The sequence below is a fragment of the Curvibacter sp. GW821-FHT01G03 genome (assembly GCF_059422285.1).
The window spans coordinates 56029-113370 of sequence record NZ_JBWKWP010000015.1 but is presented as its reverse complement, the minus strand read 5'-3'; the positions used below and the strand labels follow the sequence as shown (position 1 = coordinate 113370).

Annotated in this window: 52 protein-coding genes (2 of these 52 cut by a window edge); 38 read left to right on the top strand and 14 right to left on the bottom strand. The window is 63.5% G+C overall.

The features are described 5' to 3' along the window. The 30 genes from AC07VS_RS21155 to AC07VS_RS21010 all read left to right on the top strand — a co-directional run. On the top strand, positions 1-568 hold the end of the coding sequence (locus AC07VS_RS21155) for a M24 family metallopeptidase (RefSeq protein WP_494751886.1). It extends 575 nt beyond the left edge of the window; only the last 568 of its 1143 coding nucleotides appear in the window; the start codon falls outside the window, past its left edge; its stop codon occupies positions 566-568. 151 nt (positions 569-719) lie between these two features. Beyond that, a complete protein-coding gene (locus AC07VS_RS21150; protein WP_494751885.1) occupies positions 720-1739 on the top strand; it encodes a Bug family tripartite tricarboxylate transporter substrate binding protein in 1020 nt (339 codons plus the stop codon). Between the two features lie 226 nt (positions 1740-1965). Next, positions 1966-2337, top strand: a complete 372-nt coding sequence (locus AC07VS_RS21145) for a (2Fe-2S)-binding protein (RefSeq protein WP_494751925.1) — start codon at positions 1966-1968, stop codon at positions 2335-2337. Beyond that, positions 2327-3742, top strand: a complete 1416-nt coding sequence (locus tag AC07VS_RS21140; protein ID WP_494751884.1) for an FAD/NAD(P)-dependent oxidoreductase — start codon at positions 2327-2329, stop codon at positions 3740-3742. Before AC07VS_RS21145 ends, AC07VS_RS21140 begins: the two co-directional genes overlap by 11 nt. Continuing rightward, positions 3732-4874: an NAD(P)/FAD-dependent oxidoreductase gene (locus AC07VS_RS21135; protein WP_494751883.1), complete on the top strand. Its 1143-nt coding sequence runs from the start codon at positions 3732-3734 to the stop codon at positions 4872-4874. The genes AC07VS_RS21140 and AC07VS_RS21135 overlap by 11 nt, the downstream gene beginning before the upstream one ends. Before the next feature lie 57 nt (positions 4875-4931). Beyond that, positions 4932-5336, top strand: coding sequence for a RidA family protein (locus tag AC07VS_RS21130; protein WP_494751882.1), 405 nt, complete (start codon positions 4932-4934; stop codon positions 5334-5336). Between the two features lie 134 nt (positions 5337-5470). Then, positions 5471-6457 carry a glutaminase gene (locus AC07VS_RS21125; protein WP_494751881.1) on the top strand — a complete coding sequence of 329 codons (987 nt, stop codon included), beginning with the start codon at positions 5471-5473 and terminating at the stop codon, positions 6455-6457. An 82-nt stretch (positions 6458-6539) separates the two neighbouring features. Then, entirely contained in the window at positions 6540-7706 is a 1167-nt protein-coding gene (locus tag AC07VS_RS21120) for an ABC transporter substrate-binding protein (protein ID WP_494751880.1), read from the top strand. A 256-nt stretch (positions 7707-7962) separates the two neighbouring features. Continuing rightward, positions 7963-8850 carry a LysR family transcriptional regulator gene (locus tag AC07VS_RS21115; protein WP_494751879.1) on the top strand — a complete coding sequence of 296 codons (888 nt, stop codon included), beginning with the start codon at positions 7963-7965 and terminating at the stop codon, positions 8848-8850. A 285-nt stretch (positions 8851-9135) separates the two neighbouring features. Further along, a complete protein-coding gene (locus AC07VS_RS21110) occupies positions 9136-11169 on the top strand; it encodes a conjugal transfer protein TraG (protein ID WP_494751878.1) in 2034 nt (677 codons plus the stop codon). After that, positions 11166-11672: a CopG family transcriptional regulator gene (locus AC07VS_RS21105; protein ID WP_494751877.1), complete on the top strand. Its 507-nt coding sequence runs from the start codon at positions 11166-11168 to the stop codon at positions 11670-11672. Before AC07VS_RS21110 ends, AC07VS_RS21105 begins: the two co-directional genes overlap by 4 nt. Then, a complete protein-coding gene (gene trbB / locus AC07VS_RS21100; RefSeq protein ID WP_494751876.1) occupies positions 11669-12706 on the top strand; it encodes a P-type conjugative transfer ATPase TrbB in 1038 nt (345 codons plus the stop codon). The genes AC07VS_RS21105 and trbB overlap by 4 nt, the downstream gene beginning before the upstream one ends. Further along, positions 12703-13062, top strand: a complete 360-nt coding sequence (locus tag AC07VS_RS21095; protein WP_494751875.1) for a TrbC/VirB2 family type IV secretion system protein — start codon at positions 12703-12705, stop codon at positions 13060-13062. Before trbB ends, AC07VS_RS21095 begins: the two co-directional genes overlap by 4 nt. Beyond that, the gene (locus tag AC07VS_RS21090; protein ID WP_494751874.1) at positions 13059-13337 is read left to right on the top strand and encodes a VirB3 family type IV secretion system protein; all 279 of its coding nucleotides are present in this window, start codon (positions 13059-13061) and stop codon (positions 13335-13337) included. The genes AC07VS_RS21095 and AC07VS_RS21090 overlap by 4 nt, the downstream gene beginning before the upstream one ends. Positions 13338-13359: 22 nt before the next feature. Continuing rightward, on the top strand, positions 13360-15795 hold the full coding sequence (trbE, locus tag AC07VS_RS21085; RefSeq protein ID WP_494751873.1) for a conjugal transfer protein TrbE: 2436 nt from the start codon (positions 13360-13362) through the stop codon (positions 15793-15795). Between the two features lie 24 nt (positions 15796-15819). After that, positions 15820-16551 (top strand): P-type conjugative transfer protein TrbJ, encoded by a 732-nt coding sequence (gene trbJ / locus AC07VS_RS21080; RefSeq protein WP_494751924.1) that lies wholly within the window; start codon positions 15820-15822, stop codon positions 16549-16551. A gap of 10 nt (positions 16552-16561) precedes the next feature. After that, complete coding sequence (locus AC07VS_RS21075) at positions 16562-16852, top strand: EexN family lipoprotein (protein ID WP_494751872.1); 291 nt, start codon at positions 16562-16564, stop codon at positions 16850-16852. A gap of 5 nt (positions 16853-16857) precedes the next feature. Beyond that, positions 16858-18231, top strand: coding sequence for a P-type conjugative transfer protein TrbL (trbL, locus tag AC07VS_RS21070; RefSeq protein ID WP_494751871.1), 1374 nt, complete (start codon positions 16858-16860; stop codon positions 18229-18231). Between the two features lie 11 nt (positions 18232-18242). Next, complete coding sequence (trbF, locus tag AC07VS_RS21065; RefSeq protein ID WP_494751870.1) at positions 18243-18950, top strand: conjugal transfer protein TrbF; 708 nt, start codon at positions 18243-18245, stop codon at positions 18948-18950. After that, entirely contained in the window at positions 18947-19957 is a 1011-nt protein-coding gene (gene trbG, locus AC07VS_RS21060; RefSeq protein ID WP_494751869.1) for a P-type conjugative transfer protein TrbG, read from the top strand. Before trbF ends, trbG begins: the two co-directional genes overlap by 4 nt. Position 19958: 1 nt before the next feature. Continuing rightward, the gene (locus tag AC07VS_RS21055; RefSeq protein ID WP_494751868.1) at positions 19959-21221 is read left to right on the top strand and encodes a TraB/TrbI/VirB10 family type IV secretion system protein; all 1263 of its coding nucleotides are present in this window, start codon (positions 19959-19961) and stop codon (positions 21219-21221) included. Then, positions 21218-21454, top strand: coding sequence for a DUF2274 domain-containing protein (locus AC07VS_RS21050; protein WP_494751867.1), 237 nt, complete (start codon positions 21218-21220; stop codon positions 21452-21454). Before AC07VS_RS21055 ends, AC07VS_RS21050 begins: the two co-directional genes overlap by 4 nt. Positions 21455-21484: 30 nt before the next feature. After that, the gene (locus AC07VS_RS21045) at positions 21485-22096 is read left to right on the top strand and encodes a hypothetical protein (RefSeq protein ID WP_494751866.1); all 612 of its coding nucleotides are present in this window, start codon (positions 21485-21487) and stop codon (positions 22094-22096) included. Further along, the gene (locus AC07VS_RS21040; RefSeq protein ID WP_494751865.1) at positions 22089-23033 is read left to right on the top strand and encodes a nucleotidyl transferase AbiEii/AbiGii toxin family protein; all 945 of its coding nucleotides are present in this window, start codon (positions 22089-22091) and stop codon (positions 23031-23033) included. Before AC07VS_RS21045 ends, AC07VS_RS21040 begins: the two co-directional genes overlap by 8 nt. 108 nt (positions 23034-23141) lie before the next feature. Next, positions 23142-24005, top strand: a complete 864-nt coding sequence (locus AC07VS_RS21035) for a DUF5131 family protein (protein ID WP_494751864.1) — start codon at positions 23142-23144, stop codon at positions 24003-24005. A gap of 36 nt (positions 24006-24041) precedes the next feature. Then, on the top strand, positions 24042-25325 hold the full coding sequence (locus AC07VS_RS21030; RefSeq protein ID WP_494751923.1) for a three-Cys-motif partner protein TcmP: 1284 nt from the start codon (positions 24042-24044) through the stop codon (positions 25323-25325). Beyond that, positions 25322-26167, top strand: a complete 846-nt coding sequence (locus tag AC07VS_RS21025; RefSeq protein WP_494751863.1) for a three-Cys-motif partner protein TcmP — start codon at positions 25322-25324, stop codon at positions 26165-26167. The genes AC07VS_RS21030 and AC07VS_RS21025 overlap by 4 nt, the downstream gene beginning before the upstream one ends. Positions 26168-26218: 51 nt before the next feature. Beyond that, complete coding sequence (locus AC07VS_RS21020) at positions 26219-31102, top strand: AAA domain-containing protein (protein WP_494751862.1); 4884 nt, start codon at positions 26219-26221, stop codon at positions 31100-31102. After that, complete coding sequence (locus AC07VS_RS21015) at positions 31099-32670, top strand: hypothetical protein (RefSeq protein ID WP_494751861.1); 1572 nt, start codon at positions 31099-31101, stop codon at positions 32668-32670. The genes AC07VS_RS21020 and AC07VS_RS21015 overlap by 4 nt, the downstream gene beginning before the upstream one ends. A 20-nt stretch (positions 32671-32690) precedes the next feature. Continuing rightward, positions 32691-32834 carry a hypothetical protein gene (locus AC07VS_RS21010; protein ID WP_494751860.1) on the top strand — a complete coding sequence of 48 codons (144 nt, stop codon included), beginning with the start codon at positions 32691-32693 and terminating at the stop codon, positions 32832-32834. A gap of 251 nt (positions 32835-33085) precedes the next feature. Here the strand turns inward: AC07VS_RS21010 and AC07VS_RS21005 are convergent, their stop codons facing one another. The 5 genes from AC07VS_RS21005 to AC07VS_RS20985 are packed head-to-tail and all read right to left on the bottom strand — an operon-like array spanning position 33086 to position 37444. Then, on the bottom strand, positions 33086-34528 hold the full coding sequence (locus AC07VS_RS21005; RefSeq protein ID WP_494751859.1) for an SMODS domain-containing nucleotidyltransferase: 1443 nt from the start codon (positions 34526-34528) through the stop codon (positions 33086-33088). 14 nt (positions 34529-34542) lie between these two features. Then, positions 34543-35451, bottom strand: coding sequence for an S-4TM family putative pore-forming effector (locus AC07VS_RS21000; protein ID WP_494751858.1), 909 nt, complete (start codon positions 35449-35451; stop codon positions 34543-34545). Positions 35452-35508: 57 nt separating this feature from the next. Then, positions 35509-35916, bottom strand: a complete 408-nt coding sequence (locus tag AC07VS_RS20995; RefSeq protein WP_494751857.1) for a type II CBASS E2 protein — start codon at positions 35914-35916, stop codon at positions 35509-35511. 47 nt (positions 35917-35963) lie between these two features. After that, the gene (locus tag AC07VS_RS20990) at positions 35964-37223 is read right to left on the bottom strand and encodes a nucleotidyltransferase domain-containing protein (protein WP_494751856.1); all 1260 of its coding nucleotides are present in this window, start codon (positions 37221-37223) and stop codon (positions 35964-35966) included. Between the two features lie 56 nt (positions 37224-37279). Continuing rightward, on the bottom strand, positions 37280-37444 hold the full coding sequence (locus AC07VS_RS20985) for a hypothetical protein (RefSeq protein ID WP_494751855.1): 165 nt from the start codon (positions 37442-37444) through the stop codon (positions 37280-37282). 174 nt (positions 37445-37618) lie between these two features. Here AC07VS_RS20985 and AC07VS_RS20980 point away from each other — a divergent pair, with 174 nt between their 5' ends. Both AC07VS_RS20980 and AC07VS_RS20975 read left to right on the top strand, forming a co-directional pair. Continuing rightward, positions 37619-37945, top strand: a complete 327-nt coding sequence (locus AC07VS_RS20980; RefSeq protein ID WP_494751854.1) for a helix-turn-helix domain-containing protein — start codon at positions 37619-37621, stop codon at positions 37943-37945. Continuing rightward, the gene (locus AC07VS_RS20975) at positions 37942-38808 is read left to right on the top strand and encodes an ImmA/IrrE family metallo-endopeptidase (RefSeq protein ID WP_494751853.1); all 867 of its coding nucleotides are present in this window, start codon (positions 37942-37944) and stop codon (positions 38806-38808) included. The genes AC07VS_RS20980 and AC07VS_RS20975 overlap by 4 nt, the downstream gene beginning before the upstream one ends. Positions 38809-38826: 18 nt before the next feature. On the opposite strand, the gene AC07VS_RS20970 is transcribed toward AC07VS_RS20975, so the two are convergent. Both AC07VS_RS20970 and AC07VS_RS20965 read right to left on the bottom strand, forming a co-directional pair. Further along, on the bottom strand, positions 38827-39384 hold the full coding sequence (locus tag AC07VS_RS20970) for a hypothetical protein (protein ID WP_494751852.1): 558 nt from the start codon (positions 39382-39384) through the stop codon (positions 38827-38829). 2 nt (positions 39385-39386) lie between these two features. Continuing rightward, positions 39387-39968, bottom strand: coding sequence for a ComF family protein (locus tag AC07VS_RS20965; RefSeq protein ID WP_494751851.1), 582 nt, complete (start codon positions 39966-39968; stop codon positions 39387-39389). Between the two features lie 897 nt (positions 39969-40865). On the opposite strand from AC07VS_RS20965, the gene AC07VS_RS20960 reads away from it, so the two are divergent. After that, positions 40866-45716, top strand: coding sequence for a PAS domain S-box protein (locus AC07VS_RS20960; protein WP_494751850.1), 4851 nt, complete (start codon positions 40866-40868; stop codon positions 45714-45716). Positions 45717-45752: 36 nt separating this feature from the next. After that, complete coding sequence (locus tag AC07VS_RS20955; RefSeq protein ID WP_492348064.1) at positions 45753-46877, top strand: response regulator; 1125 nt, start codon at positions 45753-45755, stop codon at positions 46875-46877. Positions 46878-46953: 76 nt separating this feature from the next. Here AC07VS_RS20955 and AC07VS_RS20950 read toward each other — a convergent pair whose 3' ends face one another. Beyond that, positions 46954-47898, bottom strand: a complete 945-nt coding sequence (locus tag AC07VS_RS20950) for an inositol monophosphatase family protein (RefSeq protein ID WP_492348065.1) — start codon at positions 47896-47898, stop codon at positions 46954-46956. A gap of 169 nt (positions 47899-48067) precedes the next feature. Here AC07VS_RS20950 and AC07VS_RS20945 point away from each other — a divergent pair, with 169 nt between their 5' ends. Next, on the top strand, positions 48068-48796 hold the full coding sequence (locus AC07VS_RS20945; protein ID WP_494751849.1) for an RNA methyltransferase: 729 nt from the start codon (positions 48068-48070) through the stop codon (positions 48794-48796). Between the two features lie 32 nt (positions 48797-48828). Next, entirely contained in the window at positions 48829-49602 is a 774-nt protein-coding gene (cysE, locus tag AC07VS_RS20940; protein WP_492348067.1) for a serine O-acetyltransferase, read from the top strand. A 70-nt stretch (positions 49603-49672) separates the two neighbouring features. Here cysE and mog read toward each other — a convergent pair whose 3' ends face one another. Then, positions 49673-50308: a molybdopterin adenylyltransferase gene (gene mog, locus AC07VS_RS20935; RefSeq protein ID WP_494751848.1), complete on the bottom strand. Its 636-nt coding sequence runs from the start codon at positions 50306-50308 to the stop codon at positions 49673-49675. Then, entirely contained in the window at positions 50292-50954 is a 663-nt protein-coding gene (gene yjgA, locus AC07VS_RS20930; RefSeq protein ID WP_492348069.1) for a ribosome biogenesis factor YjgA, read from the bottom strand. Before yjgA ends, mog begins: the two co-directional genes overlap by 17 nt. Positions 50955-51016: 62 nt before the next feature. Between yjgA and pmbA the strand changes: the two genes are divergently transcribed. Next, positions 51017-52396 carry a metalloprotease PmbA gene (pmbA, locus tag AC07VS_RS20925; protein ID WP_494658209.1) on the top strand — a complete coding sequence of 460 codons (1380 nt, stop codon included), beginning with the start codon at positions 51017-51019 and terminating at the stop codon, positions 52394-52396. A gap of 78 nt (positions 52397-52474) precedes the next feature. Here the strand turns inward: pmbA and AC07VS_RS20920 are convergent, their stop codons facing one another. The 4 genes from AC07VS_RS20920 to AC07VS_RS20905 form a co-directional block, all read right to left on the bottom strand. Beyond that, a complete protein-coding gene (locus AC07VS_RS20920) occupies positions 52475-54400 on the bottom strand; it encodes a DUF6600 domain-containing protein (protein ID WP_494751847.1) in 1926 nt (641 codons plus the stop codon). Between the two features lie 153 nt (positions 54401-54553). Then, the gene (locus tag AC07VS_RS20915; RefSeq protein WP_492348072.1) at positions 54554-55000 is read right to left on the bottom strand and encodes a GatB/YqeY domain-containing protein; all 447 of its coding nucleotides are present in this window, start codon (positions 54998-55000) and stop codon (positions 54554-54556) included. A gap of 102 nt (positions 55001-55102) precedes the next feature. Then, complete coding sequence (rpsU, locus tag AC07VS_RS20910; RefSeq protein ID WP_007833691.1) at positions 55103-55315, bottom strand: 30S ribosomal protein S21; 213 nt, start codon at positions 55313-55315, stop codon at positions 55103-55105. A 167-nt stretch (positions 55316-55482) separates the two neighbouring features. After that, complete coding sequence (locus tag AC07VS_RS20905; RefSeq protein WP_492348073.1) at positions 55483-56712, bottom strand: BaiN/RdsA family NAD(P)/FAD-dependent oxidoreductase; 1230 nt, start codon at positions 56710-56712, stop codon at positions 55483-55485. Positions 56713-56863: 151 nt separating this feature from the next. On the opposite strand from AC07VS_RS20905, the gene AC07VS_RS20900 reads away from it, so the two are divergent. Then, positions 56864-57342 carry the 5' portion of a hypothetical protein gene (locus tag AC07VS_RS20900; protein ID WP_494751846.1) on the top strand. 91 nt of this gene lie beyond the right edge of the window, so 479 of the gene's 570 nt are visible here — the first part of the coding sequence; its start codon is at positions 56864-56866; its stop codon lies beyond the right edge, outside the window.

Below are 57342 nucleotides of genomic sequence, written 5' to 3'. Positions count from 1 at the left end.
AGGATATTCCGCTGCTCTCGCAGCCGGTGCCGACAACAACGCGCCGCGCATTGTGTTGCTTGGCATGGGGTCGGCGACCCAGCACCTTCATTGCAATGTCGGCGACCGACGGCTTGAGCTCGGGCAGGCTGTCCATATCGAACTGCTCCCTCAGTCAAACGGCTACTCCTCGCGTCTGATGCGGCCCGCAGTGCTAGGTGAGGCGCCTGCCGAACTGCTGTCTAGCGTTGAGCAACTGGTGAAGATCCAAGATCGTCAGTTCGCGGCCATCCGCCCCGGCGTACCAGCGAAAGTGATCGATCAAATCGGGCGCGAGGGTCTCGCCTCAGCCGGTCTCCGCGCCACTTTTCCTCACAGTACTGGGTATGGGATCGGGATTGTCACGGGACCAAAAACAGCGGACTTCGCGCACTTGTTCACGCCCGGAGGCGAGTGGGAGCTCCAGCAGGGCATGGTGTTCCACATGTATCTCTCGGCGGCAGGGCTTCAAATCAGTGAAACGATTTGCGTAACCGACAACGGTGTCGAGGTATTGACTCAAATGCCGCGGCACCTGCAGATGCGATAGACCGGAAGGGTGCGCAATGATGCCGTGAGCAGAGACTTGCATTCCTTCAGCGGTAGACATATTCAATTTCGATTGCCCCCAGGGGGAGGGCGGTCGCTAACCGAGTTTCCTTCCCCAGCTTCTTTAACCCTTACCTTAAGGAAAAATTGAAATGCCAGACGCCCTCCGTTTCAAACGCGCCCTTCGCAAGAATACCAATCATCTTTGGCCGCTCCGGGCGGCTCTTCTTGCACTTGGAGCGGCCCTGTTCTCTGGGGTGAGCCATGCAGAGGATGCTTATCCGAACAAGGTCGTGCGACTGGTCGTTCCTTTTGCGGCAGGTGGTGCGACGGATATGCTCGGCCGCGTTGTGGCGGAACGCCTAGGCGCTGTGTGGAAGCAAAGTGTGATCGTCGAGAATCGTGGCGGCGCGAGCGGGACCGTTGGAGCTGATAGCGTTGCGAAGTCGAAGAACGACGGCTATACGATTCTCCTGGGAACGTCATCAACTCACGCAGTCGCCCCGACGCTGAGACCCTCCCTTCCCTACAACGCAGAGCGTGACTTCGCGCCCATTACGTTGGTGGCAACCACCCCGTTTGTACTCGCTGTGCATCCGAGCATTCCGTCCAAATCGTTGGCCGAATTTGTCTCATTCGTCAAAGGCAATCCCGGCCAGATTCCGTACGACGGTACGCCTGGCACTGCGCCACACATGGCCATGGAGTTGCTGAGCGCGCGCGCCGGAATCAAGTTGCTACCGATCGGCTACAGAGGCAGTTCGCCGGCACTGATGGATCTGGCGGCTGGGCAGTTGCACGCGGCATTCAGCGACGTGCCGCCATCCCTTCCCTTCATTCGCGATGGGAAGTTGCGTGCCTTGGCCGTAACCAGTCCCAAGCGTCTTGCGCTCCTTCCTGAGGTCCCCACAGTCGCTGAACAAGGGTATCCAGGCTATGACGGAGACGCATGGCTCGGGCTGTTTGCGCCGGCCGGAACCTCGCCAGAAATTGTCCGCAAGATTGCGGCCGACCTCCAGACAGCTTTGAGCGATCCGAGCGCCAAAAAGAAACTTGAGGAAGCGGGCTTCACGTTGATACCGGGCACCCCGAGCGATTTTGCTGCTCGGATCAAGAGCGATATTCCGAAGTGGCGCAAGGTAATCACTGACGCTGGCATCAAGATCGAGTAGGCCCGCGTAAGTCTTCTCCGGACGGGTGTGTACAGAGCAATGTACCAAGCCGGAGCGTTGACTCTGAATGGCACAAGATTGCGTCGGAATCTGCGCACACCTGGGCCAATTAGATGAAGCCGAAAAGGAGAGTGGCTGATGCCACTCTATGACTACAGCGCTGCTGCATAAGTTGCGACCAGCCGTTCCCCAGGGTCACTGGCTCCTTGACCGTATTTCTATTGCTATGTCCGCTGAACCATTATTCCAGCCGTTCGCTGGTGTCGAGAGTCTTGTAGAAGTGACGTTCAATCATAAACCTCTGCAAGTGCCCACCGCGTCCAGTGTCGCTGCTGCTCTGCTCGCGGCAGGCGTCCGGCGATTCCGCAAATCACCAGTGTCTGGAGAGGGCCGGGCGCCGTACTGCATGATGGGCGTTTGCTTCGAATGCCTGCTCGAAATCGACGGCGTCCCCAACCGCCAAGGTTGCTTGGTGCCGCTGCGCGCCGGTATGGATATCCGCACGCAAGATAGCCTGCCGGACTTCCTCGATTCCTCTGACGACCAAGACTTGGCACTTGCCCAAGCCACTGCCGGGGGAGCTCACCATGGCAGCTGAAGCTTCGCCTCAGATAGCGTCTCTTCAGCAGGTCGATACTGTTGACATCGCCATCGTTGGAGCCGGCCCTGCTGGTATGGCTGCAGCCGTGACCGCGCGCCGGCACGGCGCCAGCGTTGCGCTGCTTGATGAACAGCTCGCCGCAGGCGGGCAGATCTACCGGGGGGTTACCGCTGCGCCGCCCGAACGCATCCATGTACTCGGTCCAGATTACGCGGTCGGAGCGGAACTGGCCCGGGAATTCGTGGCGAGCGGGGCGCACCATATCACTGGCGCAGCTGTTTGGCAGGTTACGCCACAGCACCAAGTGCACTACTTGCAGCACGGCGCTATGCGCAGTGTTCAGGCGCAGCGGGTGCTGCTGTGTACTGGGGCGATGGAGCGGCCCTTCCCCATTCCCGGTTGGACACTGCCCGGGGTGATGACGGCGGGAGCGGCGCAAATTCTGCTCAAGGGCTCCGGCATGACGCCTCGATCGCCTGTGGTGCTGGCAGGGTGCGGTCCGCTGCTGTACCTGCTGGGTTGGCAGTATGTTCAGGCCGGTGTACCGATTGCCGCTATCGTCGATACCACCAGTGGAACAGATTATCGCCGCGCACTGCGGCATGTCGGCGGCGCCTTGGCAGGTTGGCGATACCTAAAGAAGGGTTTGACACTCATGGCCACCCTTCGGCGCGCCGGTGTGCCGTTCTACGGCGGCGCGACTGACTTGCATGTTATCGGCGAACGCGAAGCACAAGGTATTGGGTTCATCAGCCGCGGTACGCCGCACGAAGTGCGCAGTCCGGTCGTGTTGTTGCATCAGGGCGTGGTTCCAAATACCCAGTTCACTTGGTCGCTCCGCGCTGGGCATATTTGGGACGATGCCCAGTTGTGCTGGGTGCCCGTGACGAACGCGTGGGGTGAACTAGACGTGCCTGGCATCTTCGTGGCTGGCGATGGACGTGGAATCGGTGGAGCACAGGTCGCTGCATTGCAGGGAAAGCTGGCCAGCTTGGCCGCGACAGCGCAAGTTCGACAGCTTGATGACCTCGTTCGGGACGATCTGGCAGAGCCGCTGCGCGCTGAGATGCGCCAGCATCTGTTCATCCGGTCCTTTCTCGACGCCTTGTATCGCCCCAAACAAGCCAACCGCATTCCTGCAGACGGCACGATCGTTTGCCGGTGCGAAGAGGTCACGGCGGGTGACCTGCGCGGCTTCGTCCGCATGGGCTGTGCTGGTCCTAATCAGGCCAAGAGCTTCGGCCGCTGCGGCATGGGGCCGTGCCAAGGCCGCCAGTGTGGTCTGACAGTGACGGAGGTAATTGCACATGCACGAGGCGTGTTGCCGGCCGAGGTAGGCTACTTCCGTATTCGACCACCGATCAAGCCGATCACGTTAGGGGAGTTGGCCCATGAAGCCTGATGCCAGACTGCCTCGTGGCAGCGATGTCATTGTGATAGGGGGAGGCTTCCACGGAACGTCCAGTGCCTACCATCTGGCAAGCCGCGGCGCCAAGGTTACGTTGCTCGAAGCAGAGTATTGCGCGCGCCACGCATCGGGTGTAAACGCTGGAGGCGTGCGCACCTTGGGGCGCCATCATGCTGAGGTTCCGCTGGCGCGTGCGTCCCTGGACCTTTGGCATCGCCTGCCCGAGCTGATCGGCGAGGACGGATCATTTGTGGCAAGTGGCCAGCTCCAAGTGGCCGAGTCGCCTCAGGAACTCGACAAGCTGCGAGGGCGTGTCGCAACTTTGAACGCGCTGGGCTATACGCATGAAGTCATAGTCGATGCTCAGCAAATCCGCGAAATTGCGCCGAGGCTAGCACGTCATGTTGTCGGTGGCATCTGGGTCAAAGATGACGGCCACGCAGTGCCGTTTCGTGCCGTCATGGCATTTCGTCGTGCCGCACAGCGGCTTGGAGCACAGTTTCATGAAGGCACACCTGCGCAAACAATCGAGCGGGTCGGCGATCAATGGCGCGTCACCACGCCGTACGGTGCATTCACCGCTCCATGGCTGGTAAATGCGGCAGGGGCTTGGGCTGGTGAGTTTGCTGCGCAGGTGGGAGATTCGGTGCCCATTCAGCCGGGGGGACTCATGCTGATGATCACTCAGCGTGTTCCGCACTTCATCGGGCCGGTTCTCGGCGCGGCAGGACGGCCGCTGTCTTTCAAGCAGTTCGCCAATGGGACGGTACTCATTGGCGGCGGCCTCCGTTGTGGGGCCGACATGGTGCAGCGTCACGGTGATGTTGACTTTTTCCGGCTCCCATCCAGTGCGAAGACGGTAACCGACCTGTTTCCCCACCTCGCAGGCATCAATGTCGTGCGTGCCTGGGCCGGAGTGGAAGCGTTCATGCCAGATGAAATCCCCGTCATTGGAATGAGTACACGTGCGCCACAGCTAATTCACATCTTTGGTTTCTCAGCTCATGGCTTTGAGCTCGGCCCCATTGGTGGAAAGATCGTGGCTGAGTTGGTGCTTGAGGGACAGTCATCATTGCCGATTGCTCCGTTCGCCGTGGATAGGTTCGCATCAGTCAATGCGCATTGACGGTACTCCTGTACTCCATCCACACCCTATGCAGTCTCCGAATTTCTCCGTATCGCCGTGACCTATCAACATATCTCATCCCCGCCTGTTGCAGGCGCTCTCAATGATGTCGAGCGCATCCATACGAACGCACGAATGAGCAAGATCGTCCGGTATTCGGGACTGATCTATTTATGCGGACAGACCGCAAGTGGCAGCCCCAACGAAAGCGCTGGAATCAAAGTTCAGGTGAAGGAGGCTTTATCGCGGGTCGATGCACTCCTGGCCGATGCAGGTAGCAACCGAGCTCGAATCCTCGCAGCCACCCTTTACCTGCGCAACATCAATGACTTCGCTGCGATGAATGAGGTTTGGGAGGACTGGATCCCGCTTGGTGCGGCGCCGGCAAGAACGACCGTGGAGGCCCGGCTTGCTTCAGAGAATCTCCTATTCGAGGTGACGGTGACTGCCGCGCTGCGTTGATCCGAAGATTCCGTCTATGTGAGTAGCAACGGATTTCAAGGAATGAAAAAAGGAGTTTATGCAGCCCTTTCACTTCGAAATCTCCGTCATTTCAACGGCCTGGAATAAGACGCCAAAGGCAAGTCGTCAACGACATGAAAAACAAGGATGCGCAAGCACTTCTCACGCACATAGCCGTAGTGGTGAAACCGCTGTTGCCGCAGGGTGTGTTACCGAAATACATTCCGCAGCTGACACGCGTCAATCAGATGCAGTTTGGCATGGCGTTCATCACGCTGGATGGCCAGGAGGCTTTTGTCGGCGGCGCTGATGTATCGTTCTCGATTCAAAGCATCTCCAAGCTCTTCGCTTTGAAGCTTGCGTTGGAGCGTGTAGGCGATGAGGTCTGGAGCCGAGTTGGGAGGGAGCCATCGGGGAGGCCGTTCAATGAGCTTGTGCAGGTTGATCACGAGGCCGGCGCAACGCGAAACCCATTTGTGAACGCGGGGGCGCTTGTTGTCACTGACATACTTTGCTCCCGATTTGCGCAACCTGAACTTGCATTGCTTCAAAACTTGCGATTGGGCGCGGGCGACGAACAAATCGATATTGATCAAGGCGTTATGCGATCGGAGCGGGAAAGCTGTCACCGCAATGCAGCTATAGCCCATCTTCTCAAGAGTTACGGATCCATCCGAAACTCTGTTGATGCAGTGCTGGACACGTATTGCCGACAATGCGCACTCGCTATGACTGCGCGTCAGATCGCGCGATGCGCATTGCCACTCGCAGCGGACAATGGGTTTTCGATCGCTGACACACGTGATTCTCTGAAAACCTCCCAGCGGCACAGCGTAGTTGCCCTAATGCTCACGTGCGGAACATACGATGCCGCAGGTGACTTCGCCGCTCGAGTCGGATTGCCGATGAAGAGTGGAGTGGGAGGAGGGATCGTCGCGGTCATTCCGGGAGTTGGGAGCCTATGCGCATGGTCACCAGGGCTGGATGAATCCGGAAACAGCATCGCGGCTGCACGTGCAATCGAGATCTTTGCGAGTCATACCGGACTATCACTTCTTGGAGCGCGTGAGCGGGTGCGCTTAAACACTGACGTTTGCAAGAGCCAATCGGGCGTTCTGTGACGTTAGGGGCGATTTAAGAATGGGATCGCCCTGTCAGGAAAATTGAAAGTCGATAAGAAGCTATCGTCCAAAAGGTAACCACATGAAATTGATCATTCCGACTCTGCTCGCAGTCGGTGTCAGGTCCGTGAAACGAGCGGTGCGAAGCACGATTGTCACGGCCACAGTTCTCGGGGCTGGCTACTTACAGGCATCTGAGGTGGTGGTCGGGCAGGTCGCGCCATTGTCCGGGATGGAGGCCAGTCAAGGCCGCGCGTACTCGACCGGCATGCAGTTGCTCTTCGATTCAGTGAACAAGGCTGGCGGCGTCAATGGTCACTTATTCAAGCTTGTGCGCCGGGACGACGGCGGACGTCCGGCAGACACGGTGAGTGCCACCAAGCAGATACTGGCCGAGCACAAGCCGTTGATTCTGGCTGGCTACTTCGGTGGACGCAATGTTGGTGAGTTGGTCGGCTCCGGCATTCTCGAACGGGAGCGAATCGCACTGATCGGCTACCGCGTCGCAGAGATCCGGCCGGAAACTCCATGGCTCTACAACACCCGTGCCGGCCTTAGTGACGAGGTGAATAAGATGATCGAGCACTTGGCCATCATTGGAATCACCCGGCTCGGCCTCTTCTACGAGGATGGGCAAAGCGCCCAAGCACTGATAGACGCCACCGACGATGCTGCGAAGCGTGCGCGCATCGCCGTTGTCTCACGCGCTAGCTACCCGGCGGGAACGGCGAGCGTGGCAACTTCGGTGGGAGCATTTCTGAAATCGGCACCGCAGGCGATCATCCTAGTCTCATCCGGCGCCGCAGCTGCGACATTCATTGAGCAATACCGAGAGGCTGGCGGTGCGGCGCAATTGTTGGCGCATTCAGGTGCCGACATCGAGCAACTGTCCAAGCGATTGGCCGAAGAGCAGACGCAGGGAGTGGCCATCGCTCAAGTCACACCGAATCCGTACAAGGTGTCCAGTCTGCTGACGAAGGAGTTCACCGATCTTGTTGCGAAGTCGAGAAACCTAGAGGTGCCAGTGAGCTACGCCATGATCGAAGGCTATATCACGGCCAAGGTCATCGTGGAAGCTGTGCGCCGCCAAGGCTCACGACCGTCACGCGAGACCATACCGATGTCCATTGAGTCGATCAGCAAATTGGATCTAGCGGGGTACGCGCTGGACTTCCGGCGTGGCCAGCGCACCGGTTCGAAGCTCGTGGAGCTTTCGATTGTCACCAGGGTGGGGAAGATACTCCAGTAGGCCGCCTCTCGTTGATAGGTGTTGATATGGTCAAGGATGCCGTTCTGTTGAAAGCGAGGCGATGCTCGTGGCCGAGAAGTTCTTGCGCCGCGTCAAGTACGACACAGGTCATGGGCATCTCGGCTGGACGGTTTCTGCGACTACTGCAAAAAGGCGTGAGCGTGCTGGTGAACACCGAACTCGGTGGAACGGTCAGAGCCGGCCGGCCAGTCAACGGACGACGCAGTGACGTCAACTGTCCGATAGCGAGGCACAGGTGATTGAGCTGCGGCACCTGCGCTACTTCATCGCTGTAGCCGAGGACCTGAGCTTCCGGCGCGCCGCCGAGCGCATCCACATTGATCAAAGCCCGCTGTCGCGCGCTATCCGGGATCTTGAGGAGGAACTGGGCGTCCCGTTGTTCGTCCGCCTACCGCGCAGTCTCAAGGTCACACCGGCTGGAATGAAGCTGCTGAAGGAATGTCGCAAGCTCCTGGTCCGGCTGGAGCGGGTCAAGCGAACGGTGCGCCACACCCATGCCTTGTACCAAGCGCCGCTGAGCATTGGCGTCGCCGATGGCATCGCGCAGCCCAGATTGTCCGAATGCCTCAACCGCTGGCGTCTAGTTGCGCCCGAGGTGCCTCTTGAGATTTCGGAAATGCGTGCACGCGAACTGGCGGACGCGCTCAGGAGCGAGGAAATTGATGCGGGTTTCTCCTTCGGCGTACCGGATTACGAAGCCATCGCACAGACACCTGCGTGGCGCCATCACGTCGTGGCGCTGTTGCCCCGCGGCCATGAGCTTGCAGCGCAAGCTGCGATTCCTCTATCAGAGCTGCTTGCGTTTCCACTACTGTCCTGCAACGAGGAGCGTCTGCCCGGTCTCTTTGTGCAGATGCGAACGATCGTGCGCAAGTACACCGAACAGGCCACGCTCACGGGTGCTGCCAGCACTCTGTCGGGCTATGTGACCCGTGTCGCGGCTGGTGCCGGCGTGGGTCTGACCGATGCTGGGCATACATGGGCGCTGCAGCGCGACGACGTTCTCGCCGTGCCGCTGGCAGAGGAAGAACACATCACCACTTTTGTGCTGCACAAGCACCAGCGCTTCGGCGTAGCCGAACCGCTGCAACGGTTCCTAACCCACGTCCGCACTTTGTCATGAAAGTTACCGACTGGGGCGATATCGCGCCGTTCATCGCCGATTCGGTCTTGGACGCGGGACCTCGATCGATGGATGCTCCTAGCCAGAAATGCTGGGTCATTTGCGTCTCCAGCATCTTGGAATCCAGCCAGCCCACTGCACTTTCTAGCGACATGCTCGCCAGCCTTCGCTGAGCTACGCCCGCGCGGGTGTACTGCACGGCACATTGATTCCAGACTCGTGCCATGCGCGCCATAAGGGCGCACATGCGCATGGCGCGATGGAGCGTCAAAGGGAGCATGGCACATGGCAGTTCGAACCGGAGTTGGCGAAGGCGGGACGTCGAACGTCCAGACGGGCATTCTGTTTGGTCAGATTGCTGCCGTCCTGAGCGTGGCTTTCGTGGGCGTATGGGGCGCCACGCAGTGGACCGCGCACGCACTCGGCTATCAGCCACGGCTGGGCCCTGCGTGGGTGGACATGGCGGGGCTTCCGGTCTATGAGCCCTGGAAGCTGTTCGAGTGGTGGTACTGGTATGACGCCTACGCCCCGGATGTCTTCCTGCGGGGCGGCGCTCTTGCCGCAGCCAGCGGCCTGCTCGCCACCGGCGTGGCCATTGCCATGGCGGTGTGGCGCTCCCGGCTGGCGCGGCGCGTGACCACGTATGGCTCCGCGCGTTGGGCAGAGGGTGATGAGATCCGCAAGGCCGGTTTGACCGGACCGGCCGGTGTCTTCCTTGGCCGCAAGGACGATAACTACCTGCGGCATGCCGGTCCCGAGCACGTAATGGCATTCGCGCCAACGCGCTCGGGCAAGGGGGTGGGCCTGGTGGTTCCTACGCTGTTGTCCTGGCCCGGCTCGGCCGTGATCCACGACATCAAGGGTGAGAACTGGATGCTCACGGCCGGCTGGCGCGTGCGCTTCTCGCACTGCCTGCTGTTCAACCCCACCGATGCGAAGTCGGCCGCATACAACCCGCTACTTGAAGTGCGTAAAGGCATGCACGAAGTGCGCGATGTGCAGAACATCGCCGATATCCTGGTGGACCCCGAAGGCGCGCTGGAGCGGCGCAATCACTGGGAGAAGACCAGCCACGCGCTGCTGGTCGGTGCCATCCTGCATGTGCTCTATGCCGGCGAGGACAAGACTCTGCGCGGCGTCGCCAACTTTCTGTCCGATCCGGCGTGCCCCTTCGAGGTGACGCTGCACCGCATGATGACCACGCGGCATCTTGGTGGAGAGGTCCACCCGGTGGTGGCTTCAGCCGCACGCGAAGTGCTCAACAAGAGCGACAACGAGCGCTCGGGCGTGCTGTCCACCGCCATGAGCTTCCTCGGCCTGTATCGCGATCCCACGGTGGCCGAAGTCACCTCACATTGCGACTGGCGCATCGCCGATCTGATTTCGGCCAAGCATCCCGTATCGCTGTACCTGGTGGTGCCACCCTCGGACATCAGCCGCACCAAGCCGCTGATCCGCCTGATCCTCAACCAGATCGGCCGGCGTCTCACGGAGTCGCTGGACGGTTCCGACGGTATTGCTCGCAAGCACAAGTTGCTGCTGATGCTCGACGAGTTTCCCGCTCTTGGGCGCTTGGACTTCTTCGAATCGGCGCTGGCGTTCATGGCGGGCTACGGCCTGCGTGCCTTCCTGATCGCTCAGTCGCTCAACCAGATCGACAAGGCCTACGGCCAGAACCATTCGATTCTGGACAACTGCCACGTGCGCATTGCGTTCGCCACGAACGATGAGCGAACCGCCAAGCGCATTTCCGACGCGCTGGGCATGGCCACAGAGCTGCGCGCGCAGCGCAACTACGCGGGCCACCGGCTCGCGCCGTGGCTCGGGCACCTGATGGTCTCGCGCCAGGAGACGGCACGGCCGCTGCTGACGCCGGGCGAGGTCATGCAACTGCCACCCGACGATGCCGTGGTGATGGTGTCGGGCCATGCGCCGATCCGCGCGCGCAAGATCCGCTATTACCTTGACCGCAACTTCACGGTGCGCGTGAAGCCAGCGCCATTGCTCACCGTGGCTGGCCACTACGCCGACGCCCCGGCGCCGCGCGCCGACGACTGGAGCGGCCTGGCGCCGCTGGCGGCGCCCATCCTCGGCATGGCCCTTGCCGGCCAGGCCGGCTCCGTCGATGACGGCGGCCGCCAGCAGCAGCCTGAGCTTGGTGAGGTTACCTATTCGCCGCAGGCCGAGCCCGCCGCCGACGATCTCGGCTTGCTCGATGACGACGACTCGCCGCTTCCGATGCCGACGCAACTCGACCCGCGCCTGCAGCGCGCTGCGCGGCTGGCCGCGCTCGACCCTGACGACGGGATTGCCCTATGAGCCGCGCTCGCCTGAACATCTTCCTCGAACGCGACCACGCGCGTCGGCTCGACGAGCTGGCAGCGATGAAGGGTCTGTCCAAATCCTCGATCATCGCCGCCGCGCTGTCCTCGTTCCTCTCGCCCGACAGTGGTGATCAGCGGGAGGCCGCCATCGCCAAGCGGCTGGACCGCCTCTCGCGCCAGGTCGACAAGCTCGAACGCGATCAGAACATCCTGATCGAGACGGTGGCGCTGTACGTGCGCTACTTCCTTACCGTCAGCACGCCGGTTCCCGAGGCACATCAGGAGGCGGCGCGCGCCCAAGGCCGCGCCCGCTTCGAGCAGTTCATCGAACAGCTCGGCCGCCATCTGCTGCGCGGGCGCAGTCTGGTCAAGGATGTGTACGAGGAGATCCAGCCCGAGGACAGCCAATTCTTCGGATTGGGTGATCCCGTGGGGAACACCACTGGAGACGATCGGCCGGCGACCCCGGCCGGTAGCAAATCGGAAGTGGCTTCATGACCGGAGCGCCGCGCGAGCCGAACAAACCCGTCGCGCCGGCATCACTGGCGCTGGACCGTCGCATCCGCATGCTGCGCACGGCGATGGGGCCAGAAATCACGCAGGCGCTGGCCGACCCCGATGTGGTCGAAGTGCTGCTCAACCCGGACGGTTCGCTGTGGCTGGACCGTCTGAGCACCGGCCGTGCGCCGATGGGCGTTACCCTTTCGCCCGCCGATGGGGAGCGCATCATCCGCCTGATTGCGGCACACGTGCGCGCCGAGGTTCATGCGGACAAGCCGCTCCTGACTGCCGAGCTGCCCGAGACCGGCGAGCGCTTCGAGGGTGCGCTTCCGCCGGTCACACCAGGCCCTGTCTTCGCGCTGCGCAAGCGCGCCGTCGCGCTGATCCGCCTGGAAGACTACGTGGCCGACGGCATCCTCACCGCCGACCAGGCCTCATTCCTGCGTCTTGCCGTACGCGACCGCCAGAACATCCTGATCGCTGGTGGTGCCAGCACGGGCAAGACCACTCTCGCCAATGCCCTGCTTGACGAGATCGCCGCCACTGGTGACCGCGTGATCGTGCTGGAAGACACCATGGAGTTGCAGTGCACGGCGGATGACCACGTGCCGTTGCGCACACGGCCAGGCGTGGTCAGCATGACCGAACTCGTGCGCTCCACGCTGCGCCTGCGGCCCGACCGCATCGTTGTTGGCGAGGTGCGGGGTCCCGAGGCGCTGGACCTGCTCAAGGCCTGGGGCACGGGCCACCCGGGTGGCATCGCCACCGTGCATGCGGGCTCCGCGATGGGCGCGCTCACGCGCCTGGAGCAACTGGTGCAGGAGGTTTCGGTGAACGTGCCGCGCGCGCTGATCGCCGAGACCATCAACGTCATTGTCTTTATCGCCGGGCGCGGCCGTAAGCGCCGCATCGAGGCCATCGCACGCGTCGTCGGCCTCGACGCGCACGGCTATCAGCTCAGCCACGAACTGGCGTCCACGCCACTGCCATCGCTTCCTTCATCGCCGTCACTTCCAGGAGAACCGTCATGACGACTTCGCGCATTTTCGTAAATCCGTCTCTGCACACCGGGCGCTTGCGTTTGGCGCTGCAGATCCTGCTGCTGGCCGCGGTGCTGTTGGCTTTCGCACTGCCCGCGCACGCGGCGGGCTCCAACATGCCCTGGGAGGCGCCGCTGCAGTCCATCCTCGAATCCATTCAGGGCCCTGTGGCGCGCATCGTCGCCGTGATCATCATCATCGCCACTGGTCTGACGCTCGCGTTCGGCGATACCAGCGGGGGCTTTCGCAAGCTGGTGCAGATCGTCTTCGGGCTGTCCATCGCGTTCGCCGCATCGAGCTTCTTTCTTTCGTTCTTCTCGTTCGCTGGTGGGGCGGTGCTGGTATGAGCAACAGCACCGTCGCTGGCTCTGTGCTGGGCTTTGAAGTGCCGCTGCACCGGTCGCTGACCGAGCCCATCCTGATGGGCGGCGCACCGCGCACGGTCGCCATCACCAACGGCACGCTGGCCGCCGCAGTCGGCCTGGGCCTGCAGTTGTGGGTTCCCGGCCTCGTGCTCTGGGTCGCGGGGCACTCGCTCGCGGTCTGGGGCGCGCGCGTGGATGCGCAGTTCATGCAGGTTTTCGCGAGGCACATCAAGCACCGTGTGCTGCTGGACGTGTGAGGCTTGTCATGGAGAACACCCCATGTTGAACCTTGCCGAATACCGCCGGCGACCGGCGCTGCTGTCCGACTGGCTGCCTTGGGCCGGGCTGGTTGCGCCCGGTGTTGTGCTGAACAAGGACGGTGCGTTCCAGCGCACGGCGCGGTTCCGTGGACCGGACCTGGACAGTGCGACGCAAGGCGAACTGATCGCCACCTCGGCGCGCTTGAACAATGCGCTGCGGCGCCTGGGCTCTGGCTGGGCGCTGTTCGTGGAGGCCGGACGCCGGGAGGCGGGTGACTACCCGCAGTCTGTGTTTCCTGAACCGTTGTCCTGGCTGGTCGACGAAGAGCGGCGAGCGGCCTTTGCGGAGGACGCGAGCCACTTCGAGAGCCGCTACCACCTCACCCTGGTCTACCTGCCGCCGGAAGAGGGCAGGGCACGCGCGGCCAAGCTGCTCTACGAGAACGGCAAGACCGAGGGCGTGGATTGGCGCGAGCGACTCGAAGCCTTTGTGTCGGAGTCGGTGCGTTTTTTGGACCTGCTCGAAGGCGTGATGCCGGAGATCGGTTGGCTGGACGATGCGCAGACGCTGACCTACCTCCACGATTGCGTGTCCACGCGCCGGCATCCGGTGGCTGTGCCTGAGGTACCGATGCACCTGGATGCGCTGCTGGCCGATGAGCCGCTGGTGGGTGGACTGGCGCCGATGCTGGGGGCATTGCATCTGCGCACGCTGTCGGTGCGGGGCTTTCCGACCTCCACCTGGCCGGGCGTGCTGGACGACCTGAATCGGCTGGGCTTTGCCTACCGCTGGAGCACGCGCTTCCTGTGCCTGGACAAGTCCGAAGCAGAGAAGGAGCTGACCCGCCTGCGCCGCCAGTGGTTCGCCAAGCGCAAGAACATCGTGGCACTGCTGCGCGAGACGATTTTTCAGCAGGAGAGTCCGCTGGTGGATTCGGACGCGTCCAACAAGGCCGCGGATGCCGACGCGGCGCTGCAGGCCTTGGGCAGTGACCAGGTGGCGTTTGGCTATGTCACCGCGACGGTGACCGTGCTGGATGCCGATGCGACCGCCGCCGACGAGAAGCTGCGCGCGGTGGAGCGGACCATCCAGGGCCGTGGCTTCGTCACCATTCCCGAGACCCTGAATGCGGTAGAGGCATGGCTGTCGTCAATCCCGGGGAATGCCTATGCCAATGTGCGCCAGCCCATCGTCTCCACCCTGAACCTGGCGCACATGATGCCGGTGTCGGCGGTCTGGGCCGGCCAGGAGCGCAACAAGCACCTGGGCGGGCCGCCCCTGATCGTCACGCGCACGGACGGTGCCACGCCGTTCCGGCTGGTCACGCACATCGGAGACGTGGGCCACACCCTGGTGGTCGGCCCCACGGGCATGGGCAAGTCGGTGCTGCTGGCCACCCTGGCGCTGCAGTTCCGGCGCTACCCGAACTCGCGCATCCTCGCCTTCGACATGGGACGCTCGATGCGGGCTACCGTGCTCGGGCTGGGCGGCGAACACTATGACTTGGGGCTGGATGGCGAGATCGCTTTTCAGCCGCTGGCGCGCATCGATCAGGAAGGTTATCGCGCCTGGGCGTCGGAGTGGGTCGAGGGGCGGTTGATCCACGAGGGAGTGTCTGTGGGCCCGGCCGAGAAGGATGCAGTCTGGTCTGCGCTCAACAGCCTGGCCAGCGCACCGGTGGAGCAGCGCACGTTGACGGGCCTGTCTGTGCTGCTGCAATCGAACGCGCTGCGCCAAGCCCTGCAGCCCTATGTGCTGGGCGGTGCCCACGGCAAGCTGCTCGATGCGGACGTAGACCGGCTGGGATCTTCCTCGGTCCAGTGCTTCGAGATGGAAGAGCTCATGCACAGCAAGGCCGCGACACTGGCCGTGCTGTCCTATCTGTTCGCGCGCTTTGACGAGCGCTTTGATGGCGCGCCGACGCTGCTGATCCTCGACGAGGCCTGGCTCTTCTTGGACGACCCGGTGTTTGCCGCGCGCATCCGCCAGTGGCTAAAGACGCTGCGCAAGAAGAACGTGTCGGTCATTTTTGCGACGCAGTCGCTGGCGGACATCCAAGGTTCCAGCATTGCGCCGGCCATCGTGGAGAGCTGCGCGAGCCGGATCTTTCTGCCCAACCCGCAGGCGACCGAGCCGCAGATCCGGGTTATCTACGAAGGCTTCGGCCTCAACGGCCGGCAGATCGACATCGTCGCGCAGGCCACGCCCAAGCGCGACTACTACTACCAGTCCCGGCTGGGTAACCGGGTGTTTGACCTGGGGCTCGGGCCCGTGGCGCTGGCGTTTGCAGGGGCGTCCTCGCAGGAGCACCAGCGCGACATCGATGCGGTGGCCTTGGGGGCTCCCCAGGACTTTGCAGCCGCCTGGCTGCGCCATCGCGGCCTTGACTGGGCTGCGGATCTCATCCCTTCGTTTCCACCATTTCCCTCGCTTCCCGCGATCTCAACCCACTGAAGGAGGTTTTCCATGAACTGCAAGATGAAGTTTCAACTGCTGCGTGTGACGCTGGTTGCCGCGGCGGCGCTGGCCCTCGGCGCGGCGGTGCCTGCGCAGGCCCAGATGTTTGGGGGCCGCATCGTGTTCGATCCCTCGAACTTCTCCCAGAACATCCTGACGGCGGCGCGGACGCTGGAGCAGATCAACAACCAGATCCGGCAGCTGCAGAACGATGCACTGAACCTGGCCAAGCTGGATTCCAGCGCGCTGGGCGAGTTGCGGGCGGCCTTGGCCGCGACCAACCAGCTGATACGCCAGGCCCAGGGGCTGGCGTTCAACGTGCAGCAGATGGAAGGCGAGTTCCGGCGGCTGTATCCGCAGGCCTACACCGCGGCGATCTCGGGCGACCAGATGGCGCTGGATGCGCGCCAGCGCTGGCAGAACTCGCTGGAGGCGTTGCGTACCGCCACCCAGGTGCAGTCCCAGGCGGTGCAGAACTTCGCGAGCGACGAGCGCACGCTCACGGACCTGGTCAACCGCAGCCAGTCGGCCGTGGGTGCCTTGCAGGCCATGCAGGCGACGAACCAGCTGCTGGCCCTGCAGTCGCGCCAGTCCATGCAGGCGCAGCAGCTGCAGATCACCCAGGACCGGGCTGTGGCGCTGGAGCAAGCACGCCAGGTGGCGGTGCAAGAGCGGGCACGCGAGGTGCGGCGCCGCTTCCAGGGTGAGGGCACGCCATACACGGCGGCGCCGGTCAGCTTCTACGGTCAATGAGGAGATGGCCATGAAGTCCAAGTACGTTCTGATCATGTCCGTCGCGCTGCTGGTGGCTGGCTGCGACAAAACTCCTGCCATCGAGACCGTCGAATCGCTGGTGGTCAACCCCGAGCGGCTCCGGGAACTGCGCGCGCAGTGCAAGGCAGACCATGTCAAGGTGGGTGATGCGCAGTGCAACGCGGTGGCCGAGGCCACGCGCCAGCGCTTCGTGAGTGGCGGGACAGCACACATACCGGCTGCGCGCCCACCCGCATCGTCGCCCGCGAGCGCGGCGTCCAGCGACCTCCCCACGGATTGAGCGCCATGAACGACGTGGCGGTCATCGACCGCTTCCTCGACGTGTTCTCGCGGTACATCGATTCGGGGTTTGGGCTTCTCGGTGGCGAGGTGCGGTTCTTGAGCGCCACGCTGATCGTGATCGATGTGACGCTGGCCGGGTTGTTCTGGGCCATGGGCCATGCCTCGGGGCAGGGCGACGATGTGATCGCGCGGCTGATCAAGAAGGTGCTGTATGTGGGGGCGTTTGCTTTCATCATCGGCAACTTCAACCGGCTGGCGGGCATTCTGTTTCAGTCGTTTGCGGGGCTGGGGTTGACCGCCTCGGGATCCGGAATGACCCAGGCGCAGTTTCTGCGGCCGGGGCAACTGGCCAAGGTGGGCATCGATGCGGGCCGGCCGATCATGGCGCAGATCAGCGAGCTGACGGGGTTCCCGGAGGTGTTCGCGAACCTGGACGTGATCACCGTGCTGTTCTTGGCGTGGCTGGTCCTGATCGTGAGCTTCTTCGTGCTGGCGGTGCAGCTGTTCGTGACGCTTATTGAGTTCAAGCTGACCACGCTGGCGGGCTTCGTGCTCGTGCCGTTCGCGCTGTGGAACAAGACGGCCTTCCTGGCGGAGAAGGTGCTGGGCAACGTGATCTCCTCGGGCATCAAGGTGTTGGTGCTGGCCGTTATCGTGGGGATTGGCTCGGGGCTGTTTGCGGAGTTCAGGACGCCAGCGGGAGCAGAGCCTTCCATCGACCATGCGCTGGTGATCATGCTGGCGGCGCTGGCCATGCTGGGGCTGGGGATCTTTGGGCCGGGGATTGCGACGGGGCTGGTCTCAGGGGCCCCGCAGCTTGGTGCCGGCGCGGCGGTGGGCACAGCCATCGGCGCGACTGGCCTGGCTGTGGCTGGCGGCGCTGCCGTGGCCGGTGCGGGCTCGGCCGTGGCTGCAGGGGCACGCATGGCACCTGGCGCCACCAAGGCGGCCATTGGTGGCGGTGCCTCGGCTGCGCGCGCTGCCGGTGCGCTGGCCCGCGGTGCGAAGTCGGCATACCAGGCGGGCGCTGCCGCTTCGGGCGGCAGCGGCGTACGGGCTGCTGGCGCTGGCATGAGAAACGTTGCCAAGACCGGAGCAACGGCTGCGGGTCAGCGCGTTGCCTCCGGTGCGAAGGCCGTCAAGGCCAGCGTTGCGGGCTTCGTCAGCGAAGCGGTAGCACCAACTGCCGCTGCGGCAACCGACACCGCATCCGAGGGAAATTCCTCTTCACCCACCACCGAACCTGCGTGGGCGCAGCGCATGCGGCGCCGGCAGCAGGCCACGCATGCCGCCACCACGGCGGCGCATGCGCTGCGCTCGGGCGACCACGGGGGCAGCGGCTCCGGTCCGAGCTTGCGCGATGACTCGAACTCTTGAGGAGAACCTCCATGCGATTCAAACGACCCCGGGTGCGGTACTCGGAAACGCCCGAGCCCGTCACCCCCTACCAGGCCGCAGGGCTGGTCTGGGACGAGCGTATCGGCAGTGCGCGTGTTCAAGCCAAGAACTGGCGGCTGATGGCCTTTGGTTCTCTGTCGCTGGCCTTGCTGATGGCGGGCGGCCTGGTCTGGCGCTCGGCGCAGTCCATCGTGACGCCCTATGTGATCGAGGTGGATCAGGCGGGGCAGGTGCGGGCGGTGGGCGAGGCGGCCACACCGTACCAGCCGGCGGATGCGCAGATTGCGTTTCACCTGGCGCGGTTCATCAGCAGCGTGCGCTCGCTGTCCATCGATCCGATCGTGGTGCGGCAGAGCTGGCTGGAAGCCTATGACTACACCACGGACAAGGGGGCTGCAGTCCTCAACGACTACGCGCGCACCAACGATCCGTTTTCTCGGATCGGGCAGCAGTCGGTGGCCGTGCAGGTCAACAGCGTGGTGCGGGCTAGCGACACCTCGTTTCAGGTGCGATGGACCGAGCGGCGATATGTCAATGGAGAAGCTGCCGGGCTGGACCGCTGGACGGCTGTGCTCTCCATCGTGTTGCAGGCGCCTCGCACCGAGGAACGTCTGCGCAAGAACCCCCTGGGTATCTACGTCAACGGACTGTCGTGGACCCGTGAACTGGAAACCTCCGAAGGAGTGAAGAAGCCATGAATGCACAAAGCCGTGTTTGCGTACTGCCGGCGATCCTGCTGGCCATCCTGGCTGCAGGTTGCGCGTCGCCGCGCAAGCCGCCAGAGATCTCGCTCGATGAGCCCAGGCAGGAGAGGGCCGCTCAGTTGTTGCCGGAGACGCCCAAGCCAGTGGAGGCGTTAGCGGTGCCGCAGCCGCTGGCATTGCCGGGGCAGTTGAAGCCTGTGGGGCGCGAGGCCGATGGGAAGCTAGCTCCCGAGCTTGCTGACGAGAAGGCCAGGGTGTCCAAGGCCAATGAGGAGGCGCGCATTGCTCCTTCGCGCGAGGGCTATGTCAATGCGATCCAGGTCTGGCCCTATGCCGACGGGGCGCTGTACCAGGTCTATGCGAGCCCGGGGCGTGTCACAGTCATCGCGCTGCAGCCCAGCGAGGAACTGGTGACGGTCTCGGCCGGGGACACGGTGCGCTGGATCGTGGGCGACACGGCCAGCGGTTCGGGCGCGGACCTGCGCGTGAACGTCCTCGTGAAGCCCACGCGGGTGGGGCTGAAGACGAATCTCGTCATCACGACGAACCGCCGGACCTATCTTCTGGAACTGTCTTCGACGCCGCAGGCCTGGATGGCATCGGTGTCCTGGGACTACCCCAAGGACCGCATGCTGGCGCTGCAGAAGCAGGCCCGCGAGGCGCAGGCTGGTGCGCCGGTGGAAACGGGCATGACGCTGGAGCAGATCCGCTTCCGCTACGCGGTCAGTGGCGATTCCCCGTCCTGGAAGCCGCTGCGCGCCTTCGACGATGGGGAGAAGGTCTATATCCAGTTCCCTGGGGGCATTGCGCAGGGCGAGCTGCCACCTTTGTTTGTGATCGGGCCGCAGGGGGATGGGCAGTTGGTGAACTACCGGTACCGGGCGCCGTATTACGTGGTGGACCGGCTGTTTGGCGCGGCCGAGTTGCGCCTGGGCGGGGACAAGGCCCAGGTGGTGCGGATCGAGCGCACGGACGGTGTGAGCTCGGCGCGGAGGAACTGACATGGGTACGAACGATATGCCGGAAGCACCGCGTGCGGCGGCGCCCAAGGCTGATCCGGAGGCCATGGCATTGCGCGCCTCGCCTCGGCCGGTGACGCGGCTCAATCGCCGCACGCTGATCGTGCTGGTAGGCGGGCTCAGTGCTGCGGTGTTGGGGGCCACGCTGTGGTCCTTGAGTCCGAGTCGGCGGGATCGTGGTGCCAATACCGAACTCTTCAACGTAGATCGCATTGCGCGCACCGAGGACCTGGAGCGGCTGCCGAAGGACTACTCGGGGTTGGTCAATGCAGTGCCGCCGGTGCTGGGACCGCCGCTTCCTGGGGATCTTGGACCGGCCATCGTGAAGTCGCAGCAGCCGATGGAGATGCGGGCGCCGGGAGTGGATTTGGATCAGGCCGAGGAGGCGGCGAAGTCATCGGTGTTCTTCCGGAGCAGCGGACATGGCGGGGGCACCAAGCCGGCGGGGGCGGAGGCTGCAGCGGGCAGTCAGGCGGTGGGCTCGGGGAACCAGGGTTTTGATCCGTTGGCCGGGGCGTCACCGCAGGCGGCTCCGGCCGATCTGACAGCAGTGCAGGACCGGCAGGATGCGAAGGAGGCGTTCCTGGTGAAGGCGGGGGAGGGTGGGACACGCAACCCTGGCAGCTTGCAGATGCCGACTTCACCTTACCAAGTGATGGCGGGGACGGTCATTCCCGCAGCGCTGGTGACGGGGATCAACTCGGATCTGCCTGGGCAGGTGATTGCCAACGTGACCGAGGCGGTCTATGACACGGCCACGGGCAAACACTTGCTGATCCCGCAGGGTTCGCGGCTGATGGGGCGGTATGACAGCCAAGTGGCATTCGGGCAGCGGCGGGTGTTGCTGGTGTGGACGCGGCTGATCCTACCGGACACCTCGTCGGTGGCGCTGGACCGGCTGCCGGGAATTGATCCTGCGGGGTATGCGGGGCTGGAGGATGGGGTGGATTGGCACTGGGACCGGATCCTGGCCGGGGCGGCGCTGTCGACCTTGCTGGGAGTGGGGGCGGAGTTGGCGGCGCCCGAGAGTCGTACCGATGGCAACCGCATCGTGATCGCGGCCCGGGAAGGGGCGCAGGATGCGGTGAACCAGGTGGGGCAGGAGATCACCAAGCGGAACATGAGCATTCAGCCGACGCTGACGATCCGGCCGGGGTTCCCGGTGCGGGTGATGGTGAGCAAGGATCTGGTGTTGCGGCCGTACCAACCGCTGTTCTATGACGGAAGCCGGAGAGGGGCAAGATGAGCAGTACGAGGAAATTGCGGCTGGGACCGTTACCCAAGACTGAAACCGTCAAGCTGACCTTCACCTGCACGGCCAGTCTCAAGACGGAGTTGGAGCGGTATGCGGTACTCCATGGGCAGACCTACGGTGGGGCGGTGGATGCCATGGCATTGGTTCCGTACATGCTGGAGGCGTTCATGGCGCAGGATAGGGGGTTCAGGAACGCGAGGAGGCAAGCTACCGAAAAGCGCTAAAATGCATGGAATTTCAATGAAAAATTAGCCATGCCTACCACCGTCCAGTCTCCTGCTGTCTCTTTGCGAGGCGCTGCTGCGCACCTCGCAGGCGAACTGCAAGCTGGGCGCGTTTACCGCCGGGAGGATCTCGCACGCCTGTCTACGGCGGTGGATCGGCATCTGCGCGAGCTGGTGGCTACCGGAAAGCTGAAGAAGTTGGCCCAAGGCCTGTACCACGTACCGAAGCAGTCCAACTTCGGTCCGTTGCCACCGGCCGATGAGCAGGTGGTGGGCGGCTTCCTGCGCGACAAGGATTTCCTGGTGTTCTCGCCTTCGGCTTACAACGCCGTGGGTCTGGGTACAACCCAGCTTTACAACCGAACGCTGGTCTACAACCACAAGCGCCACGGCGTCTTCAAGCTTGGCAATCGGCAGTTCGACTTCCGAATGAAGCCGCGCTTTCCCAGGAAACTGACGCCTGAGTTCCTTTACGTGGACCTGCTGAACAACCTGGACGAACTGGCAGAGGACCGCGATGCGGTCTTGCGCCAGGCGCGTAGCAAACTGCTTTCATTCGACTCCACCCGTCTGCAGCGCGCAGTCGACAGCTTTGGCAGCGTGGCCACGCGCAAGCGCCTGCGGGAGTGGGCGGGTGGCTGACTTCCTGCACGAACGAAGGGACTTCGATCAGTTGCTGGCAGTGGTTGCTGACGAGCGTGGCCTTGATCCCATGCTTGTCGAGAAGGACTACTGGATCATGCATTGCCTGTGGGGTCTCCAGGCGCAGGGTTTTCAGTTTGAGCTGAAGGGTGGAACGTCCTTGTCAAAGGGGTTCGGTGTCATCCATCGCTTTTCCGAAGACATCGACATCCGCATTGAACCGCCCGACGGCATGGACGTGAAAACGGGGCGCAACCAAGACAAGCCCGCGCATGTTGAATCGCGGCGTGCGTACTACGACGCACTCGCTGCGCGAATCAGTATTCCGGGCATCGACAGTGTGGAGCGTGATACCCAGTTTGACGACGACAAGATGCGCAGTGCCGGAATTCGCTTGATCTATGCGCCGCGTGTTCCCGCGCTCGCTGGCGTCAAAGACGGCATCCTGCTGGAGCTTGGATTCGATGACACCGCCCCGAATCGGGCGGTCACGATCTCGTCATGGGCGCTGGACGTTGCTAGGGAGCGCGGTGTGGCAGTGGGGGATAACCGCGCGGTGGCTGTACCGTGCTATGCCCCCACGCACACCTTCGTCGAGAAGCTGCAAACAATTTCCACCAAGTACCGCCGATTGGACGAAACCCAGGCTTTTCCCTCCAACTTCTTGCGGCACTACTACGACGTGTACTGCCTGCTGGGACTGGAGGAGGTTCGGGCGTTCATGAACACACATGCGTACCAAGAACGCAAGTCGCAGCGGTTCCGTACTGGCGACGAGCAGGTCATTGCGCGCAATCCGGCTTTTTTGCTGGCCGAAGCTGAGCGGCGTCTGCGCTTTGCGCAGGAATACCGCAGGACCGCCGCGCTGTACTACCAGGGGCAGCCGGACTTTGATGTTTTGCTGGACAGGATCCATCAGCACATTGAACTCATGTGATTGGGCGTCAATTTGACGCCCTTGGCGGATTTCGCGTTCTTTCACAAGAGTACGTCTATACTGTGTTAAAAAACAGTGCATTGTCGCAATGCGCCGAGAGAGTAAACAATGGGAAAAGACACCCGTATCGAGTGGACGCACCACACCTTCAATCCATGGTGGGGTTGCGTGCGCGTGTCCGATGCGTGTGACCATTGCTATGCCGAAACCTGGGCGAAGCGCCTCGGAGAGGACGTTTGGGGCGCTAAGTCGGAGCGGCGCTTCTTTGGCGATGCCCATTGGAAGGAGCCCCTGAAGTGGGACCGGGAGGCCAAGGAGAGCAAGACCCGACGGCGCGTGTTTTGTGCTTCCATGGCGGACGTGTTCGAGAACCGCAAGGATTTAGTTCCGCACCGGCTACGCCTTCTGGACCTCATCGCGGCAACGCCTCATCTTGATTGGCTGCTCCTGACCAAGCGAATCCACCTGGTACGCAAGCAACTGCCCAAGGGCTATGAACTGCCTTCCAATGTTTGGCTGGGTGCGACCGTCGAAAACCAGGATGCCGCAGGCAAACGGCTGAAGTATCTTCTGGAGTTCGATACGCCGGCAGTCCGGTTCCTGTCCTGTGAGCCGCTGCTTGGACCTCTGGATCTGCGCCAGTGGTTGAAGGTTGGGAAGAGCGGTACGCGCGTGGACTGGGTGATTGCTGGCGGCGAGTCCGGGCCAGGTTCGCGTCCCATGGATCCGCAATGGCCCGAAGATCTCCGCAAACAATGCAATGCGGCTGGCGTTGCCTTCCATTTCAAGCAATGGGGGCACTGGGCGCCTCTGGAGCAAGCCGCTGACGCAGTGACAGGTCGTACCCCGATTCACGTCGTCAGACGCGATGGGTCAGAGGTCAAGCTCGCCGCTGTCGGAAAAGGCAAGGCTGGCCGCTCCTTGGGCGGCCGCCATTGGGACCAGTTTCCGAGCACGGGAAACACGGTGTAACCTCGATCCACTCCTGCACCGCAGAAAGGCTTGCTTTTGGCACAGAGTCACTACGATTGGAGGAACGGACCGGCGGAGATCGATCCGCACAGTGTGACGAAGCATGAGGTGTTGGTTGGATACCTGATTCGGTATTTCGAACAGCGCACACTCAACGCGCGTGGACGAGAGCGGCTGCGCATCACGCTGGTGGACGGGTTTTGTGGGGGCGGCCTCTACACGCTCAAGGGTATGGGGACGGAAATCCTTGGCTCTCCGCTGCGGATGCTGGATGCGGTCCGGGAGGCCAGTGTCCGGGTCAACGCCGAGAGAACAAAGCCCATTGATCTGGATGTGCGGTACATCTTCATCGACAAGGATGCTCGGGCGTTATCGCACCTGAAACAGGTCTTGCATGACAGAGGATACGGTGCACAAATCGGCCAATCCATACACGTCATTCATGATGACTTTGTCTCGGCATCGCCAGCCGTGTTTCGGTTGATCGAGGCGCATACCCCCCGAGCACACACCGCGCTCTTCTTTCTTGATCAGTATGGGTACAGCGATGTGCCTGCACCGTTGATTCAAAAAATATTTGCTGAATCACCGAAGAGTGAGGTGGTCCTCACGTTTCATGTCTCCGCTTTTGCGACCTATACCAACGATGAGTTCACGGACAAGGTCTCTGGAAAGCTGGCCATCGACATCCGCTCGGCGCTGGGCGGTAGAACGATCGAGCAAATCAAGGAAGAGGACTCGGCGGATTGGCGACGCTTCATTCAAGCCGCTCTGTACCATGCCTTGGTGAAGGATTGCGGAGCCGAGTACTTCACGCCATTCTTCATTCGAGGGGAGGGTAGTGGCCAGGGCGAGTACTGGCTTGTCCATCTTTCCCGACATCCGCGTGCGCAAGATGTGATGAAGCAGGTGCACTGGGAACACCAGAACGATTCCATCCACTATGGCGGTGCAGGCCTTGACATGCTTGCGACCCACATGATGGGCTTCCGTCAGCAGTTCAAGGGCGGATTTGTATTCGACGATGTGGCACAGAGCCTGTCCGCCGGCGTGTTGCCACAGCACTTGGCGGAGAACATTTTTAGGCGAGGACAGCCTGTGCAGATTGGCGAGCTTTATGCCTCGACCTGCAATACGTCCCCAGGTACCTCTCTCATGTACAAGGACGCGTTGGAGCGGTTGTCTGGTGAGAGAGACATCGTCATTCGCTCCGAGGACGGGACGGTTCGGCGGCTTGCGCGATACATGCGGGATACGGATTGGATCGAACGAAACCAGCAAATTTCTCTGTTTAGTTCTCCGGCAGGGCCAGGCAAATGAGTTTTAGTCTCGCGCACGATGCTGATCCGTTGCCGCATCTTCCGGTGGAGCTTGGACGGAACGGTGAAGGTGTTGGCCGCTGGGTTCCAGAGATGAAGCACACCTTCCTCGCAAAGTACGTGGAGGGCACACGTCGCGCGAGGGAGAAATTCAAGCAGCGTGTGTACGTCGATCTGTTCTGTGGCCCTGGCCGTATTCAGGTCAAGGGCGAGACGATGACGCGCCCCGGGGGGGCTCAGGTCGCATGGCAGCATTCTTTGCGCGACGATATTGCTTTCACCTCTTGCCTCGTTGGTGATCTGGACGCCGCTCGGGCATCGGCCTGTGCAGAGCGATTGCGGGCCATGGGTGCGCCGGCCATTGCTTTCCCGGGTGCAGCTGAATCCACGGTGGATCAAGTACTTGGGACGATTCCAAAAGGAGCGCTCTGCCTCGCGTATCTGGATCCCTACAACCTCCAGTACCTTTCGTTCAAGGTGATCGAAAAGCTGGCGCGTCTGAAGTTTGTCGATTTCGCGGTTCATTTCAGCACCATGGATCTTCGACGCAACGTGCTGATGGAATACAACCCCGAGCGCGCGCGCTTCGATGATGCTGCGCCTGGCTGGCGGCAGCATGTCGATCCTCTCGCGTTTGTGCGCGGGGATGCCGACGAAGCATTTTTTGACTACTGGTGTGGGCTGGTGCGTGGCCTTGGATTTTCGATCAGCCGGCGCATGCCTTTGGTTCGCGACGAAGGAAATCGACCACTGTACCACTTGGTGTTCTTCAGTCGTCATGAACTGCCCAACAGGATCTGGGGCGATGTGGCTCAAGGTCCGAACCGTGAGTTCGACTTCTAGCTAAGGACGTTGCTCCCCAATATTTCCCTGTCGAGTGCGGCAGACATAAAAATGAAGATCGACATCATCAGCAGTGACGGCATCCACGCCTCGGAGAAGGAGGCGCTGGAGCGCATGCGGCAGGCATTCAATGCATCTGAGTTCAGTCTGAAGTGGCAAGGCTACGCCGGCTTCATGATGATGGACACGACCTACCGGGATCGCGAGATCGACCTGGTGCTGCTGACCCATGATCGCTTGCTGCTAATTGAGCTTAAGAAGTGGCGCGGCAAGATCGAGCCGATGCAAGACCACTGGCTGCGCGATGGCGATGACATGGGGCGCTCTCCAGTCAAAGTGCTTGCCGACAAGTGGAAAATTCTCTCGTCCAAGATCCGCAACCGCCTCGCCGAGCCGGCCAAGTCTGTATACATCGACTACCGAGTTGTGATGTGCGGAACAGCGGATTTCTCAGCGATTTCAGATGATGAAAAGGCCTTCGTCCTGACGCTCGACCAGTTCCTGAAGATCGCCAAGCAGGGCGGCTATCGGCAGGAGTTTGGCAACCCTTGCGCAGGGAAGCCCAACCAGCATGTACAGATCTTCACGCAGTTCTTCCGTGGCCGGGACTTCAAGCCCGCGGGCTTTTCGTTTGGCAACTTCCAGATCGTCGGTGAGGCGACCTTCCCGCACCCTCAGGGCCTGTACAAAGAGTACAAGTCGGTCAAGAAGGATGACCAGCGGCACGAGGCCTTGTTGCGACGCTGGGACTTTTCCGCGCTCACTGGCATCGCCGACACTCTCGACGAACGGGCGCGCATCGCGCTGCGCGAGCACAAGGTTCTCGGTTTCATCCACGAGCAGTGCGAGCAACTCGATGGCGTAGTGCTCCAACCGCTGTCCCACCCCACCCGTGACGATATCGACGCGGACTTCTGTGAGCTCTACCGGCTGCCCTCGCGCCAGTTGAGGCTCAACGAGTTCGTGCACCGCCACGGGCAGGACATGTCGTTCGCTGACCGCTTGGCCCTGGTCAAAGTGCTCCTTTCGCACTTCGCGGAACTGCACGACGCTGGGGTGGCACATCGCGACGTCAGCGACCACAGCCTGTGGCTGGAGCGGCCGTCGAAGGTGTCCATCTCCGGCTTTCTGACCGCCTACTTCCCCGAGGCGGGTACGGTCGGTCCGCTACGGGAGAGCTTGCGTGCGGGCAGGGCCGTGTTGCCGGAGGACTCCGAACTGGGTGAGGACGAGCCCAGCGACGCCTTCCAGGGCGACGTCTACCTGCTCGGCGCGGCCACGCACCACGTGCTGTTTCTGCGGCTGCCGCCTCAGATGGAAGGCTTGTTCCAATGGGAGCCTCCGGAAGGGGCAGACTGCGATCAAGGCTTGGCCGCCTGGTTCGCCAGGGCTCTGGATTGGGTCCCCTCGGCGCGGTTTGCGAATGCCCGAGCCATGCTGGACGCCTTGAACGCGCTGACGGTCGGTCGGCCGTCCAGGGCCGAGGTGGATCTACGCGCCTTCGAGGCTTACCGCAGTGAAGTCATGCCGATGGTGGCGTATCCGCTTGAGGAAAACATCAAGCAGGGTCACAGCCATCTCTACCGCTCGACCGTGGGCGGACGCCCAGTGTCGGTGAAGGTCTGGTACGGACGACGGCCCGACCCGAAGCGTCCCGAGGAGACCCATGCGCTGAAGATGTTCCTGGACAAGGCCCGCCTGGTAAAGACTCAGCCCTGTGCCTCGCTGGCGCCAGTGGTGGATTTTGGGATCTCGGACGCGGGCACCTTCCTGGTCCAGCATTGGGTGGAGGGGCAGAGTCTGCTGGACGCCGGCGCGGCCTGCCCGGCGGCGCGCGAGATCCTCGCGCTGTGTCACCAGTTGGTCAAGGCTACGGTGCATCTGCATGGGCTGGACCTGCAACACGGCGACCTGCACCCCGGAAATGTCCTGGTCGAAGGCGCCGACGTGCGCTTCATCGACGCCATCGACATGGTGCAGGGTGGCGTGGCCGGCCCCCACAACCCGGCCTATGCGCCCGCGGACCACGAGTCTGTGTCGCCGGAGCAGCGCGATTGCTACGCCGTGGCAAAGATGTGTGGGGAACTGCTGGAGCGTGTCTCGTCCTGGGACGGTACTGATGCAGGCCCCTTGCGTGGGGAGATTCAGCGCTGCCTAGACAGAGAACTGCGCGTGCATGCGCTCGACCGCATCGATGACGCTCTCGCGCGGCTGCTTCATCCGCCATTGCTCGACACCGGGCCGCGGCTGGTCGTTCAGATGCGCCAGCTCACCTCGCGCACGCCCCTGGCGGGCGACAACGATGAGTTCCACGTCGGGGTGGCGATCGAACGGGTGCGCAATGGCCGGCAACAGCCTCAGGTGGAGGTGTCGCTGTCCGGGGTGCGTCGGCGCCTGCTGCTCCTGCTCAAGCCTACGACACTCGACTTTGCGTCGCTGCGCGTGCACGACATGCCGCACAGTCAGTTCGTGCGCATGGCCACCCAGGCGGCCGCGACGCTGAAAGCAGAAATCGTGTTCGAACCCGCGCCGGCCGACGATGCCAGCGACCTGCTGGCGGCTCTGGAGGCGATAGGGGAGGTCCGCCAGGCCATCGACGCTGTCCGCGCCCAAATCCTCGGCCTCGACGCGCCCGAGGAGGAGGTCGACGTCGGCGAAGAAGGTCCGGCTGGCGTGCCACGCGCCGCTCCGCGGACCGAGGCGTTGTGGCAAGCCATCCTCGATGCCGAGGAAGCCACGCTGCCTGAAGTCGAGATTGCCGCGCCGGTGGCGCGCGAGATGGGGCGCCGCGACAAGCTGCGCATTCCGTATCGCAAGGAGGGCGAGGCGCTCGACTACGAGTCCGACGCAAAGGTCGAGGCCCTGCAGGAAATCAATGGCGAACTGGTGAAGGTCGGCGACATCGACATGCGCGAGACCACTCAGGCCATCCTGGTGATCGACAACCCGCGCATCCGTATACAGACTGGCGTGGGCGATCGGATCAAGCTGCGCAGCCAGCAGGATCTGTCTTCGTTTCGCCGCCGACATCTCGCCGTCACCCGCATTCTGGGGCGTGAATCGGTGCTACCCGACCTGGTCGACTACTTCGATCCGGTGCAATGCCCGCTGCCGCAAGCCCTGCAGGCCCTGCCCACCGATGCAGAGCTGGATGCCTACGACCGTCACAACGAGTCGGGGCAGTTGGTGTTTTCCCTCAATCGGCAACAGCGGGACGCCTTTGCCAAGCTGTGGTCCCAGGGGCCACTGAGCCTACTGCAAGGGCCGCCAGGCACGGGCAAGACGTCCTTCATCGCCTCGTTTATCCACTACGCGATGTCCCATGGCGCACAGAGTATCCTGCTGGCAAGCCAATCGCACGAGGCGGTGAACAACGCTGCCGAGAAGGTCATTGAGTTGTGCCAGCGTACAGATCTGCCACTGGACGTGGTGCGCTTCGGCGCAGAGGGCATGGTGTCCGAGCAGCTGCGGCCGCATCATTCAGCGTCCATCCTGCAGGCTTACCGCGATTTGTTCCGATCCGAGATGCGCCAGCGCGTCGTGGCGCTGAGTCGCAACCTGGGCCTTCCCAATGCCTTCGTGGAGACATGGTTTGACGTCGATTTCCACCTCGGACGCCTGTTGAGGGACATCGAGCGGCTGGCGCGCAAGCTCTCGGAAGCCAATGCGACGGGGGATGACCTCGCGTCTGTGGCCGCGCGCGTTGGGCAACGCACCGAACGTCTGCGCACGCTGGCGCGGGAGAAATTCGGCGTGCTCGATGTGGCCGAGCCAGCCGAGACGATTGCCCAGCTACGACGTGCCGCGATGGAGGCCCACGGAGTGACCTCAGTCGACGCGGTGTCCAAGCTCGATCAGGTCATGGCGATGGCTCAGGAATGGGTGGACCGGCTGGGGACGCTGCGCGGCAATTTCGAGGAATTTCTCGCCAAGACGCGGTCCCTGGTGTGCGGTACCTGCGTGGGACTGGGGCGTTCCCAGTTCGGAGTGGCCCGCAATCGATATGACTGGGTGATTGTCGACGAGGCGGCCCGGGCGACGCCAGGCGAGCTGGCCGTCGCGATACAGTCGGGGCGTCGCGTCTTGCTGGTCGGCGACCACCGCCAGTTGCCGCCGCTCTACACCGAGCCTCTTGTGCGCCGGATCGCCGCGGACCTGCAATGGCCGGATCGCTCGGTGCTCACTCGCAGCGACTTCGAGCGCGCCTTCGAGTCAGACTACGGTCGCCAGGTCGGCGCGACCCTGCAGACTCAGTACCGCATGGCGCCCCCGATCGGCGAGTTGGTGTCTGCCTGCTTCTACCCAGTGCCGCTGCAGCCCGGCCGCGGTGAGCCTCCGCCGTGGTTCGATCAGTTACCCGAGCGCATCCGCGCGGTCGTGACCTGGATCGATACGTCGGACGCCGGGCGCGAATCCCACGACAGGTCCAAGACCCCGGGCTTCGACAACCTATATGAGGCGCGCGAGATCCTGGATCTGCTGCGCTCGATCTGCACCAGTGGGCTCTTCGTTCAATCCTTGATGGACCACAGCACCGAGGAGGAGAAGCCCATCGGGGTCATTTGTATGTACGCCGCACAGGAGCGCCTGTTGCAGCGCATGCTCAGCGAACAGGACTGGGCCACGGGCTATCGACGATTGATCAAGATCGACACCGTCGACAGCTACCAAGGTAAGGAAAACCGGATCATCATCGTGTCCACAACGCGCAACAACGGCCGCTTCGAGCAGGGGTTCCTGAGCAGCAACGAGCGGGTGAACGTGGCGATCTCGCGCGCCATGGATCGACTGGTAATCGTCGGAGCGGCTCGCATGTGGCGCGAGCGCCACCAGCGTTCGCCCATGGGGCGGGTACTCGCGCACATTGAAGCGCACCGGGACGACAAGGCGTTCGCGATGGTCCAGGCATCGGCCTTGGAAGGGAGGCCAGCATGATCACCCTCGAGGAGCAACAACTGCGCGAACACCTTGCGGTCGATGAGATCACGTTCGCCATTCCCGCGCAGAGCTTCGCGATCTCGTGCGCCATCAGTGCTGAAGAAGCGCTGCCCGTGGTGACGGAGTTCGCCCTGCGCATCGCGTACGTCTGCGGCACGCTCAGCCCTGCGCAGATCCAGGATTTCTTCGGTTTCTCGAAGAAGGAAACCGATGCCGTTCTCAAGTCCTTGCTCGACGAGCGTCTGCTGCAATGGAACGACGAGCACCTTGAGCTCACCACTTACGCTCTGGCGCGCTTCCAGGACAGCTCGGACAATCTGCCGCGCTTCTTCAAGATCCAGGACTGGAGCGCCGAAGTCGTGTTCGACCTGATCAGCTTCAGCCCGGCGGGACGTCCAAGCCGCCTGAAGCGGGTGCGCTCTCAGATCGAATTGGCGACACGCAACCTGGACAAGCAGTCGCGCACGCGGCAATACGCAGAGCAGTCCTTCCAGCAGAATTTCCGCCAGATCTGCAGCAAGGAGAAGGCCGAGATCTACAAGATCAGCGCCATTGATGCTGGCGAGCGCTTCAGTATTCCCTTGCCATGCAAGTTTCACCTTGACCTAAGCGGGCAGACGAGCATCCGTCGTGACATCGACGACGAGAGCTTCGGCAGCAGGTTGGAAATCTCCGAGGCGATCACCGACGCGCTGGCCAGCCAAGAGCGTGGTGACAACGAACGCTTGCGGGACTTCATCCAGACGTTTGATGACACGCTGCTGCAGCGCTACGTGATTGGGGAGGCGTTCGATCTGCGTCGCTATGCCGAGGAGGTGCATCTGACCCGGTCCGTGCGTCCTGACGACGACCGCGTCACGCCGATGCTGGGCGCGCTGTACCTCCCACGCAATGCAGCCTTGCTGCTGGAGCGCATCCAGGCCGCAATGGTGCAGTCGGGCACACAGGTTGAGCCTGAGCCACCTTCTACCGAAGGGGCTGAAACCGACATTCAAGAGCCTGCGGAGACGACGCATCCCGCGCAGTGGGAGGCCCTGTGGTGGGCGCCGCAGTCACCGCTGTGGGCACGCACGCGCAGTGCGCGCGACCTGGCGCAGAAGATCGACCGGCTGCTGGTCCCCCAAGGTGGCGAACGCCCCTCGGCCGGACTGCAGGTCGTGGTACCGACCGCACGCCGCCCGCCACGAGAGCGCCTGGCCGTCTACCAGGACCAGTTCAGCCGCCTGCTGGCGGCGGATGTGATGTTGATGGATGGGAGCGTGGAGCTGTTGATCGTGCCAGACGCGCTGGTGTGTGCCATGTTCCATTTCAATCTGGCCCACAACGCGACGGCCGTGCCGATTGGCTTCATGTCGTCTGCCCCTGAGCACATTGCATCCGCGGGGACGTTCGTTTCAGCGCGAATGCGAGGCCGCTCGGACGGCATCACTGCGGCGCGCGAGGAGGGCGGTGCGGCGCTGATCGAAGGTCTGGCGCAACTGGTGGCACGTCTGACACCGCCACGCGAAGTGGACGGCGGTGGGCCCACAAGAGGTGGCCGCGCTCGACTGACGCTGAAGAAGTAGCGAGAGAACACCGGTTCACCATGACCTTCAATCTGGAGTATGTAGAAGAAGCGACGCAGAAGCGCCTTGCGCTCAGCGCGGGGGCACTCGTGCCTCTCGGCTTCGATGAGCTGATTGAACCGTCCCGGGGCGGTTCACAGCGGTTGCAGCAAGGTGAAAGCTAGGCCACCGCCTTTATGTCTCGCTGGCGGCATAGTCCCAGACGATTTCCTCGCCTTCGGGCGCTTCCGGCATGCAGGAAAGTCTTGCGGCGCTCATGGCGCTCGAAAAGCTGATGTTGATCCGACATGCGGAGCGGCCTTCCGTCGACAGCGAGAATGGTGTGGCCGAGGCGGGTAGCGCCTATCTCCAGCAGCCGCTGGAGATGGCGGTGGCGCAGCTCACCGAGGAGCGTGCCGCTCTGCTGCTGTGCTCGCTACTCGATCACCACGTAAAACGGATCACTTTTCCCCAGCAGCGTGTCGTCGGCTTTGCGGATGAGGAAGGCCTCGACCATATGGACACCCCGATAGGACAGCGGCTCCCAGCGAACACCTGGCTCATCGGAGCGGTAGTAGTCCCCACGCAGCGCGTTGGCACGCCGCGCAACTTCATCCGTGTTGGTCACACGCCATTCAACCTTGTAGGTCTCCGGGAAAGGGAGCCCGAGATTATTGCTGGCGTTGAAACGGACCCAGTATCCGGGCTGCGTGGGCGCGAGCGAGGCAAGCGAGCGGACATTCTGCCCATAGCGGGATGTCCACAGTTGCGCACCAACATTCACGGTCAGCCGCGAGCCTGCGGCTGATCGCCATCGCGGACGGCGCATGTGCGGCAGACGATCGAAGCCGCTGGGGAGAGCCGCACGGCCGATCTTCTTCACCAATGCCACCAGATCAGTGACGCCAGCCGACACCGGGCTGCCCCGTACGACGGACAGCGCAGCTTCACTGACCTTGCCCGCCTTCTCAACAGCCTCCCGAACGGCAAAGTCCTCACCGAAGACACGCTGCCACTTCCCGATGCTTTCCTCTTTGTCCGTCTCGTCGTACGCGTCATCGATCCACCCGCGGTACAGATTGATCTTCGAGCGGAAGTTCGAATACTTGGTGTCGTCCCAGGCGGTGCTTTGGATCTCCTCGAACAGCACGGGATTGCGCACCGTTGGCTTGCTCGGGTTGGCCTGCAGCCAGTCATCGAGCCGATCGATCAGCGACTTGAGCGTCGTGGGAACATCCACGAACCCTGCAGCTCCTTTGTCGGTCGCGTACACATGCTTGCCAAGCAAGGTCGTCAAGAGGAACGAGGGACAGGTGAAGTTGGTTTTGATGTCTCTGAGGTACTTCAGCAACCGGGTGGCCTTGCGGAAGTTGTTGTTCCCGCAGATGCTGTTGCGCTCGATCAGCCAGTCCGTGTAGTCGAGCGGGTTGGACTTTTCGAAGAGATTGGTATCACGATTGCAAACCTCCCAGACACCCGTTTGAAGGCGCTCCTTCACGCAAGGTGCCACGTCGATCTTGCGCTCGCCGGCGTACTCGATGGTGATGCAATGCGAGTAGCGCCTGATCTTGTCCTTGTACAGACCGAGCTTCCCCATCTCCACATACAACTCGTTGATGTAGTCCTTCGCTTCCCAGCCCGCGACCGGCTTCACGTAAACCAGCAGGTCTGCATCGAACGGATCTCCAGGCAGGGGCCTGATGATGGTCTTGTGAGCCCAGGACCCTTGCGCGGCGAAGCCGACGATGGAAGGCGTCCAGTCCAGCCCGCGCACCGCCGTCTTGATGGCATCGATGCTGCTTTCGAGCTGATCGAAGCGAGTGCTGTTGAGGTTAACGGTGTCGTTCAGGAAGGCGTTGAAGTCTTGGATTAGTTTCATTCGTCTATCCGCCTTCAGCGCACGTTGGCAGCCGCGCGCAGTTCACTCACCAACTGGTCGGCACCAGCGTTCATTTGCTCTTCCATACGCCTGCGCAAGAGGTTGTAGACCCAATCGAAGATCAATGGGCTCGAGGCGCGGTGGTTGAAGATGGCGTCTTGCAGCTCGCGCGAACGCATGCTGATCTCCTGTGCCGTGGCGCCGCTGCGTGCGCGATCAAGGAGCTTCTTGACCTCATCGTTCAGGCGGTCCAGCAACTCAATGGTCGCGGCCTGCCGGTTGCATTCCCTGAGCGCCCAGATCATCACCGGCGTCATCGGAGCCAGCGTGGAGAGGACGAAGGTTGTCATGGTGTGATCGATGGCAAGTGATACGATCCCAGCCCCCGCGATCAGCGCCACGCAGCCTGTCAACAGAACGCGTCTGTAGCGCTTGCGCAAAGCGCTGTCGTACCAGAGGTTGGTGCGCTGGCACACCAGCCTTGCCAAATGGAGCGGCAGTTCCTTGACGGCGAGCGGATACCAGTTGATCAGCCGTTGCTCGTCCTTGTCACTGAGCTTCTTGCATGCGTCGGCAAAGACATCTTCAGGGTCAATGCGATTGCCGACGAGGAAGGTGTTCCAGTCCATCTGCAACACCGTACAGTCGAAATCCTCCTGCAGCTTCGCTGCGTTTTTGAGCTGCGCACGGTGCCAGCGATCGAGAAGCAGAACCTCCAGGAAACTGAACATCAGGGCGGCGAACGCAATGAACGGCTTCGACGGGAGGAGCAGCGCTGACACGATCAGGCCGACGATCGGGAACACGAGCGAGATGATCAGGCCCACCGCCTGGACATTCTTGGCCCGCCGGTAGATCAGCGTCCTGGCACGCAGCAAGTTGAGCATGCGCGTCTCTACCTGCTTCTTATCGATTTCATTCATGCTGTTCTCTGCTCCTTGCATCATTGCTGTCGTTTTGAGATCTCGGTCGTCGCTGTCTCAAGCCCAACGCTTCCTGCGTTGCTGCGGATGCTCGCCGCCGCCGGCCCACACGCCTGTGGTCAGCCAGTCTTCGAAGTGCCACAGCCACTCCGAAGTCCAGGCGATGTAGGTGTCGACCAGCTTCATCTGCGGCAGCCACTCACGCTGCTTCGGCCACCAGAGACACAGCTTGGTGCCGGGACCGTTGTTGGGGTAGACATGAGGCAGCGCAGCCTCGTCGGCCAGGGTCGTCAGGGCAGGACTCAGCACGAACATTTCCGGTGGGCGCGAATCGGGTGTCAGGCGCAGTTCGCACTCGTAGACGCGACCGAAGTTGCTCGGCGCCAGACGGAATCGATAGCGCAAGGCTCGGCCCGACAGAAACACCAGCCGGGCGCCATCGATAGGCAGGGCGCGCAATTCCATGGCTCGCTGGGCCAAGGTCGGTACGGGCGGAGCCGGGTAAGGTGTCATCAGCGGCCGAAATACGTATGGGGTCGCGCTGCGACACTGACCGGCGCGGCTGCCGCCGACGAGATCAGCGTCACCCGGCCCGCAACGCGGCTGGTCTGGCGCCGCTGGGTCTGGTCCTGCTGGATGGCGCCCGCGCAGCGAGGTCCGAATGCGCCCTCCAGCGCCTTGAGCAGAACATCCATACCCTCGTGATTCTCGATGGCATGCAGGATGCGTTTCAGATCCCCGATCAGGCGGCGGTGCCACGAGAGGAATGCCTCCTGTCGTGCCGGAGAATTCATGCCGCCGGCCAGGTTGTCCCGGGGGGCGGAAGGGTTGGGCAAGACCCATTCCTCGGAACCGTCGGAGCGGGAAATCCGCTCGAAGTGCAGCGGCATCCGCTCCACGATATCGAGCAACAACTCCAGGGGACTCTCGTGCGGCTGCGGCGCCTCTACCGCGTAGGCCATCGCGGCCAGCGTCGTCAGGAAGACAGACGAAGGCGCCATGTCCTGGCTCCCCTGCGCAACGCCGAAGGCCACATTGCGGTGCAGCTTCAACAGTTGCACCAGTCGGCACAGTAGCCGGTCGAAGACTTCCTGCGCATCAGGCAGCGGCGTCACTTCCGCGCGCGTCACCGAATCCATCGCCTCCGCAAAGCGCACTGCGCCAGTGAAATTCGGCGAGATCGCGGCGGCGAGATCGAAATGCTTCGCGTACCCGCGCGGGTTCGTCGAGTCGAAAAGCCGTAGCTCGCGGTCAGGAATGAGGCCGTGCGTGTCGCCGAAAGGCGCGGCCAACAACGGAGAGTCAATGAGCGGTGCGATGTCAGCGCACATCCCTTCAGCGTACTCCAGCGTTGCACAACGCTCCCAGCGGCGCAGCCGGAGGCCATGCGCATCGGCGTAGCGGGACAAGGCGCGATGCAGGCGGTCAAGCAGCACGGCTGGTCCGTGCTCGCCGTCGTACTTGTGAAGCGCCCCGGACACCAGGCGTGCGATCAGATCGATGTCAAAACCCTCCCGCGAGCCATCGCGGGGCCGCACGTTGGTGCCCAACTGCCGGGAACCGTGGGCGTGGATCTGGATGAGATCGCCCTGGAACTCCGGGCAGGCCGAGAGGAACTCGCCGGTGCTGTTGTAGGAGCGCTCCAGGGCCATCAACTGGGTGGCGGTAGGCTCATTGGCCCGGGCGATGACATCCACCAAGTGGAAGAAACGCGCCGACGACCGCATGGAGATGCGAGGGCGCTGGGGGAGAGTCGCAGGTTCACGGATCACGGGGTCTCCTTGAAGTCTTGTCGATGGCTTTCTGCCGCACCTGGACTCGCCCCGGCTCAGCGCTTGTGCTTGGTGGGGTCCACCAGCTTGTAGCCTTGGCCCGGCCGCGGCGTCGGCGGCAGCGGCTTGCCCTTCAAGCCGGTCACTTCATTGCCAGTGCCCGGGTTCTGGTACTGGCCGGACTTCGGTGCCGGCGTACCGGGCTTCAACGTCTTGCTCATGGTCGTCCCCTTTCAGGATCGGTTGGTTGATTGCGACATCCCGACTTCCCTGTTCCCAGCTGGCTGTGTTACCAAATCGGGGTTGCGCAGAAAGTTCGGAACCATCACAATAAAAATTGTGGACTCCCGAACTTCCGGAGTCAAGTACTTTTTTTATCGGAACTCCGAACAAGCATGCCAACACTGGGCGAGAAGGTCCGCACATTGCGGAAGAAAGCAGGCTTGACGCTGGAACAGTTCGCCGAGCAGATCGGTGCGTCCAAGTCATCCGTATGGGAACTGGAGAACAAGGAAAAGGCCCGCCCGTCCGCCGACCGGATCAATGAGGTGGCGAAGGTCCTGGGCGTGACGCCCGAGTTCCTGATGAATGACGACGTCGCCGAGCCCTCGATCGACGTGGCCGACGAAGCCTTCTTCCGCAAGTACCAGTCGCTGGACAGCGGGGTGAAGCAGCAGTTACAGGAGATCCTCAGCGTCCTTGACAAGAAGGCCGGCCCTTGAAAGAGGGGCTTTCCCCATCGGGCGAGGCAATCAAGCTGGCGAAGCTGTGGCGCGCCGTCCATGGACTAACGTTTCCGATCAACGCCGGAGTACTGGCGCAGGAATGGTCCAGGAACGTGGCGCCCGAGGCGCCCATTGGGGAGTTGCAAGCCCGAGAGTTGAAAGGCTTCGAGGGCGGGTTGTTCTGGCTGAAGGAGCGAAAAGTCTGGGCGCTGTTGTACCACCCGCACCCTGACTTGCCAGGGCGGTCCAACTTCACCGTTGCGCACGAGTTTGGACACTACGTCCTGCATCGCAAGCTGCAGGAGGCGTTCCAATGCTCCCAGAGCGCGACACTGGGGATCACCGGGGCCAGGATCGAGCGCGAGGCAGACCAGTTCGCGTCGTACCTGCTCATGCCTATCGACGACTACACCCAGCAGGTGCGTGGGCGCCGGATCACTCTTGACCTCCTGGGCGAATGCGCCGACCGTTACGGAGTCTCTCTCACGGCCGCAATGCTCAAATGGTTGGAGTTCACCGATCAGCCAGCCGTCGCCGTCATGGGACGGGAAGGGATGCTGCACTGGTGGAAGGCCAGTGGCAGCGCGAAGAAATACACGTTTGGAACGTTGCAGGAGGGCATGGAATTGCCTTCGGGCTCGCTCGCTGTGAGCCCAGACCAAGCGCTTTCAACTGCGGGCTATCGCTTGGGCGTAGAGCACCCCGAAGGCGTCTGGCCCATCAGGCTGCCTGTGCGCGAGATGGTTGTGCTCTCAGACCGGTACGATATGTCCATCTCGCTGTTGCTGCTCGACGCACCAGGGGTGGAGCACCCGGACGAGCCGGATGAAGACATGACGACCAACCTGCCTTCGTTCTGACTCTTCGACGCCAGCGGATCAGGCAAAAAGCTCGGGCTGTTCGTGCTTCAAGGCCTCAATGCGGCTCATCAGGCCGATCTTCTCATCGGCCTTGCGTCTGGCGTGTTCGGACATGCAGTTCGTCAGCTCATCAAGCTGTTCGACAGCGCCGATGGTTCGGAACGTCTTTTCCTTGTTGACGAAGACGACCGACTTCTTCTTTCGCGCTAGTAGCTCAATGACGTTGCTCAACGTGCCGGTGCTCTTCGCATCCCAGACCATCAGCCCAACATCAGCAGCGGCCGCCATCGCGAGATCCTTGGCAGTGAAGAATGCCCTGGTTCCTGGCGCATGCTTTGTCGTGACGACATGCACCGGCCATGCTCCCACGTTGTTGCGGGGTGTCTTGCCACTGCAGTAGACGGTGGTGTTCTGGTGTCCGAGGTCCAGCAACTGCTGTTGGATGGAGGTGTCCGCCCCATCGGCATCGCCCACGACCACCTCGAACCCCGACGCGACGATGTTGGCGATGCGATCCTTCACCTTGGCATCGAGGTGCTTGATGTTCATCGAACCTGCAATGAAAACGGTGGTCATGGCTATCTCCAAGTCAGCGCGGCAACGTACACGCTCCTCACTTTAGGGTATTTTCGGAGGGCCGCGCAGGCGGCCTCCATCGAGGCCCCGGTATGGAACAAGTCATCGACAACAAGCACATTCCAGGGACCGGTCCCCTGGATGGAGTCGTGAACAGTGAAACTGTCGCCGATTGCTTCGATTTTCTCTTCTTTCGTCTGCAGATCTTTGAGGGACTTGCCGCTGCTCGCTTTGCGCAGCAGGTCGGGAAAGACCGGGATCCCTGACAACGCGCCCAAGGCTTGCGCAACTTCCGTCACCGGCTGCCGGGCGCGTGCCGTGGACGCAGGCATAGGAACAATGAACCCGATCTCTGTGAGCTTCGGGACCACATGGTCCAGCAATGCCCTTGCTAAGTGCTGGGCTTGCCCCCAATCCTGCCGGTACTTCAACTGGTAGGTTGCCTCGCCCACATCGGTGCGAACCGACTCGAATCGCGCATGGCCGTACTCATCGTCGCCCAGGTAAGTGCTGCGAAGCATGTGCTTGTTCAACGCCCAACCAGCATTCCATGGACCCTGCAGCTGCCGCAGAACTACATCCATACCGTCTCCTGTTGCGTTTCGTCACATTGTGCGCGAAGTATTGAGTCGGGTATGAGAGGGGATCGCCGGCGTAGTCGAACGTGCTCGGAGTTCGCGACAAGGACTTCGCCATTCAAATCTGAGTTCTGCGTGAAGCGTGTGGCGTTCGGCTTGAACAAGGCGGATGCGGACAACCGGGCATGACCAAGTTGCGGCTGGCCGGAGCCTACCGCGTGGCTTCGCGAAAGTAAGGTACCGCGCACCTCGGCGAACCGTGTCCAAGTACGCTGCCACACGCTGGTCTATGCCTCAGTTTTCGGGCCGTTTTCTTGGGGTAATTTTGGGGTAATTCCATCGCCAAACCACGCCAATCCAGGCCCATCGTGCGCTCCAGCGCGGAACAGCGTAATTGCACTAAGTGACTGTCGTGGAAGGGGAAATCGCTCCACAAGCGCTCCGGCCCATTTTCCTGTCTACACAATGGGTGTGTGGGCAGCCAAGCCAGCGGGCTCGGGGGCGGAATCGGGTTTTTCCTTGGACATCAGTCACTCAGCAGGCAAAAGCCTTCCTTCATTGGTCTTCACGGGGTCGCGCGCTCTGGGGCCCGTTCATGGGGACTGGGGCAGGGGACTGCCGGCCCAGAATCGGTCGGATGGCGCCGGATGGCTCCGGGCATCGGCGAGGCCGGGGGGCTCAGGCGGGTGCCTGGATTGTAGGAGGCCCCAGGCCAGTCGGCGGCGGCGGCGCCCAATCGACCGGCATGAATGGGGCAGACAGGGGCGGCCCTTCATCATCCCTTAGGATGGGGGCTCTTCACGGAGGTGTGCGCGTGCCGGCAGTCAAAACTTGCAGGATCGACAGTAACGCCTTGTTGCAGGGGCAGCGGGCCGTGGCGCAAGGCCCTCAGCGGGGTGTCCGATGAGGTCCGCCCCGCCCGCCCGCCCCGTCCGCACCGGCTTGTGGTGGCAAGACCTGCCTTTGTGGCGCCTGCAGGCCTGGCGATCGCTGCTGGGGGTGCTGGTGGTGTCGCTGGCCCTGGTCTGGGCCGCAGATCAGCTTCTGTTGGCTCGGCGCAGTGCGGCTGAGCGTGAGCGCATGGCCCAGGTGCTGGAGCAACTGGACAACACCTTTCAATCGCTGACCCTGCGCAGCGAGTCGGTCGGGGCCCTGGTGATGCTGGGCCTGAATGAACCCCTGATCAAGCAACTGGTGCGGGGGGCGCGTGGCGTGCGCGCCGAGGAGGCCCATGCCCGGCTGCAAGTGCCGCGCGAGCGGTTTGCGCTGGACAGCATCTACCTGCTGGACGCCGAAGGGCGTGTGGTGGTCCACGACACCGAGGGGCGTTCGTCAGTGGGCCGGGATCTGCAGCACCAGCCCTATGTGCAGCAGGCACTCAAGGGGGTGGTCAATGCCTATGCGGCGGTGGGGCGCAGCACGCCTGAGCGCTGGCTTTATCTGTCGGCTCCGATCTATGACACGGGCGATGCCAACAGCCCTGTGATCGGCACTGTGCTGTTTCGCATGCCGTTCCAGAAAGCAGACGATGCCCTGGCCTTCAGCGGGCAAGACGCCGTGCTTCTGACCCCTGATGGGGTCGCCTTTGCGGCCACCCGGCCCGAATGGGTGTTTGCGCTGGCCGGCAGCGTGACCCAGCAGCGGGTGCAAACCTTGCCGGGGCGTGAACAGTTCGGGCGGCAGTTTGCCAACGGGGTGGCCTCGCGATTGCCCTTTGATGTTCAGCGTGATGGCGCCGATTTCGAGGGCAAGGCGCATCTGCTGGCCCACCGGGCCCTGGATTGGAACGACCCGGGCGGTTCCTGGCAATTGTTGATGCTCCAGTCGGTGGATGCCCTGGTCAGCCCGGCCGAGCGCGCGGTGCAGGCCCTGGGCCTGTGGCTGGTGCTGATGGCCGGTGGTGTGGCTGGCCTGATGGTTTGGCAGCAGCGCGCACGCACCCGGGCCACCCGGGCCCGCTTCCACATCCTGGGCACGGCGCTGGAGGTCAGCCCGGTGTCGGTGATCGTCACCGACTTGTCCGGGCAGATCATGTGGGCGAACCCGCAATTCCAGCGCAACACCGGCTATTCGCTGGCCGAGGTGGTGGGCAAGAAGCCCTCCCTGCTGTCGAGTGGCATGACCTCGGTGGCCACCTACCATGACATGTGGGCCAGCCTGTTGGCGGGCAAGCCCTGGAGCGGCCAGTTCGTCAACCAGCGCCGTGATGGCTCGATCTACCACGACCAGGCTTCGCTGTCGCCGGTGGTGGATGACGATGGCCGCTGCATCGGCTTTGTCGGTCTGCACGAGGACATCACTGAGCGCATGCGCGAGCGCGAGGAGCTGGCGCGGCGCGAACGGCGCCTCAATGCCTTGCTGGATCAGCAAAAGGCCATCTTCGACAACGCCCCGCCCATCGTGCTGGCCAGCAGTGGCAAGCTGGCCGAGTTCAACCCGGCTTTTGTGGCCATGATGAAATCTTCGGCCGAGGCGCTGCGCGGCAGTGCTGTCCACACCGTGTTCGGTGGCCGCGAGCTGTACCAGGCCTTTCTGACCAAGGTCCGCGAGTCGCTGGTCAAGAATGAGCCGGTGCGCATCGACTGGAGCCTGCGCCGCGGCGATGAATCATTTGACGTGCGCATTTCGGGGCGCCGCGTGCAGATGGAGGGGCATGAGGCCGCCTCGCTCTGGGTGATCGAGGATCTGACGGATGCCCAGCGCGCCGAGAAGGCCCTGCACGAGGCCCATGACCGGCTGGAGATAGCGCAGGATGCCGGCCGGATCGGCATTTTCGACATCCACCTGCAGGAGACACAGGCCTTCTGGAGCCGGCAGTTGCTGGACATCTACGGCCTGGAAGACTCACCGGGCTATGTCAGCCGGGATCGCTGGGCCACCCTGTTGCACCCGGACGATGCGGCTCAGGCGGTGGCGCAGTTTCAGGCGGCGCTGGCTGGCGAGGCGGTGCAATACCGCAACTCCTGGCGCATCCGGCGCCCCGATGGCGAGGACCGCTGGGTGCTGAACGCCGGTCGCATCATGCGCAACGATAAGGGTGTGCCCGAGCGGGTGGTGGGCGTGATCGTCGACATCCATGACCAGAAGCTGTTGGAGGCCCAGGTGGCCGAGCAACTGGTGTTTCAGGAGGTGCTGGTGGACACCATTCCGGTGCCGCTGTTTTACAAGGGGCCGGACGGTCGTTATCTGGGGTTCAACCGGGCTTACGAACAAGCCTTTGGTGTGAGCCGCGAGGACCTGATCGGCAAGACGGTGCTGGACTTGGGCTACCTGCCGCCAGCCCACCGCGATCTGTTCAATGGCATGGCACAGCGCGTGCTGCAGGGGGCCGCGGGCGAGCAGGCGTCGCTGCGCTTGCAGTATGCCGACGGGGCCTGGCACGATGTGTTGTTCTGGGTGCGTGGGTTTCAACGCGCCGACGGAACACCCGGCGGCTTGATCGGTACCTTTGTCGACATCACCGATCAAAAGCGCGCCCAGCAGGAACTGGAGCGGGCCAAGGAGCTGGCCGAAGAGGCCACCGAGCTCAAGAGCCACTTCCTGGCCAACATGAGCCATGAGATCCGCACCCCCATGAACGCCATCATCGGCATGGCGCACCTGGCCTTGCGATCGGGGCTCACGGCCCAGCAGCGTGCCTATGTCGACAAGATCCAGCAAGCCGGGCAGCACCTGCTGGGCGTGATCAACGACATCCTGGACGTGTCCAAGATCGAAGCCGGGCGCCTGGGTCTGGAGAGCACGCCTTTCCAGTTGGACAAGGTGCTGGAGAACGTGGCGGATGTGGTGGCCCACAAGGCCACCGAAAAGGGGCTGGAGCTGATCTGCGACGTGGCCCCCGATGTGCCGGACAGCCTGATTGGCGACCCGCTGCGCCTGGGCCAGATCCTGATCAACTACCTCAACAACGCCATCAAGTTCACCGAGCAGGGAGAGATCGAGATCGTGGTGCGTCGGGTGCCTGCGGCGCCAGGCGTGGCAGACCCGTCGTTGTCGCTGCGTTTTGAAGTGCGCGACACCGGCATCGGCTTGAGCGAGGGTCAGATCGGGCGCCTGTTCCAGAGCTTTCAGCAGGCGGATGCCTCGACCACCCGCCGTTATGGCGGCACCGGCCTGGGGTTGTCGATCTGCAAGAGCCTGGCCCAGCTGATGGGGGGCGAGGTGGGGGTGCACAGCCAGCCCGGCCAGGGTTCGGTGTTCTGGTTCACGGCCCGGCTGCAGGTCGGACCGGGCACGCCCCGCACCCTGCTGCCCGACCCGGATCTGCGCGGCCGTCGGGCGTTGGTGGTGGACGACAACCAGCATGCGGCAGCGGTGCTGGCCGACCTGCTCAAGGGCATGAGTTTCGAGGTGTCGGTGGCCCACTCCGGGGCCGAAGCGCTGGCCTCGCTCAGCGAGGCCGCCCGGCAGAACCGGCCGGTGGAGGTGCTGGTGCTCGATTGGCAGATGCCCGGCATGGACGGCCTGGAGGTGGCTCGCCGCCTGCCCGAGCTGAAGCTCCCGCTGCTGCCCTGGTCGGTGATGGTGACGGGCTTCGGGCGCGACGAGCTGCTGGAAAGCGCCCGCACCCTGGGGGTGGGCGAGGTGCTGGTCAAGCCAGTCAATGCGTCCCAGATGTTTGATGCCTTGATGCGGCTGATGGGGCAGCCCCATGCCCAGCCCGAGCCCGAACTGGCCCCAGGCAGCTCGCCTTTCGAGGCGCTGAGCCCGCTGCGCGGCGCGCGCCTGCTGGTGGTGGAGGACAACGAACTCAATCAGCAGGTGGCAGCCGAGTTGCTCAGCGACGCCGGCTTTGTGGTTGAACTGGCAGGCAACGGGCAGGAAGCGCTGGCCAAGCTGCGCCAGCAGCCGGTGGATCTGGTGCTGATGGACATGCAGATGCCGGTCATGGATGGGCTGGAGGCCACGCGCGCGATCCGAGCCCAGCCCGGGCTGCGACACCTGCCTGTGATTGCCATGACCGCCAATGCCATGGCGGCCGACCGTGAGCATTGCCTGGCGGCCGGCATGAATGACCACCTGGGCAAGCCCGTCAACCCCGACGATCTGTGGCGTGTGCTGGCCCGCTGGCTCAAGCCGACAGGGCGCCAGCAGGGGCCCGTGCCGGTGCGTGAGGGCGAAGCCTTTCCGGTCAACCTGCCGACCGAGATTGCGGGCCTGGACGTCAGCCTGGGTCTGAAACGGGTGATGGGCAAGCGCAGCCTGTACCGCTCCATGCTGGCTCGCTTTGTGGCCGGGCAACAGGCCACGCTGAGTGAGCTGCCACAGGCCCTGGCCGCACAGGATTGGCCCTTGGCCGAGCGACTGGCGCACAACCTCAAGGGGCTGGCCGGCAACCTGGGTGCCACTGCCCTGCAACAACAGGCCGCCGAGCTGGAGGCGGCGATGGGGCGACGCGAGAAGCCCGAGCCACTCAAGCGCCTCAGCGAAGTGGCCTTGCTGACACTGGCCGCCTTGTTGGCCGACCTGCAGGCCTGGCTGACGGCCCAGGCCGGCGCCTCGCCTGTCGAGCCCCAGGCTGCGGCGCCACAGGCGCTGGACGGGGTGGTTCTGGGCTTGCTGCAGCACCTGCGTGCGTTGTTTGTCGACAACGACTCAGCGGCACTGGAGGTGGTGAAAGAAAATACCGCTATGCTGCGGAATACCTTGGGGGATGCGTTTCATGCCGTCGAGCAGAAAGCGCTTGCGTTTGAGTTTGAGCGGGCAGTCGAAGCCTTGGACTCCATTCTCCCGGTCACGACCCAGTCCGCCTGATGGAGCAGACGCGGGCCTTTTTACAGGGTGAATCTGATGGCCGCCGTTCCCGTGTCTGCTGATGTGTCCTTGCTGGTCGACAAGCCGATCGCCACCGTGCTGGTGGTGGATGATCTGGCCGACAACCTCAGCCTGATGAGCTCGCTGCTCAAGGACCATTACCGGGTGAAGGTGGCCAACCAGGGTGAAAAGGGCCTGCGCATCGCAGCCCAGTCGCCGACCCCCGACCTGATCCTGCTCGACATCATGATGCCCGGCATGGATGGCTACGAGGTGTGTCGCCGCCTCAAGGCCGACCCCGCCACCCGTGACATTCCGGTGATCTTCCTGACTGCGCGCGCCGATGTGGCCGACGAGGCCCAGGGCCTGGCGTTGGGGGCGGTGGACTACATCACCAAGCCGATCAGCCCACCGATTCTGCTGGCCCGGGTGCAGACGCATCTGGCGCTCAAGGCCACCGCTGATTTTCTGCGCAGCAAGAGCGACTACCTGCAGCAAGAGGTGGCCCTGCGCACCCTGGAGGTGCAGGCCATCCAGGATGTGACCATCATGGTGATGGCGGCCCTGGCCGAAACCCGCGACAGCGAGACGGGCAACCACATCCGGCGTACGCAGTTGTATGTGAAGGCCCTGGCCGAGCGCTTGCGCGAGCACCCGCGCTTTGAGGCGGTGCTCAGCGAGCGCAACATCGAATTGCTCTACAAATCGGCGCCTTTGCACGACATCGGCAAGGTGGGGATTCCGGATTCGATCCTGCTCAAGCCTGGCAAGCTCACGGTGGAGGAGTTCGAGGTCATGAAGCGCCACCCCGAGATCGGGCGCGACGCCATCGAAGAAGCAGAACGGCGCCTGGGCATCAAGGTGAAGTTTTTGACCTTTGCCAAAGAGATTGCCTACGGCCACCAGGAGAAATGGGACGGCTCGGGCTACCCAAAGGGCTTGGCAGGGGATGCGATTCCGGTGTCGGCCCGCCTGATGGCGGTGGCCGACGTCTATGACGCGCTGATCAGCAAGCGGGTCTACAAACCCGCGTTCTCACATGAGCAGGCCTGCCAGATCGTCGTGCAGGGACGTGGCCAGCACTTCGATCCGGACATCGTCGACGCATTCATTGAGATTGCCGACGATTTCCGCGTCATTGCCTTGCGCTACGCCGACTGAGCGGCATCGCCGGTCACCGGGCCCTAGGAGCCTGTTCAAGGTCTCGCACGGGCCGAGGCTGACTTTGAGCAGGCTCTTAGAACGGGGCGTCGCCCTGTGCGGTGGCGGGGGCGGCACCGTCGGCCGGGGTGTCGGCAGTGTCGGCTTCGCTGCTGTCGGCCGCGCCGCTGTCCTGGCCCAGGGCCTGACGCACGGCGGCCTTTTCACCGGCACCGGCAAACTTGCTGTATTTGCCCAGGATCGTGACCAGCTGACCGTAGATGCGCGGGTTGCCGGCCAGGCATTCTTTTTGTTCCAGAAAGTCGGCTTCACCGGTGAAATTGCCGATCAGGCCACCGGCTTCGGTCACCAGCAGCGAGCCGGCAGCGATGTCCCAGGGCGACAGACCGGTTTCGAAGAAGCCGTCGCAGAAACCAGCGGCCACGTAGGCCAGGTCCAGGGCGGCGGCGCCGGGGCGGCGCAGGCCGGCGGTGCGGGGCATGATGTCGGCCATCATGGCCAGGTAGGCCTTGAAGTTGTCGCCAGGGCGGAAGGGGAAGCCGGTGGAGATCAGCGACTCGCCCAGGCGGGTGCGCTTGCTGACCCGGATGCGGCGTTCATTGAGGTAAGCGCCACGGCCCTTGGTGGCAGTGAACAGGTCGTTGCGGCTGGGGTCGTAGATGACGGCTTGTTCGATCTTGCCGCGCACGGCCAGCGCAATGCTGACGCAGTACACCGGAAAACCGTGGATGAAATTGGTGGTGCCGTCGAGCGGATCGATGATCCAGACGAACTCAGAGTCTTTGGCGCCGTGCGCCTGACCCGATTCTTCGGCCAGGATGCCGTGGCCCGGGTAGGCCGTGAGAAGGGTCTCGATGATGATGTTTTCGGCCGCCTGATCGACTTCCGTCACAAAGTCATTCACCTGCTTTTGCGAGATGCGCACGGATTCGACATCGAGTGCCGCGCGGTTGATGATGGCGCCAGCGGCGCGTGCGGCCTTGATGGCCACGTTGAGCATGGGGTGCAGGTTGGATGACATGAATTGTGAGGAAGAGCGTGGGAGGCCTGCCCGTCCAGGCGGATCAGCCTGGTCTTGTGGGGCGGGAACTGAACCTCGCCGGCGATGCGGGAGGCGACAATAGCGGGATTTTACCCGCCGTTGCTCCCCGCGCGCCAGCCCCCTGTCTCAGAGACCCTGTGTCAAGCCCATGAAAACCCGATTTATCCTGATCCAGACCAGCCATGCCGGCAATGTCGGCGCGGCTGCCCGCGCCATGAAAGTGATGGGTTTTGATGACCTGGTGCTGGTGGCGCCGCGTTGGCCCGACGTGCTTCAGCGTGAAGAGACCATCCAGCGTGCCAGCGGCGCCGAAGACGTGCTGAACCGGGCCCGCGTGGTGCAGACCCTGGATGAGGCCCTGGATGGCGTGACCCACCTGTGCGCCACCGCCATGACCCCGCGCGACTTCGGCCCGCCGCTCAAGGCGCCGCGCCCCCACTTCGCTGAGCTGTCGCAGGACCCGTCGCAGGCGGTGGCCTTTCTGTTTGGGTCGGAGCGCTTTGGCATGCACAACGACGATGTGTACCGTTGCCACACCTGCCTGAGCATTCCGACCCACCCGGATTTCGGCTCGCTCAATCTGGGCGCGGCCATCCAGGTGATTGCCTATGAATGGCGTCAGGCTCTGGGCGGCTTTGAGCTGCAATCGGCGACCGCGCCGGTGCGCCCGGCCGATGCCCAGCAGGTGGCCGGCATGCTCGGGCATTGGGAGCGGGCGCTGGTCGACATCGGCTTTCTGGACCCGGCGGCGCCCAAGAAGCTGATGCCGCGCCTGAACCAGCTTTTCAACCGCGCTGATCTCACCCAGGAGGAAATCCACATCCTCAGAGGTGTTGCCAAGGCCATGATCGAAACCGCCGCTCGCAGCAGCCGATAGACTGTCAACTCATATCGATACATCTTCAAGTCATGTTCTCCCGCCTCCGATCCGACATCCAGTGCATTCTTGACCGCGACCCTGCCGCGCGCAGCACCTGGGAGGTGATCACCTGTTACCCGGGGCTGCATGCCGTGGTGCTGCATCGGCCGGCCCATTGGTGCTGGACGCATGGCCTCAAGTGGCTGGGGCGCTTCATCTCGCATGTGGCGCGTTTTCTGACCGGCATCGAGATCCACCCGGGCGCCAAGCTGGGGCAGCGGGTGTTCTTCGACCATGCCATGGGCGTGGTGGTGGGTGAGACCGCTGAGATCGGTGACGGCTGCACCATTTACCAGGGTGTGACGCTGGGCGGCACCTCGCTGTACAAAGGCGCCAAGCGCCATCCCACCCTGGGCAAGGATGTGGTGGTGAGTGCCGGTGCCAAGGTGCTGGGGGGCTTTGTGGTGGGCGACGGCGCCAAGATCGGCAGCAATGCGGTGGTCATCAAGCCGGTGCCGGCCGGCGCCACGGCGGTGGGCATTCCGGCGCGCATCCTGCCCTCCAAAGAGGGCGCCAGTGCCGACGCCACCCCCGAGCGGGCCAAGTTCTCGGCCTACGGCGTCACCCTGGAGGACGACCCGGTGAGCCAGGCGCTCAAGGGCCTGATCACCAGCGCCTCGTCGCAAGAGCACCAGATCGCGCTGCTGTGGCAGGCCATCGAAAAGCTCAGCAGCCGTCCGGCACCGGGGGACTGCGTGCCCAAGGACGCCCAGCGCAGTGAATGCTTTGAGGCGGCCAAGCTCAACGACCTGGTCGGCAAGTGAGCCTGGGGCTGCTACGGGCAGCCCAAAGAAAAAGCGACCCTCGGGTCGCTTTTTTGCGGGCGCGGCAGATTCAGGCCTGGCGCGGTGGGCGCTGCGCCGTCTTCGGTCGGAAGGCTTTGCAGACCTCGTCGCGGGTCTCGAGGTAGGGGCCGCCGATCAGGTCGATGCAGTAGGGCACGGCGGCAAAGATGCCGGGCACCAGCGTGCTGCCATCGCTGCCCTTGAGGCCTTCCAGCGTTTCCTGGATCGCCTTGGGCTGGCCCGGCAGGTTGATGATCAGGCTCTGGTGCCGGATCACCGCCACCTGACGCGACAGGATGGCCGTGGGCACAAAGCGCAGGCTGATCTGGCGCATCTGCTCGCCAAAGCCGGGCATCTCCTTGTGGGCCACGGCCAGCGTGGCTTCGGGGGTGACGTCACGCAGCGCCGGGCCGGTACCGCCGGTGGTCAGCACCAGGTCGCAGCGGGCCACGTCGACCAGGGCGGTCAGGATGGCGCTGATGGTGGCCTGTTCATCAGGGATCAGCCGGGGCTCGAACTGGATCGGATTGTGCAGTGCCTGGCTCAGCCAGTCCTGCAGGGCCGGCAGGCCCTTGTCCTGGTAGACGCCGCTGGAGGCCCGGTCACTGATCGAGACGATGCCGATGCGCACGGGCTCGGCCGGAGGCAGGGTGCAGGCACCCGGGGCTTCAGTCGTCGTGCTCATCGGCGTTGTCGGCTTCTTCGGCCTCGAAGGCCTCGGGGTTCAGGTGGCGCCGGACCAGGCGGAACAGCTCGCGGTAGGCGCGGCTCTGGCGTGGGGCCAGGCCTTGCGACACGGCGGCCTTGTCTGCGGGGGGCGCGTCCTTGCGGGCCTGGCGGATCAGGGCGCGCAACTGCTGGGTGTCGGTGTCGGGATGTTGGTCCATCCAGACGCCCAGCGCCTCTTCGGTGCCGATCAGGCGGTCGCGCCATTGCTCGGCCAGGTGCAGGGCGGCCGTGTCGGCCGCCGAGCCCTTGCGTTGCACTTCGAGCGCGGCCTTGACGGCGTCGACCGTGTCGGCATCGAGCAGGCGCATCAGCTTGCCGACGAACTGCATCTGGCGCCGTTTGCCTTCGAAGTTGGTGATGCGCTTGGCCTCGGCCAGGGCATCGACCAGCTTGTCGGACAGCGGCAGCTTCTCCATCAGGTCGGCGCGCAGCGTGAGCAGGTCTTCACCCAGCTTTTGCAGTGCGGTGCTTTCGCGTTTGAGATCGGTTTTGCTGGCTTCATCGGTGCCTTTCAGCTCAGCCTTGAGCTGGAGGTCCAGTTCGCTGCCTTCGGCAACGAACTGGCCACGGACGTAGTAGCCTTTTTTGGGTTTGCGTGACATGTTGGGGGTATCTGGGGTGAGGGCCACACGGGCCCTGAGCGGCAAGTATCATAGCTTCCGCTATGAAGAAACCCCAGACAATGGCCGCCAGCGGCTTCAGCTACCCCCGAGAAACCTTTGAATACTTGGTGGATACCGCCTTGGCGCATGCGCTCAAGCTCGGTGCCACCGACGCTGGCGCGGAGGCCTCCGAGGGCTGCGGGCTCAGTGTCAGCGTGCGCAAGGGCGAACTTGAAAACGTCGAACGCAACCGCGACAAGTCGCTGGGTGTGACTGTCTACCTGGGGCATCGGCGAGGCAATGCCAGCACCTCCGATTTCTCGGAGGGGGCCATCCTGCAGACCGTGCAGGCCGCCTACGACATCGCCCGCTTCACCGCCGAAGACCCTTGCGCCGGCTTGCCCGATGAGGCCGACATCGTCACCGAGCAGCCCGATCTGGACCTGTTCCACCCCTGGGTGCTGAATGCCGAGCAGGCCGTCAGCCTGGCCCAGGTCTGCGAAGCCGCCGCCTTGGCCACCAGCCGGCGCATCACCAACAGCGAGGGGGCGGGTGTATCGGCCCAGCAGTCGCATTTCTTCAGCGCCCACACCCATGGGTTTCGCGGCGGCTACGCCAGCTCGCGTCACAGCCTGTCGGTGGCACCGATTGCTTCGCTGCCCGGCAAGAACGCCGACATGCAGCGCGACGCCTGGTACAGCTCGCAGCGCTGTGCCGACGATCTGGCCAGCCCCGAGGCCGTGGGGCGCTATGCGGCCCAGCGTGCCCTGAGTCGCCTCAAGTCACGCAAGATCGCCACCACCCAGTGCCCGGTGCTGTTCGAGTCACCGCTGGCCGCTGGCCTGCTGGGCAGCTTTGTGCAAGCCGTGAGCGGCGGTGCGCTGTACCGCAAGAGCACCTTCTTGCTCGACTCGCTGGGCAAAAGGGTGTTTCCCAAGCACATCGACGTGCTGGAGGATCCCTTTGTGCTGCGCGGCAAGGGCAGCTCGCCCTTCGATGAGGAGGGGGTGAAGGTCGGCGCCCGCAAGGTGGTGGATGCGGGCAGCGTGCAGGGGTATTTTCTGACCAGCTACTCGGCCCGCAAGCTGGGCATGCGGACCACGGGCCATGCCGGTGGCTCGCACAACCTGACGCTGCGTTCGCGCCTGACCCGCGCCGGTGATGATCTGGACGCGATGCTGCAGAAGCTGGGCACGGGCCTGTTCGTGACCGAGCTGATGGGCCAAGGCGTGAACTACGTGACCGGTGACTACTCGCGCGGTGCCAGCGGCTTCTGGGTCGAGAACGGCCGCATCGCCTTCCCGGTGCAGGAGATCACCATCGCGGGCAACCTCAAGGACATGTTCAAGGGCATCGAGGCCATCGGGGCCGATGCCTACACCTATGGGGCCAAAACTGTCGGCTCGGTGCTGATCAACCGCATGAAGGTGGCAGGCAGCTGAGCCTGGCCCTGGCCTGAGTTGTCCCAATGCCCCTGGCGCGCCAAGCGCCTGGGGCATTTTTTCGTGGGCGCGAAGGCCTCACTGGGTGTTGCTGCGCACTTCGGGGCGCTCGGAGACCGGCGCGCCAAGCCGGCCGCCGCCGTTGATCTGAATCCCCGGTCGCACCAGGTTCTCGCGGTTTTCGCGCGGTGCTGACGAGGGCTGACGCTGCTGTTGTTGCTGTTGCTGTTGCTGCTGGAGCTGGATCTGTTCCCGCATCTGCTGTTCGCGCAGTGCCTGTTCTCGTTGCTGTTGTTGCAACTGCTGCTGCTGCATTTGCTGCTGCATCTGGAACTGCTGGTGCTGCTGTTGTTGCAGGGCCTGGCGTTGGCGCTCTGCTTCGGCCTGTTGTTGCTGTTGTTGTTGCTGCATTTGCAGTTGCTGCTGGGCTTGCTGCTGAAACTGGCGCTGGGCCTGCTCTTGCTGTTCGCGTTGCTGCGCCTCGCGCCACTGCCGGTCAGCCTCGGTGCGGGGGGCGTTGTTGGGCACCGGGCTCACCTGCTGCACGACGCCGGGGCGGCCCATGGGCTGGCCCGCGGGCGCAGGGCTGGTTTGCAGCGCGGGCGCAGGGCTCATGTTGGGGCGGCGCTCGCTCTCCCGGCCCTGCCATGGGGTGTTGCTCGCGCCTGTGCCCACGAAGGGGTGGTCGCTCGGTCGCTCGGGCACAAGCTGCACTTGAGGGCGCGGCAGTGGCTGTGGCGGCTGCGGTTGAGCCTGGAAGCCCGATCCGCCCGAGGCAGTCCCGCCCGCCGGGTGCTGAGACCACACCGGCTTGCCCCCTTGCGCCTGGTGGGTGATGGCGTCCGGGCGTTGCTGGTTCAGGTAGCTGCCTGGGCGTGGCAGGCTGCCGACCGAGCCAGGGCGGCCGGCCCCCCAGGCGGGCTGCCAAGCCTCACCTGGGGCCAAGGGTACCCAACCCACGTCCGGATGCCGCACCTGAGGGCGCGAGCCTGCCTGCGGGGTGCCCAGAAACCCCACCAGGGCCGGGGCATAGCTTGGGCGGCGGTTGCGTTCGTAGCGTTCGGGCACCCAGCACCAGCGCGGCCCGGTCTGCACCCAGCGGCCGTAGTGGAAAGGGGCGAAACCCCAGGGGGCGTCGTCGATCCAGGTCCAGCCCCAGGGTTCGATCCATTCCCAACGCCCGTAGCGGTAAGGCGCCCAGTCGCTCACGGTGACGGTCGGGTACCACACCGTGCCCCAGGTCGGGTCGGTGCGCCATTCGCCCCAGCCATCCAGTTGCTGGTAGCCGATGACCTCGCGCGGCAGGTAGCGCGCGGCCTGCGATTGGTCTTCGATCTGGTTGCGTTGTGCCACCCATTGGTCAAATCCGTCCGGCCGCAACACCAGGGGCGTTTGCAGCTGCGCCAGCAGGCGCCCGCCGAAACTCCATTGCAAGCCCTGTGGCAGGGGCTGGCTGGCGCCGTTCTCGCCGTAGGCCACCAGGCTGCCTTGCTGCACGTTGACCCGGGTGTTGCCTTGTTCCAGGCTCACGTCCAGGCGGTAATCGCCGGGCTGCTGTACCAGCACGGCCAGGTTGGGGGTGTCGATCTCGATGCGCTCTCCAGCCACCATTTGGCGCACCCTCAGGGCCAGACGGCCCTGCCGCAGTTGCATCTGGGTGGTCTGGTCGTCGAGCTGGGTGATGTCGAGCTGGCCCGGGCCTTCCATGCGCCAGCTGCTGGTGCCCGTGCTCATGTCGAGCCGGGCCCCTGGGGCTGGAATCAGGCGGTTGCCACGGGTCAGGGGCTGGTTGTAGAGCGCCATCTCGGCGTCCGGTGTGTTGGTTTGGCCGGTCTGCACCACGCCTTCGATCAGGTTCAGGTAACCCACGCGGCCCGGTGCGATCTGGGCCAGGGCCAGGCCACCGATCAGGGTCAGGCCCAGAACCAAGCCCTGGCAGGCCTGTCGGGTGCGGCGGGCCCAGGTGAAGGCCTGGCCGGGTGGGGAGGAGGGCTTGAAGAACATGGTGATCTCGTCAGGTGTTGGCGGATTAACGCGCCAGCCCCCCAAAAGGTCAACGCGCCGGGGCAGGCGGCTGCAATTGCTCACAAAAAAAGGGCGCAAAAAAGCCACCCGCATCCTCGAATGCGGGTGGCTTGCTGGTGAGGGCCGGGAGGCTCAGCCTGCCAGGGCGGCCTTCACGGCGGCAGAGACCAAGCCCATGTCGGCTTTGCCGGCCAGGCGGGTCTTGACCGCGCCCATGACCTTGCCCATGTCGCCTGGGCCGGAGGCGCCCAGCTCGGCCACGATGGCCTTGACTTCGGCGGTGACCTCCTCGGCGCTCAGGCGGGCCGGCAGGTAGGCCTGCAGCACCTTGAGTTCTGCCGACTCCTTGTCGGCCAGATCCTGGCGGGCGGCCTGCTCGAAGGCGGCAATCGAGTCCTTGCGCTGCTTGATCAGTTTGTCGACGATGGCCACCACGCCAACGTCGTCCAGGGTGATGCGCTCGTCGACCTCGCGCTGCTTGATCGCGGCCTGCAACAGGCGGATCGTGCCCAGGCGCTCCGAGTCCTTGGCGCGCATGGCGGCCTTCATGTCTTCGGTGATCTGTTCCTTGAGGGACATGGTGTTCTCCGTTCGAAATTGGGTTTCAGAATGCAAAAACCCGCGCCTGGCGTCCCGAGCGCGGGTTGTGTCGACTGCTGTGAACCAGCAGGCGGGCTGCGATCAGTACAGCTTCTTGGGCAGTTGCATGCTGCGAACGCGCTTGTAGTGGCGCTTCACGGCAGCAGCCTTCTTGCGCTTGCGTTCAGCGGTCGGCTTTTCATAGAACTCGCGGGCGCGCAAGTCGGTCAGCAGACCCAGTTTTTCGATGGTGCGCTTGAAACGACGCAGTGCGACGTCGAAGGGCTCGTTTTCTTTAACACGGATGGTGGTCATTACGTAATGTTTTCCAATGAGGTGCTCGGGGAAGATCGGGCCCACAAGCGAGGTTCCCCGCCTAAAAAATTGATCAGGCCGGCGGGGCATTTGCCAGCAAAGCCTGCGATTATAGCGTTCTGGCTTGCGCAAACAAGATTTTTGTGCATCCAGGCCTCAGACAGCGCTCACATCAGCCCCGCCCGGGCCGCCAGGCCCTGGGCGCAGGCATGCGCGCTGGCCCAGGCCCACTGGAAGTTGTAGCCCCCCAGCCAGCCCGTCACATCCACCACCTCGCCAATGAAATACAGGCCGGGCTGCTTGGATTCCAGGGTCTGCTGCGACAGATCGCGCGTGTCCACGCCACCCAGGGTGACCTCGGCCTTTTTGTAGCCTTCGGTGCCGGTGGGGATCAGCTCCCAGCGCGACAGGCGCTCGGTCAGGGTGTGCAGGGCCTTGTCGGTCACCTCGTTGCAAGGCCGCTGCAGGGCCGGGTCCTGCTGCACCCAGGCCTCGGCCAGTCGGCTGGGCAGGCTGTGCGCCAGTTCATTGACCAGCAGCTTGCGCGACACGGCCTTGGCGCGGGCCAGGGTTTCGGGCAGGTCCAACTCGGGCATCAGGTTGATGCGGATGGGCGTGCCGGCCTGCCAGTAGCTTGAAATCTGCAACACCGCCGGGCCTGACAGGCCGCGGTGGGTGAACAGCAGGTCTTCCAGAAAATGCCCGCGGCTCTTCTTGCTGCCCGTCTCCATGGCCACCGGCAGGGCCAGCCCGGCCAACTGGGCATACGGTTGCCAGGCGGCACCGTCAAAGGTGAGGGGCACCAGGCCCGGTCGCTGTTCGACCAGGCGCAGGCCGAACTGGCGGGCCACCCGGTAGCCGAAATCGGTGGCGCCGATCTTGGGGATGGACAGGCCACCCGTGGCCATCACCAGGCTGGGGCTGCGCACCGTGCCCTGATCGGTGTCGATCTCGTAGACGGTGCCCGTGCTGCCTTCGGTGCAGCGCACGGCCTTCACGCCACAGCCTTGCCAGCGGGTGACGCTGCCACCAGCAGCCCCCGCCTCGCATTCGCGCAACAGCATCTGGATGATGTCCTCGGCCGAGCGATCGCAGAACAGCTGGCCCTTGTGCTTTTCGTGGAAAGGGATGTCGTGGCGTTTGACCAGGGCGACAAAGTCTTGCGGGGTGAAGCGGCTCAGGGCGCTGCGGCAGAAGTGCGGGTTGGCGCCCAGGAAGTTGGCCGGGCTGGCTTCGCGGTTGGTGAAGTTGCAGCGGCCGCCACCTGAGATGCGGATTTTCTCGGCCACCTTCTCGGCATGGTCCACCAGCAGCACGCGCAGCCCGCGCTGCGCGGCCACGCCGGCACAAAACAGGCCGGCGGCCCCGGCTCCCACAATCACGGCATCGACATTCAAACCAGGCTCCAGGGCAACACGGGGTGCTCACCCCGCGGCAAAAGGCTTGATTATCGTCAGCCAGGTGCCGCAGGGCCGCGTGAAGGCGCTTGGCAAGCGGGCGGCGATCAGGAGAATGGGGATCTACATCTCAAAAACCGGAGGGAACTTCATGGCGACTCTGAACATCGGCGACTGCCTGGGCGCGGCCTGGGCCCAGTACCGCAAGAACATGCTCACCCACATCGTGGCCACGGTGCTGGTCACGGCCATCGGCAACCTGTTTTTCGGCTTGCTGACCGGCCCTTTGATGGTGGGCTACATGCGCATGATGCGTGCCGAGGAGGCCGGGCAGCCCGTCAGCTTCACCGATGTGTTCAGGGGCTTCGACGACTTCGGGCCTGCCTTGCTGGCGGCCCTGCTGGCCGGCATCCTGGTGGCTGTGGGCTTTTGTTTCTGTGTGCTGCCGGGCCTGCTGCTGCTGCCGCTGGTGCCCCTGGCGCTGCATGAAGTGGCCGAGGGCGAGAAGGACGCCATCCAGGCGATCAAGACGGCCTGGAGCCAGCTTCGGCCCAACCTGTTCATGGCCTTGATCTGCAGCTTCCTGATCTCGGTACTGGCCGGCATCGGGGCGCTGCTGTGCGGGGTGGG

Coding starts and splice junctions, on each gene's coding strand:
- AC07VS_RS21150 (WP_494751885.1), top strand. CDS start 720: ATGCCAGACGCCCTCCGTTTCAAACGCGCCCTTCGCAAGAATACCAAT.
- AC07VS_RS21145 (WP_494751925.1), top strand. CDS start 1,966: ATGTCCGCTGAACCATTATTCCAGCCGTTCGCTGGTGTCGAGAGTCTT.
- AC07VS_RS21140 (WP_494751884.1), top strand. CDS start 2,327: ATGGCAGCTGAAGCTTCGCCTCAGATAGCGTCTCTTCAGCAGGTCGAT.
- AC07VS_RS21135 (WP_494751883.1), top strand. CDS start 3,732: ATGAAGCCTGATGCCAGACTGCCTCGTGGCAGCGATGTCATTGTGATA.
- AC07VS_RS21125 (WP_494751881.1), top strand. CDS start 5,471: ATGAAAAACAAGGATGCGCAAGCACTTCTCACGCACATAGCCGTAGTG.
- AC07VS_RS21120 (WP_494751880.1), top strand. CDS start 6,540: ATGAAATTGATCATTCCGACTCTGCTCGCAGTCGGTGTCAGGTCCGTG.
- AC07VS_RS21110 (WP_494751878.1), top strand. CDS start 9,136: ATGGCAGTTCGAACCGGAGTTGGCGAAGGCGGGACGTCGAACGTCCAG.
- AC07VS_RS21105 (WP_494751877.1), top strand. CDS start 11,166: ATGAGCCGCGCTCGCCTGAACATCTTCCTCGAACGCGACCACGCGCGT.
- trbB (WP_494751876.1), top strand. CDS start 11,669: ATGACCGGAGCGCCGCGCGAGCCGAACAAACCCGTCGCGCCGGCATCA.
- AC07VS_RS21095 (WP_494751875.1), top strand. CDS start 12,703: ATGACGACTTCGCGCATTTTCGTAAATCCGTCTCTGCACACCGGGCGC.
- AC07VS_RS21090 (WP_494751874.1), top strand. CDS start 13,059: ATGAGCAACAGCACCGTCGCTGGCTCTGTGCTGGGCTTTGAAGTGCCG.
- trbE (WP_494751873.1), top strand. CDS start 13,360: ATGTTGAACCTTGCCGAATACCGCCGGCGACCGGCGCTGCTGTCCGAC.
- trbJ (WP_494751924.1), top strand. CDS start 15,820: ATGAAGTTTCAACTGCTGCGTGTGACGCTGGTTGCCGCGGCGGCGCTG.
- AC07VS_RS21075 (WP_494751872.1), top strand. CDS start 16,562: ATGAAGTCCAAGTACGTTCTGATCATGTCCGTCGCGCTGCTGGTGGCT.
- trbL (WP_494751871.1), top strand. CDS start 16,858: ATGAACGACGTGGCGGTCATCGACCGCTTCCTCGACGTGTTCTCGCGG.
- trbF (WP_494751870.1), top strand. CDS start 18,243: ATGCGATTCAAACGACCCCGGGTGCGGTACTCGGAAACGCCCGAGCCC.
- trbG (WP_494751869.1), top strand. CDS start 18,947: ATGAATGCACAAAGCCGTGTTTGCGTACTGCCGGCGATCCTGCTGGCC.
- AC07VS_RS21055 (WP_494751868.1), top strand. CDS start 19,959: ATGGGTACGAACGATATGCCGGAAGCACCGCGTGCGGCGGCGCCCAAG.
- AC07VS_RS21050 (WP_494751867.1), top strand. CDS start 21,218: ATGAGCAGTACGAGGAAATTGCGGCTGGGACCGTTACCCAAGACTGAA.
- AC07VS_RS21045 (WP_494751866.1), top strand. CDS start 21,485: ATGCCTACCACCGTCCAGTCTCCTGCTGTCTCTTTGCGAGGCGCTGCT.
- AC07VS_RS21035 (WP_494751864.1), top strand. CDS start 23,142: ATGGGAAAAGACACCCGTATCGAGTGGACGCACCACACCTTCAATCCA.
- AC07VS_RS21025 (WP_494751863.1), top strand. CDS start 25,322: ATGAGTTTTAGTCTCGCGCACGATGCTGATCCGTTGCCGCATCTTCCG.
- AC07VS_RS21020 (WP_494751862.1), top strand. CDS start 26,219: ATGAAGATCGACATCATCAGCAGTGACGGCATCCACGCCTCGGAGAAG.
- AC07VS_RS21015 (WP_494751861.1), top strand. CDS start 31,099: ATGATCACCCTCGAGGAGCAACAACTGCGCGAACACCTTGCGGTCGAT.
- AC07VS_RS21010 (WP_494751860.1), top strand. CDS start 32,691: ATGACCTTCAATCTGGAGTATGTAGAAGAAGCGACGCAGAAGCGCCTT.
- AC07VS_RS21005 (WP_494751859.1), bottom strand. CDS start 34,528: ATGAAACTAATCCAAGACTTCAACGCCTTCCTGAACGACACCGTTAAC.
- AC07VS_RS21000 (WP_494751858.1), bottom strand. CDS start 35,451: ATGAATGAAATCGATAAGAAGCAGGTAGAGACGCGCATGCTCAACTTG.
- AC07VS_RS20995 (WP_494751857.1), bottom strand. CDS start 35,916: ATGGAATTGCGCGCCCTGCCTATCGATGGCGCCCGGCTGGTGTTTCTG.
- AC07VS_RS20985 (WP_494751855.1), bottom strand. CDS start 37,444: ATGAGCAAGACGTTGAAGCCCGGTACGCCGGCACCGAAGTCCGGCCAG.
- AC07VS_RS20980 (WP_494751854.1), top strand. CDS start 37,619: ATGCCAACACTGGGCGAGAAGGTCCGCACATTGCGGAAGAAAGCAGGC.
- AC07VS_RS20970 (WP_494751852.1), bottom strand. CDS start 39,384: ATGACCACCGTTTTCATTGCAGGTTCGATGAACATCAAGCACCTCGAT.
- AC07VS_RS20965 (WP_494751851.1), bottom strand. CDS start 39,968: ATGGATGTAGTTCTGCGGCAGCTGCAGGGTCCATGGAATGCTGGTTGG.
- AC07VS_RS20960 (WP_494751850.1), top strand. CDS start 40,866: ATGAGGTCCGCCCCGCCCGCCCGCCCCGTCCGCACCGGCTTGTGGTGG.
- AC07VS_RS20955 (WP_492348064.1), top strand. CDS start 45,753: ATGGCCGCCGTTCCCGTGTCTGCTGATGTGTCCTTGCTGGTCGACAAG.
- AC07VS_RS20950 (WP_492348065.1), bottom strand. CDS start 47,898: ATGTCATCCAACCTGCACCCCATGCTCAACGTGGCCATCAAGGCCGCA.
- AC07VS_RS20945 (WP_494751849.1), top strand. CDS start 48,068: ATGAAAACCCGATTTATCCTGATCCAGACCAGCCATGCCGGCAATGTC.
- cysE (WP_492348067.1), top strand. CDS start 48,829: ATGTTCTCCCGCCTCCGATCCGACATCCAGTGCATTCTTGACCGCGAC.
- mog (WP_494751848.1), bottom strand. CDS start 50,308: ATGAGCACGACGACTGAAGCCCCGGGTGCCTGCACCCTGCCTCCGGCC.
- yjgA (WP_492348069.1), bottom strand. CDS start 50,954: ATGTCACGCAAACCCAAAAAAGGCTACTACGTCCGTGGCCAGTTCGTT.
- pmbA (WP_494658209.1), top strand. CDS start 51,017: ATGAAGAAACCCCAGACAATGGCCGCCAGCGGCTTCAGCTACCCCCGA.
- AC07VS_RS20920 (WP_494751847.1), bottom strand. CDS start 54,400: ATGTTCTTCAAGCCCTCCTCCCCACCCGGCCAGGCCTTCACCTGGGCC.
- AC07VS_RS20915 (WP_492348072.1), bottom strand. CDS start 55,000: ATGTCCCTCAAGGAACAGATCACCGAAGACATGAAGGCCGCCATGCGC.
- rpsU (WP_007833691.1), bottom strand. CDS start 55,315: ATGACCACCATCCGTGTTAAAGAAAACGAGCCCTTCGACGTCGCACTG.